Annotated in this window: 47 protein-coding genes (2 of these 47 only partly in view); 20 read left to right on the top strand and 27 right to left on the bottom strand. The window is 67.4% G+C overall.

What is annotated here, in order from left to right; translation table 11 throughout:
* Positions 1-598, top strand: partial view of an ATP-binding cassette domain-containing protein gene (locus tag GY40_RS15045; protein WP_081925416.1) — the 3' portion only. Its footprint begins 1,019 nt before the window's first position; the window shows 598 of its 1,617 coding nt (coding positions 1,020-1,617); the start codon falls outside the window, past its left edge; the stop codon is at positions 596-598.
* Complete coding sequence (locus GY40_RS15040; RefSeq protein WP_051988078.1) at positions 595-2,193, top strand: ATP-binding cassette domain-containing protein; 1,599 nt, start codon at positions 595-597, stop codon at positions 2,191-2,193. Before GY40_RS15045 ends, GY40_RS15040 begins: the two co-directional genes overlap by 4 nt.
* 8 nt (positions 2,194-2,201) lie before the next feature.
* On the opposite strand, the gene GY40_RS15035 is transcribed toward GY40_RS15040, so the two are convergent.
* From GY40_RS15035 to GY40_RS15015, 5 genes are all read right to left on the bottom strand, one after another.
* The gene (locus GY40_RS15035; protein ID WP_038363506.1) at positions 2,202-3,905 is read right to left on the bottom strand and encodes an IlvD/Edd family dehydratase; all 1,704 of its coding nucleotides are present in this window, start codon (positions 3,903-3,905) and stop codon (positions 2,202-2,204) included.
* Between the two features lie 30 nt (positions 3,906-3,935).
* Entirely contained in the window at positions 3,936-4,550 is a 615-nt protein-coding gene (locus GY40_RS15030) for an HAD family hydrolase (protein WP_038364309.1), read from the bottom strand.
* A gap of 114 nt (positions 4,551-4,664) precedes the next feature.
* Positions 4,665-5,300: a TIGR00725 family protein gene (locus GY40_RS15025; RefSeq protein ID WP_081925415.1), complete on the bottom strand. Its 636-nt coding sequence runs from the start codon at positions 5,298-5,300 to the stop codon at positions 4,665-4,667.
* A gap of 5 nt (positions 5,301-5,305) precedes the next feature.
* Entirely contained in the window at positions 5,306-6,016 is a 711-nt protein-coding gene (locus tag GY40_RS15020) for an orotate phosphoribosyltransferase (RefSeq protein WP_038363505.1), read from the bottom strand.
* A 168-nt stretch (positions 6,017-6,184) separates the two neighbouring features.
* Complete coding sequence (locus GY40_RS15015) at positions 6,185-8,266, bottom strand: 3-hydroxyacyl-CoA dehydrogenase NAD-binding domain-containing protein (RefSeq protein ID WP_038363503.1); 2,082 nt, start codon at positions 8,264-8,266, stop codon at positions 6,185-6,187.
* A gap of 235 nt (positions 8,267-8,501) precedes the next feature.
* Between GY40_RS15015 and pgi the strand changes: the two genes are divergently transcribed.
* The 7 genes from pgi (at position 8,502) to GY40_RS14980 (ending at position 16,568) form a co-directional block, all read left to right on the top strand.
* The gene (gene pgi / locus GY40_RS15010; RefSeq protein ID WP_038363501.1) at positions 8,502-10,142 is read left to right on the top strand and encodes a glucose-6-phosphate isomerase; all 1,641 of its coding nucleotides are present in this window, start codon (positions 8,502-8,504) and stop codon (positions 10,140-10,142) included.
* Positions 10,143-10,183: 41 nt separating this feature from the next.
* Positions 10,184-11,395: an acyl-CoA dehydrogenase family protein gene (locus GY40_RS15005; RefSeq protein ID WP_038363498.1), complete on the top strand. Its 1,212-nt coding sequence runs from the start codon at positions 10,184-10,186 to the stop codon at positions 11,393-11,395.
* Positions 11,392-12,417, top strand: coding sequence for a phosphotransferase family protein (locus GY40_RS15000; RefSeq protein WP_038363496.1), 1,026 nt, complete (start codon positions 11,392-11,394; stop codon positions 12,415-12,417). Before GY40_RS15005 ends, GY40_RS15000 begins: the two co-directional genes overlap by 4 nt.
* A gap of 92 nt (positions 12,418-12,509) precedes the next feature.
* Positions 12,510-13,217, top strand: coding sequence for a GntR family transcriptional regulator (locus tag GY40_RS14995; RefSeq protein ID WP_038363495.1), 708 nt, complete (start codon positions 12,510-12,512; stop codon positions 13,215-13,217).
* A 116-nt stretch (positions 13,218-13,333) separates the two neighbouring features.
* On the top strand, positions 13,334-14,296 hold the full coding sequence (locus GY40_RS14990) for a dihydrodipicolinate synthase family protein (RefSeq protein WP_038363494.1): 963 nt from the start codon (positions 13,334-13,336) through the stop codon (positions 14,294-14,296).
* A gap of 16 nt (positions 14,297-14,312) precedes the next feature.
* Positions 14,313-15,554: an NAD(P)/FAD-dependent oxidoreductase gene (locus tag GY40_RS14985; RefSeq protein ID WP_038363493.1), complete on the top strand. Its 1,242-nt coding sequence runs from the start codon at positions 14,313-14,315 to the stop codon at positions 15,552-15,554.
* A gap of 12 nt (positions 15,555-15,566) precedes the next feature.
* Positions 15,567-16,568: a 4-hydroxyproline epimerase gene (locus tag GY40_RS14980; RefSeq protein WP_038363492.1), complete on the top strand. Its 1,002-nt coding sequence runs from the start codon at positions 15,567-15,569 to the stop codon at positions 16,566-16,568.
* 36 nt (positions 16,569-16,604) lie between these two features.
* Here the strand turns inward: GY40_RS14980 and minE are convergent, their stop codons facing one another.
* The 3 genes from minE to minC are packed head-to-tail and all read right to left on the bottom strand — an operon-like array spanning position 16,605 to position 18,447.
* Positions 16,605-16,868, bottom strand: a complete 264-nt coding sequence (minE, locus tag GY40_RS14975; RefSeq protein ID WP_038363490.1) for a cell division topological specificity factor MinE — start codon at positions 16,866-16,868, stop codon at positions 16,605-16,607.
* Positions 16,865-17,680 (bottom strand): septum site-determining protein MinD, encoded by an 816-nt coding sequence (minD, locus tag GY40_RS14970; RefSeq protein ID WP_038363487.1) that lies wholly within the window; start codon positions 17,678-17,680, stop codon positions 16,865-16,867. The genes minE and minD overlap by 4 nt, the downstream gene beginning before the upstream one ends.
* Before the next feature lie 32 nt (positions 17,681-17,712).
* Positions 17,713-18,447 (bottom strand): septum site-determining protein MinC, encoded by a 735-nt coding sequence (gene minC / locus GY40_RS14965; RefSeq protein WP_038363485.1) that lies wholly within the window; start codon positions 18,445-18,447, stop codon positions 17,713-17,715.
* Positions 18,448-18,703: 256 nt separating this feature from the next.
* Here minC and nhaA point away from each other — a divergent pair, with 256 nt between their 5' ends.
* Positions 18,704-20,545: a Na+/H+ antiporter NhaA gene (nhaA, locus tag GY40_RS14960; protein ID WP_038363483.1), complete on the top strand. Its 1,842-nt coding sequence runs from the start codon at positions 18,704-18,706 to the stop codon at positions 20,543-20,545.
* 191 nt (positions 20,546-20,736) lie between these two features.
* On the opposite strand, the gene GY40_RS14955 is transcribed toward nhaA, so the two are convergent.
* From GY40_RS14955 to GY40_RS14945, 3 genes are read right to left on the bottom strand one after another with little or no spacing between them, the layout of a single operon-like run.
* Positions 20,737-21,552: an alpha/beta hydrolase gene (locus tag GY40_RS14955; protein WP_038363481.1), complete on the bottom strand. Its 816-nt coding sequence runs from the start codon at positions 21,550-21,552 to the stop codon at positions 20,737-20,739.
* Entirely contained in the window at positions 21,549-22,748 is a 1,200-nt protein-coding gene (locus GY40_RS14950) for an NAD(P)-binding domain-containing protein (RefSeq protein WP_038363480.1), read from the bottom strand. Before GY40_RS14950 ends, GY40_RS14955 begins: the two co-directional genes overlap by 4 nt.
* Positions 22,749-22,750: 2 nt before the next feature.
* Positions 22,751-23,986: an ATP-grasp domain-containing protein gene (locus GY40_RS14945; RefSeq protein WP_248311175.1), complete on the bottom strand. Its 1,236-nt coding sequence runs from the start codon at positions 23,984-23,986 to the stop codon at positions 22,751-22,753.
* A gap of 881 nt (positions 23,987-24,867) precedes the next feature.
* Between GY40_RS14945 and GY40_RS14940 the strand changes: the two genes are divergently transcribed.
* Positions 24,868-26,373, top strand: a complete 1,506-nt coding sequence (locus GY40_RS14940; protein ID WP_133560690.1) for a hypothetical protein — start codon at positions 24,868-24,870, stop codon at positions 26,371-26,373.
* Positions 26,374-26,454: 81 nt separating this feature from the next.
* On the opposite strand, the gene GY40_RS26600 is transcribed toward GY40_RS14940, so the two are convergent.
* The 3 genes from GY40_RS26600 to GY40_RS28270 are packed head-to-tail and all read right to left on the bottom strand — an operon-like array spanning position 26,455 to position 29,876.
* Positions 26,455-28,152 (bottom strand): SUMF1/EgtB/PvdO family nonheme iron enzyme, encoded by a 1,698-nt coding sequence (locus GY40_RS26600; protein ID WP_051988074.1) that lies wholly within the window; start codon positions 28,150-28,152, stop codon positions 26,455-26,457.
* Positions 28,153-28,173: 21 nt separating this feature from the next.
* Positions 28,174-28,617: a DUF4399 domain-containing protein gene (locus tag GY40_RS14930; protein ID WP_038363476.1), complete on the bottom strand. Its 444-nt coding sequence runs from the start codon at positions 28,615-28,617 to the stop codon at positions 28,174-28,176.
* Positions 28,617-29,876, bottom strand: a complete 1,260-nt coding sequence (locus GY40_RS28270; protein ID WP_248311174.1) for a DUF4399 domain-containing protein — start codon at positions 29,874-29,876, stop codon at positions 28,617-28,619. Before GY40_RS28270 ends, GY40_RS14930 begins: the two co-directional genes overlap by 1 nt.
* 167 nt (positions 29,877-30,043) lie before the next feature.
* On the opposite strand from GY40_RS28270, the gene GY40_RS26595 reads away from it, so the two are divergent.
* The 3 genes from GY40_RS26595 (at position 30,044) to GY40_RS14905 (ending at position 34,407) form a co-directional block, all read left to right on the top strand.
* Complete coding sequence (locus GY40_RS26595; RefSeq protein WP_051988073.1) at positions 30,044-31,489, top strand: caspase family protein; 1,446 nt, start codon at positions 30,044-30,046, stop codon at positions 31,487-31,489.
* Positions 31,490-31,538: 49 nt separating this feature from the next.
* Entirely contained in the window at positions 31,539-32,717 is a 1,179-nt protein-coding gene (locus tag GY40_RS14910; protein ID WP_038363474.1) for an OmpA family protein, read from the top strand.
* Positions 32,718-33,003: 286 nt separating this feature from the next.
* A complete protein-coding gene (locus tag GY40_RS14905; protein ID WP_081925414.1) occupies positions 33,004-34,407 on the top strand; it encodes a S41 family peptidase in 1,404 nt (467 codons plus the stop codon).
* A gap of 27 nt (positions 34,408-34,434) precedes the next feature.
* On the opposite strand, the gene GY40_RS14900 is transcribed toward GY40_RS14905, so the two are convergent.
* From GY40_RS14900 to GY40_RS14890, 3 genes are all read right to left on the bottom strand, one after another.
* The gene (locus GY40_RS14900; RefSeq protein WP_038363469.1) at positions 34,435-37,734 is read right to left on the bottom strand and encodes a caspase family protein; all 3,300 of its coding nucleotides are present in this window, start codon (positions 37,732-37,734) and stop codon (positions 34,435-34,437) included.
* Between the two features lie 366 nt (positions 37,735-38,100).
* Positions 38,101-38,946 carry an NADPH-dependent F420 reductase gene (locus GY40_RS14895; protein ID WP_248311173.1) on the bottom strand — a complete coding sequence of 282 codons (846 nt, stop codon included), beginning with the start codon at positions 38,944-38,946 and terminating at the stop codon, positions 38,101-38,103.
* Complete coding sequence (locus GY40_RS14890) at positions 38,903-39,637, bottom strand: SDR family NAD(P)-dependent oxidoreductase (RefSeq protein ID WP_038363466.1); 735 nt, start codon at positions 39,635-39,637, stop codon at positions 38,903-38,905. The genes GY40_RS14895 and GY40_RS14890 overlap by 44 nt, the downstream gene beginning before the upstream one ends.
* A gap of 290 nt (positions 39,638-39,927) precedes the next feature.
* Between GY40_RS14890 and GY40_RS14885 the strand changes: the two genes are divergently transcribed.
* Positions 39,928-40,824: a LysR family transcriptional regulator gene (locus GY40_RS14885; protein ID WP_038363463.1), complete on the top strand. Its 897-nt coding sequence runs from the start codon at positions 39,928-39,930 to the stop codon at positions 40,822-40,824.
* A gap of 191 nt (positions 40,825-41,015) precedes the next feature.
* Here GY40_RS14885 and GY40_RS14880 read toward each other — a convergent pair whose 3' ends face one another.
* The 3 genes from GY40_RS14880 to GY40_RS14870 form a co-directional block, all read right to left on the bottom strand.
* Positions 41,016-41,312 (bottom strand): DUF982 domain-containing protein, encoded by a 297-nt coding sequence (locus GY40_RS14880; RefSeq protein ID WP_038363461.1) that lies wholly within the window; start codon positions 41,310-41,312, stop codon positions 41,016-41,018.
* 234 nt (positions 41,313-41,546) lie between these two features.
* Positions 41,547-42,800: an amidohydrolase family protein gene (locus GY40_RS14875; protein ID WP_038363458.1), complete on the bottom strand. Its 1,254-nt coding sequence runs from the start codon at positions 42,798-42,800 to the stop codon at positions 41,547-41,549.
* 146 nt (positions 42,801-42,946) lie between these two features.
* Positions 42,947-43,705, bottom strand: coding sequence for a GntR family transcriptional regulator (locus GY40_RS14870; protein ID WP_051988071.1), 759 nt, complete (start codon positions 43,703-43,705; stop codon positions 42,947-42,949).
* Positions 43,706-43,902: 197 nt separating this feature from the next.
* Here GY40_RS14870 and GY40_RS14865 point away from each other — a divergent pair, with 197 nt between their 5' ends.
* The 5 genes from GY40_RS14865 (at position 43,903) to GY40_RS14845 (ending at position 49,524) form a co-directional block, all read left to right on the top strand.
* Positions 43,903-44,766: an ABC transporter ATP-binding protein gene (locus GY40_RS14865; protein ID WP_038364289.1), complete on the top strand. Its 864-nt coding sequence runs from the start codon at positions 43,903-43,905 to the stop codon at positions 44,764-44,766.
* Between the two features lies 1 nt (position 44,767).
* Entirely contained in the window at positions 44,768-45,541 is a 774-nt protein-coding gene (locus GY40_RS14860) for an ABC transporter permease (RefSeq protein WP_038363456.1), read from the top strand.
* Between the two features lie 24 nt (positions 45,542-45,565).
* Positions 45,566-46,591, top strand: a complete 1,026-nt coding sequence (locus GY40_RS14855; RefSeq protein ID WP_038363453.1) for an ABC transporter substrate-binding protein — start codon at positions 45,566-45,568, stop codon at positions 46,589-46,591.
* An 18-nt stretch (positions 46,592-46,609) separates the two neighbouring features.
* Positions 46,610-48,046, top strand: coding sequence for an amidohydrolase family protein (locus GY40_RS14850; RefSeq protein ID WP_038363451.1), 1,437 nt, complete (start codon positions 46,610-46,612; stop codon positions 48,044-48,046).
* 188 nt (positions 48,047-48,234) lie between these two features.
* On the top strand, positions 48,235-49,524 hold the full coding sequence (locus GY40_RS14845; protein WP_038363448.1) for an ArgE/DapE family deacylase: 1,290 nt from the start codon (positions 48,235-48,237) through the stop codon (positions 49,522-49,524).
* A 7-nt stretch (positions 49,525-49,531) separates the two neighbouring features.
* Here GY40_RS14845 and GY40_RS14840 read toward each other — a convergent pair whose 3' ends face one another.
* The 7 genes from GY40_RS14840 to GY40_RS14810 form a co-directional block, all read right to left on the bottom strand.
* Positions 49,532-51,007 (bottom strand): amidase, encoded by a 1,476-nt coding sequence (locus tag GY40_RS14840; RefSeq protein ID WP_038363446.1) that lies wholly within the window; start codon positions 51,005-51,007, stop codon positions 49,532-49,534.
* A 34-nt stretch (positions 51,008-51,041) separates the two neighbouring features.
* A complete protein-coding gene (locus GY40_RS14835; protein ID WP_038363444.1) occupies positions 51,042-52,661 on the bottom strand; it encodes an ABC transporter ATP-binding protein in 1,620 nt (539 codons plus the stop codon).
* Positions 52,658-53,521: an ABC transporter permease gene (locus tag GY40_RS14830; RefSeq protein ID WP_248311196.1), complete on the bottom strand. Its 864-nt coding sequence runs from the start codon at positions 53,519-53,521 to the stop codon at positions 52,658-52,660. The genes GY40_RS14835 and GY40_RS14830 overlap by 4 nt, the downstream gene beginning before the upstream one ends.
* Before the next feature lie 59 nt (positions 53,522-53,580).
* Positions 53,581-54,522 carry an ABC transporter permease gene (locus tag GY40_RS14825; RefSeq protein WP_038363440.1) on the bottom strand — a complete coding sequence of 314 codons (942 nt, stop codon included), beginning with the start codon at positions 54,520-54,522 and terminating at the stop codon, positions 53,581-53,583.
* A 37-nt stretch (positions 54,523-54,559) separates the two neighbouring features.
* Entirely contained in the window at positions 54,560-56,128 is a 1,569-nt protein-coding gene (locus tag GY40_RS14820; protein WP_081925412.1) for an ABC transporter substrate-binding protein, read from the bottom strand.
* 175 nt (positions 56,129-56,303) lie between these two features.
* Complete coding sequence (locus tag GY40_RS14815; RefSeq protein ID WP_038363437.1) at positions 56,304-57,440, bottom strand: M20/M25/M40 family metallo-hydrolase; 1,137 nt, start codon at positions 57,438-57,440, stop codon at positions 56,304-56,306.
* Positions 57,441-57,451: 11 nt separating this feature from the next.
* A protein-coding gene (locus GY40_RS14810) for a M20 aminoacylase family protein (RefSeq protein WP_038363435.1) crosses the window boundary here: on the bottom strand, positions 57,452-57,671 show its final stretch. The gene runs 941 nt beyond the window's last position; only the last 220 of its 1,161 coding nucleotides appear in the window; its start codon lies beyond the right edge, outside the window; the stop codon is at positions 57,452-57,454.

Below are 57,671 nucleotides of genomic sequence, written 5' to 3'. Positions count from 1 at the left end.
TCCCGCGCCAGCCCTGCCGGCAGTCGAGCGGGCATTGTCGAAAATGACGATGCCGCCCAGCGGCCTCCTCGTCATCTCCGGTCCGAGCGGGGCCGGCAAATCGACCTTGCTGCGCCGGCTCGCCGGCATCGAGGCGGGGCCGACGCCTTCGCCATGGACAATGCCGCAGGGCTGCGTCTGGGTCGCGACCGACAGCTTCGTCGCGACCGGCACCTTGGCCGAGGCCATCGGCAACAACGGGCTCGACGCCCCCTGCCCGACCCGCCTGCGCGCGGCGGCAGCCAGCGTCGGCCTGCTCGACGACGCCTTGCTGCCCGGCGGCCTCGCGGCCCGTATCGGCGAGGGCGGCGCCAATCTCTCCGGCGGCCAGAGACTGCGGATTGCGCTCGCCCGCGCGCTCGTCAGCCAGCGCACGGTCATCGCCGACGAGCCGACCGCCAAGCTCGACCCGGCGACGGCCGATGCGGTGCGCCGCGCCCTGCTCGACATGGCGAACAGCCGGCTCGTCATCGTCGCGAGCCACGACCCCGAGCTGATCGCGCTGGCCGATCGGCGCATCGCGCTCGATGCGACCGCCTCTCTGGAGGAAGCGGCATGAGGGACAACGCGGCAACGCGCGGCGCCGCCGCTCGCAAGCTGTGGCGCTATGCCGGGGCGCTTGCCGCCGCGGCGCTGCTATGCGGTGTCCTGCTGGGCGGGCTGTCGGCCTGGTTCCTCGGCTCGGTCGCCATTGCGGGGCTCACAAGCGCCGCCTACAGCTTCAATGTCCATATCCCCGGAGCCCTGGTGCGCCTCTTCGCGGTCGGCCGGACGGCCGCACGCTATGGCGAGCGCCTCACCGGCCACCACGCGGCGCTGGCGGACCAGACGACGCATCGGGTCGGATTGTTCGAGGCGATGGCCGCGGCCCCGACCGTGCGCGGTGCCGGCTGGCAGCTCGCCGATCAGGCGCGTCTCGCCGACTATCTCGACGATGTCGAGGATCTCGACTTCGCCCGGCTGCGGGCCGATCTCCCGGCCCTTCTCCTCGCCGCCGGCCTGATCGGCGCCCTGATCGCAACCGCTTTCGTTGCGCCGCTGGCACTCATCCCCATCATCGCGCTGCTCTGCGCGCTCGGCGCCATGGCGCAGCAGCTCGCGCGAGCCGGTGCCACCTCATGGGCGCAAACCCGCCTGTTACGGCGCCAGGCCGCGCAGCAATTCGGGGCGGCCCTGACCTCGGCCGTCCCGCTGCAAGCGGAACAGGCCTGGGCCGGCCGCTGTGCCGATGCGCTCGGCCGCTTCTCGCAAGCCGAGGAAGCCCAGCGCGCCCTGCGGCTCGCTCAGGCCGGCCTCGATGCGCTGGCCTCGCTGCTTGGCCCCGTCGCTGGCGTCAGCATCTTCGCCGCGGCCTGGTTCGCCGGCGCGCGGGGCGAGGCTCTGCTGATCCCGGCCTTCCTCGCCTTTTCCTGGGTCGCGCTCGCCGAGACGGCGCAAGGCCCCTCGCGCATGGTCGTCGCCGCCTTGCGCCGCCGGGCCGCGAAGGCGGAGATCGAGCGCTGGATCGGCACAGCGACGCAACCGGCGCACTCTCCGACACGGTCGCCGGCAGGGCTCACAGCCCTCCACACGTCGATGCAGCGCCGCGCCCCGGACGGGCGCCCGCTCGGCGCCAGGCTCACGCTCGCGCTGACGGCCGGTCGGCCGACGATCCTCACCGGCGCGAGCGGTGTCGGCAAGACCAGCCTGCTCAAGCAGATCGCCGGCTGGATCGGGCAGGACAGCATGGAGAGCGAGACCGGCCCCCTATCGGCCGAGGACCGGCGCAGGATGGCGATGTTCTGCCCGCATGACGCCGCGATCCTCACGGACACGGTGCGGGCCAATCTCTTCGCAACCGCCCTCCCCGACGAAGAGCTCTGGCAGGCGCTCGAAGCCGTCGAGTTGGCTGATCGCATCGATGCCGCCGGCGGTCTGGACGGCTGGATCGCGCAGGACATGCTCTCGCTCGGCGAGGCGCAGCGGCTCAACCTCGCCCGCGCCTGGCTTTCGACGAAGCCGCTTATCCTGCTCGACGAGCCGACCGAGCATCTGCGCGCCGATCAGGGGCAGCGCATCCTGGCACGCCTCGTCGAGCGTCTCGACGACCGCATCGTCGTGATGTCGAGCCACAACGCTACCGGCCTGCCCGACGCCGCGACGATCCGGCTCTGACGACCTCCTCAGCAGAAATCGAAATCGACGCCCTCGTCCGCCTGCAGCACATGGCTGTCATAGAGCTTGTCGTAGCCGCGCCGTTCGACCTCGCCCGCAGGCGGCCGTGCCGCGCGCCGCGCCGCCAGCTCCGCCTCATCGACCAGCAGGTCGAGCCGCCTCTCGGAAACGCTGAGCCTGATCCGGTCGCCATTGCGCACCAGCGCGAGCGGCCCGCCAACAGCCGCTTCCGGCGCGACATGCAGGACGATGGCGCCATAGGCGGTGCCGGACATGCGCGCATCGGAAATACGGACCATGTCCTTGACGCCGCGCGCCGCGAGCTTGCGCGGGATCGGCAGATAGCCGGCTTCCGGCATCGCCGCGCTGCTGCGCGGCCCGGCATTCTGCAGCACCAGCACGTCATCGGGCTCGACATCGAGGTCGGGATCGTCGATCCGGGCCGCGAGATCCTCCAGCGAGGCGAAGACGACGGCGCGGCCTTCATGCTCCAGCAGGCGCTTCTCGGCCGCCGCCCGCTTCACGATCGCACCGCGCGGCGCCAGCGTCCCGAAAACCGCGACGAGGCCGCCATCGGGATCGACCGGCTCCGCGCGCGACCGGATGACGCCGCGATCGAGCGCCTCGACCAACGGCGCATCGATGAGCTCGCCCAGCGTCTTGCCGGTCACGCTCAGCGCATCGAGATGCAGCAGGTCGCGCAATTCGCGCAGGACCGCCGGCACGCCGCCGGCCGCGAAGAAGTCTTCCATGTAATTGGCGCCGACCGGCTTCAGATTGACCAGCACCGGCGTCTCGTCCGAGAGCCGGTTGAGGCGGTCGAGGTCGACCTTGACGCCGGCGCGTCGCGCGACGGCGGTCAGATGGATGACGGCGTTGGTCGAGCCTGAGATCGCGAGCAGCACCCGCCAGGCATTCTCGATCGCCTTTTCAGTGACGATCTGGCGCGGCCGCAGCGTCTGGGTGCCGATCAGTTCCACCGCCCGCCGGCCGCTCTCCTCGGCGCAGCGCAGCCGGTCGGCATGAACGGCCGGGATCGCCGCCGAGCGCGGCAGCGCCAGCCCCAGCGTCTCGGCGATGCAGGCCATCGTGCTCGCCGTTCCCATCACCGCGCAGGTACCCGCGGTGGTGGCGAGCCGTCCCTCGACGGCCTCGATCTCGGCGGCGTCGATCTCGCTGGCGCGGTAGCGCGCCCAGAAGCGGCGGCAATCGGTGCAGGCGCCGAGACGCTCGCCGCGATGGCGCCCGGTCGACATCGGCCCGCCGACGAGCTGCACCGTCGGCACATTGGCGGAGAGCGCCGCCATGAGCTGCGCCGGCACGGTCTTGTCGCAGCCGCCCATCAGCACCACGGCGTCGATCGGCTGGGCGCGGATCATCTCCTCGGTGTCCATCGCCATCAAATTGCGGAATTTGAGGCTGGTCGGATTGAGGAAGACCTCGCCCAGCGAGATCGTCGGGAATTCCACCGGCAAGCCGCCGGCCATCAGCACGCCGCGCTTCACCGCCTCCAGCAATTCCGGGAAATGGCGGTGGCAGTTGTTGAAGCCGCTATAGGTGTTGGCGATGCCGACGATCGGCCGCGCCAGCGCCTCGTCGGAATAGCCCATCGAACGCGCGAAGGAGCGTCGCAGATAGGCGGCGAACTCCGGGTCGCCGTAATTGGTGAGGCCGCCGGCGATGCCGCGCCCCTTCGCTTGCCCATCGCCCATGCGTTCCTCCCGAAAATTTTGTCGCGACGGTCAGAGCGCCAATCCGCGCTCCCGCAGCGCTGCGCGCAGATCGATCGGCTCGACGAAATGCACCGTCCGCATGCCGACACCGTCGGCGGCGGCGATGTTCTTGGCGCTGTCGTCGACGAAGATGCAGTCACCGGCAGCGAGGCCGTAGCGCTCCAGCAGCACGTGGAAGATCGCCGGGTCCGGCTTGATCAGCCGCTCATGCGCCGAGACCACGACCCCGTCGAAGGATTGCAGGAAGGGGAAGCGGATCAGGCTCTCCGCCCATTTCTCGCGTGAGAAATTGGTGATGGCGTAGACCTTGTCACCGCGCGCCTTCAGCTCCTTCAGCGTCGCGACGCTGTCCTCGATGATGCCGGGTACGGTCTCATGCCAGCGCTCGTCATAGGCCCTGATCTCGCGCTCCCATTCCGGGTGCTCAGCCACCAGCAACGCCACCGCCTCTTCCCAGGAGCGGCCGCGATCCTGCTCGATGTTCCAGGCGGCGGTGCAGACATTCTGCATGAACCAGTCGAGCCGCTCCGGATCGGGAATCAGGTCCCGGTAGAGCAGGCGCGGATCCCACCGGATCAGCACATTGCCCACATCGAAAACCACCGTCGGGGAAGCTGCTGCCATGATCTCCATCCGCTCATCCGCCCCCGCCGGCGACAGAAGGCCCGGCACGAAGCATCGCGCCGGAGGGTGGAGCGGCACCGGCTGCCGCGTCAACCGGGCGATATGCCGTTCACCTCAGAGCGCGAGAAAAACCCGCGCGACCTGCGCAAGCGCCTCCTCGGCATCGGCGCAGCGCACCGCGCCTTCGACCGCCGGAGCCCCGTCGAGCAGGAAGACCGGCCGCTTGAACTGAAGCGCGAAGGCGATCTCCGACAGGGTGCCGTAGCCCCCGCCGACGGCGACGAGACAGAAGGCCGCACGCGCGATCAGCGCATTGCGCGCGACGCCGATGCCGGTCGCCAATGGCACGGTAACGTAGGGATTGGCCGCCGCCGGCTCATCGTCGGGCAGCAAACCGATGGACAATCCTCCGGCGCCCTCGACGCCGCGGCAGACCGCCTCCATCACGCCCGAGCGGCCGCCGCAGAGCACCGTGACGCCGTGCCCGGCGAGGAGGGCGCCCATATGCTCGGCCATGGCATCTTGCGATGCGGTCGGCGTCCGCGTCCCGATCACCGCGACGGGGACACGCACGGCCTTGCCGCTCTCCCGCTGCAACCAGCGCAGGGCCTCGGTGGGAGAGATCGCCACATCGTCGGAAACCCCGGCCCCGGCGCCCCAGATGCGGGCCGCCGGATCGAAGCAGCGCCCGGTCCCGTCGCGCAAAACGCGGCGGCCGGCATCGAGGCGCAGTGGCTTGCCCGGCTCCATCCGGGTCAGGCCGACTTCTCCTGGCCGAACTCGGAGATGCCGCCATGCCTGGCCGACCAGCTCGCCGGGTCGTTCAGGAAGCTCTCGACCTCGGCCAGCACCTTCGGCTCGAAATGGCCGCTCTCCTTGGCGACCGCCAGCACGTCCCACCAGGTCGTCAGATAGTGCAGGTTCACGCCGATCTCGGCCATGAGCTCGCGGCTCTTCGGGAAGATGTCGTAGTAGAACAGCACGAAGCAATGATCGACGACGGCGCCGGCATCGCGCAGCGCCTGGCAGAAATTGACCTTGCTGCGCCCGTCCGTCGCGAGATCTTCGACCAGCAGCGTGCGCGCGCCGACCACGACCTCGCCCTCGATCTGGGCATTGCGCCCGAAGCCCTTCGGCTTCTTGCGGACATACTGCATCGGCAGCATCAGCCGCTCGGCGATCCAGGCGGCGAAGGGAATGCCGGCGGTCTCGCCACCGGCGATATTGTCGATCGATTCGTAGCCGATGTCGCGCACGATGGTCGAGGCGGCGAAATCCATCAGCGCCGAGCGCAGGCGCGGATAGGAGATGATCTTGCGCGAGTCGGTATAGACCGGGCTTGCCCAGCCGGAGGTGAAGACGAAGGGCTTGTCCTTGTAGAAATGGACCGCATTGATTTCGAGGAACATCTTGGCCGCTTCGCGCGCGAGGACCGACCGATCGGCGGCGGTGAACAGATTGGCCATGGCGTCGATTTCTCCGGTCTGAGCGCCATCGTTCGCCGCGCGCGGCGTGAGACGAGGCACCTGTCAAGTTCGCAAACGGCCCCTTCTGTTCCTTCGCGACGGGAGGGTCAATAGCCGGCCGGCGGGTTTTCGACAGCGCTGCGCATGGCCATTCCAGAGTGGGAGGCTTCAGCCAGCCACGTTATCGAGGCCGGCGAATCCCTTGCCTTCGGCCGCGAGGCGCTTGAGCAGCGGTGCCGGCTCCAACGCCTTGTCGCCGCTCTCGGCCGCCTGGGCTTCCAACCGCTTGGCGATCGCGTCGAGCCCGACGCCGTCGGCCCAGTACATCGGCCCGCCGCGCCAGGCCGGCCAGTTGTAGCCGTTGATCCAGACGACATCGATGTCGCCCGGCCGCGCCGCAATGCCCTCTTCGAGGATGCGCGCGCCCTCGTTCACCATCGGGTCGAGCAGCCGTGCCAGGATCTCCGCCTGCGAGAAGGCCCGGCGCGTCACGCCCTGCTCGGCCGAGATGCGCTGGATCAGCGCCTCGACCTCCGGGCAGCGCTGGCCGGCGCGCGCGCCTTGCGGGTAGAGATAATAGCCGCGCCCGGTCTTCTGCCCGAACCAGCCGGCCTCGCAGATCGCATCCGCGACGGGAGCCTTCAGGCCCCGCGCCTTGCGCGAGCGCCAGCCGATATCGTTGCCGGCGAGATCGGCCATGGCGAAGGGGCCCATCTTGAAGCCGAAATCGACCAGCGCCTGGTCGACCTCGTAGGGCAACGCGCCCGCGACGAGCAAACGCTCGGCCGCGCGCGTGCGCTGCTCCAGCATCCGGTTGCCGACGAAGCCGAAGCCGTTTCCGACGACGACAGGCACCTTGCCGAGCTTGCGCCCGAGCGCGACGGCAGTCGCGATCGCATCGTCCGCCACGCCCTTCGGCCTGACCACTTCGAGCAGCTTCATCACATTGGCCGGGCTGAAGAAATGCATGCCGAGCACGTCCTGCGGGCGTTTCGTCGCGGCCGCGATGGTGGGCACGTCGAGATAGGAGGTGTTGCTGGCCAGGATCGCGCCGGGCTTCGCCACCTTGTCGAGCTCGCCGAAGATCTGCTGCTTGACGCCCATCTCCTCGAAAGCCGCCTCGACCACGATATCGGCTCCAGCCGCCCCGGCGAGACCGACCACGGGCTTGATCAGCGCCAGCCGAGCCGCCCGCGCCTCCGGCGCCAGCGAACCGCGCTGGACGGAGATATCGTAGATCGCGGCGATGCGGTTCACGCCGTTGTCGAGCGGTGCCTGCGCCGTCTCGATCAGCGTCACCGGGATGCCGGCATTGGCGAAGCACATGGCGATGCCGCCGCCCATCGTGCCCGCGCCGATCACGGCGGCGCTGGCGATGGGGCGCGGCTTCACCTCGGGCCCGATGCCCGGCACCTTCGCGATCTCGCGCTCGGCGAAGAAGACATGGCGCAGCGCTTTCGAGCGGGGATCGTCCACCAGCGCCAAGAACAGCTTGCGCTCGGCCGCCAACCCGTCGTCGAACGGCAGCAGGAAGACGTTGCTGACCGCCTCGACCAGCGCCGGCACATTCGGCATCTCGCCCGCCTTGCGCAGCGCGTCTTTCGCCTGAACCTCGAAAGCGGCGCGGTCGGCTTCGGTGAGCTTGTCGACGGCAGCGCTGGTGACGGGGCGGCGCCCCTCCCCGGCGAGCCCTTCGGCGACGCGGATCGCCGTGGCGAGGAGATCGCTCGACACCACCTCGTCGAGCAGCCCCCATTCGAGCCCGCGCCCCGCCGGGATCGGGTCGCCCGAGAGCATCATCGCAAACGCCTTTGCCGCGCCGATCAGCCGGGGCAGTCGCTGCGTGCCGCCCGCGCCGGGAATGAGGCCGAGCTTGATTTCGGGCAGGCCGAGCTGCGCTGACGGCAAGGCGACGCGGGCATGGCAGGCGAGCGCGACCTCGAGCCCGCCGCCGAGTGCCACGCCCTGGATCGCGGCAACGACCGGCTTCGGCGAACGCTCGATCGTATCGAGCACATCGGGCAGGAACGGCGGCACCGGCGGCTTGCCGAACTCGCTGATATCCGCGCCGGCGATGAAGGCCTTGCCCGCCGCCGCGATCACGATCGCGCTGACCGCCTCATCCGCATTGGCTCGCCCGATCGCCTCGACCAGCCCTGCCCGGACCGCCGCGCCGAGCGCGTTCACCGGCGGACTGTCGAGCGTGATGACGGCAACCGCCGCGTTGCGGGAAAAGGCGACAGGATTCAAGGCGGCGGCTCCGGTTGAGGCATCCGTGGCGGCCGGCTGCCCAGCCGCCCCGAACGACACCGAGGAATAACCGATCTCGGTTGCCGGTCAGCAGATTTTTTTGCGGCCGGGCGCATGCGGGGCGCGCTGCGGAAGCCGACCGGAAACCGCCATGCATGGCAAGGTTGCAAGTCGAGGTGTCGGCACGGGCCGCTCTTGTCGTATGGTCCTGCGCATGACGAACGGAGCATCGACTATGCCGAAGCGGTTGGAAGAGATCTGGAGCGCGTTGGCGGCCTGCCGCGACGCGACGAAAGGACGCCATCTGCGCGCTTTTTTCGCCGAGGACGCTGAGCGCTTCGCCGGTTTCTCGGCCCGGCTCGACGATCTGCTTCTGGACTATTCCAAGACCTCGGTCACCCCGGGCGCCTTCGCTCTCCTCCTGAAGCTCGCGCAGACCGCCGAGGTCGAGGCCAAGCGCGACGCCATGTTCGCCGGCACCGCGATCAACACCACGGAAAACCGCGCCGTGCTGCATGTCGCGCTGCGCAACCTGTCGGACCGCCCGATCCTGGTCGACGGCATCGACGTGATGCCCGAGGTGCGCGCGACGCTGGACCGTCTCTTCGCCTTCGCCGAGGGCGTGCGCGACGGCAGCATCGCCGCCGCCGATGGCGGGCGCTTCACCGATGTCGTGAACATCGGCATCGGCGGCTCCGATCTCGGGCCGGTGATGGCGACGGCGGCGCTGGCGCCCTATCATGACGGCCCGCGCCTGCACTACGTCTCCAATGTCGACGGCGCCCATATCGCCGACACGATCGCGAAGCTCGATCCAGCGCGGACGCTGGTGATCGTGGCGTCCAAGACCTTCACCACCGTCGAGACCATGACCAACGCCGCCACCGCGCGCAAATGGCTGGCCGGCGCGCTCGGCGAGGCGGCGGTCGGCGCCCATTTCGCCGCGGTCTCGACCGCACTCGACAAGGTCGCCGCCTTCGGCATCCAGCCGGAACGCGTCTTCGGCTTCTGGGACTGGGTCGGCGGCCGCTATTCGGTCTGGTCGGCGATCGGCCTGCCGGTGATGATCGCGATCGGGTCGGAGAACTTCCGCGCCTTCCTCGCCGGCGCCCATGCGATCGACGAGCATTTCCGCACCGCGCCGCTCGACAAGAACCTGCCTGTCCTCATGGGCCTGATCGGCCTGTGGCATCGCGATGTCTGCGGCTATCCCTCCCGCGCCATCCTGCCTTACGACCAGCACCTCGTCCGGCTGCCCGCCTATCTCCAGCAGCTCGACATGGAATCGAACGGCAAGCGCGTGCGCAAGGACGGCACGCCGGTGGAGCGACCGACCGGCCCCGTGGTCTGGGGCGAGCCCGGCACCAACGGCCAGCACGCCTTCTACCAGCTCATCCATCAGGGCACCGACGTCGTGCCTTGCGAGTTCCTGATCGCGGCCGAGGGCCATCATCCCGACCTCGCCCACCATCAGCGCCTGCTGATCGCCAATTGTCTCGCCCAGAGCGAAGCCCTGATGAAAGGCCGCACGCTCGACGAGACGAAGGCGCAGCTCGCCAAACGGGGCCTTGCTCCCGAAAAGCTGGAAGCGCTCGCCCCGCATATGGTCTTCCCCGGCAATCGTCCCTCGCTGACCATCGCCTATCGCAAGCTCGATCCCTTCGCGCTCGGCCGGATCGTCGCGCTGTTCGAGCACCGCGTCTTCGTCGAGGCGGCGATCTGGGACATCAACGCCTTCGACCAATGGGGCGTCGAACTCGGCAAGGAGCTGGCGACGGCGTTGCTGCCGGTGATCGAGGGCAAGGCGCCCGGCGCCAGCCATGATTCCTCGACCGCGGGCCTCGCCGCCTATCTCACGGCTGGCAGGAGCGCCTAGCGGCCTGCCGCCTCTCCCTCCCTCATCAGCCTGGACCGACGATGGATTTCACGATTTCACCGGAGCTCGAGGATCTGAGGCAGCGGATCGCGGCCTTCGTCGAGAGCGAGATCATCCCGCGCGAGGCCGATCCCGCGAGCTGGGACGCGCATGAGAACATCGCCTTGCCGGCGCTGGCGGAGCTGCGGGCGAAAGCCCGCGCAGCCGGGCTCTGGTGCCTTCAGCTCAAGCCGGAAACCGGCGGCCTCGGTGTCGGGCGCGTCGGCATGGCGGTCTGCTACGAGGAAATGAACCGCTCGATCTTCGGCCCGGTCGTGTTCAACTCGGCCGCGCCCGACGACGGCAACATGATGGTTCTGGAGGCGGTGGCGACGCCGGACCAGAAGCGCCGCTGGCTCGCGCCGATAGTCGCGGGCGAGGTCCGCTCGGCCTTCGCCATGACTGAGCCGCATCCCGGCGGCGGCTCCGACCCGACCATGATCCGCACCCGAGCCGAGAAGCAGGCCGATGGCTCCTGGAAGCTCTACGGCCGCAAATGGTTCATCACCGGCGCGGAAGAGGCGGCGCATCTCATCGTGATCGCCCGCACCTCCGACGATCCGCGCCGGGGGCTGACGGCCTTCCTCTTCCACCGCGACCAGCCCGGCTGGGAGATCGTCCGCCGCATCCCGATCATGGGGCCCGAAGAGCATGGCGGCCATTGCGAGATCGCCTTCGACGGTCTGCGCGTCCCGGCCGAGGACGTGCTGATGGGCGAGGGCGACGGCTTCAAGGTCACGCAGATCCGGCTCGGCCCCGCCCGCCTGACCCATTGCATGCGCTGGCTCGGCCTCGCCAAGCGCAGCGTCGAGATTGCCCGCGCCTATGCCGCGACGCGCGAGGGCTTCGGCATCCGCCTCGCCGACCGTGAAAGCATCCAGCTCAAGCTCGGCCGCACCGCCATGGCGATCGAGATCGGCCGGCTTCTCGTCATGAAGGCCGCCTGGGAGCTCGACCGTGGCGGGCAGGCGCGCAAGGAGGTCTCGATGGCCAAGGTGCAGGCGGCCAACACATTGCACGAAGCGGCCGACATGGCGATCCAGATCAACGGCGCGCGCGGCTATTCCAAGGACACCGTCCTCGAATGGATCTACCGCTACGCCCGCCAGGCACGGCTGGTCGACGGCGCCGACGAGGTCCACCAGATGGTCCTCAATCGCTTCCTCGACAAGGAAGGCGACGCCTTCTGGCGCTGGCCGGTCGCTGGCGCATGACCGCTCCCGCCGGACAGCCAGATCCCGGCTTCGACGCCGCCATCCTCGACCGCTTCCTGCGCGGTGCCGTGGAAGGGCTGTCCGGCCCGATGCGGCTGCAGCAGATCAGCGGTGGCCAGTCCAACCCGACCTTCTTCGTCACCTATGACGAGCGCGCTCTGGTGCTGCGCAAGCAGCCGCCGGGCGATCTTCTGCCTTCCGCTCACGCCATCGACCGCGAATATCGCGTGATCAGCGCGCTCGCCCAAACCGATGTGCCGGTGCCCCCGGCCCTGCTCTATTGCGACGACCGCACCATCCTCGGCACCCCCTTCTACCTGATGGAGAAGGTCGAGGGCCGCGTCTTCCACGACTGCACTTTGCCCGGCCTTTCCCCCGCAGAGCGCAACGCCATGTACGCCTCGCTCGCGACCACGCTGGCGGCGCTGCACAATGTCGATGTCGCGGCGGTGGGTCTCGCCGATTACGGCAAGCCCGGCAATTACTTCGCCCGCCAGATCGCGCGCTGGGGCCGGCAATGGGAATTGTCCCGCAGCCGCGACGACGCCCATATCGACCGGCTCCGTGCCTGGCTGCCGGAGCATATCCCGGCCGACGAGACCGTCAGCCTCGTCCATGGCGACTATCGCATCGGCAATGCCATGTTCCATCCGACCGAACCGCGCATCGTCGCCCTGCTCGACTGGGAACTCTCGACGCTCGGCCACCCGCTCGCGGACCTCGCCCATTCCGCCATCGCCTGGCTGTCGCGGCCGGCGGAGTATGGTGGCATCGAAGGGCTCGATCTCGCAGCGCTCGGCCTGCCCGATCTCGCTGGCTTCACCTCCCTCTATGCAGCCGAAGCCCGCCACGGCCAGACGCTGCAGCCCTTCCACCTCGCCTTCGCCCTGTTCCGCTGGGCCGTGATCTTCGAGGGCATCGCGGCGCGCGCCCGGGCCGGCAACGCTTCCGCCGACAACGCCGCCGAAACCGGGCGCCTGGCTGCCGCCTTTGCCCGGCATGCGGCGGACCTCACCCAGTGAGCTGGGTCCGCCCCCCTCGCCGCGCCGATTGATCCGCCGCCGTCCCACCCGTATGCCTCTTGTCGACAAGAGGGCCCGCAAGAGGACTGTGGATGAGCGCGACGAAGACACCAGCCCCCGCCCCGGAGCGCAAGCGCGGCTCGGGCGTCAAAGTCGTCTACGACCTGCTGCGCGACGAGATCCTCGACCTCGTCCTGCCGCCGGGCAGCCCGATCGACGAGGTGCAGCTCGCCGAGCGCTTCCAGATGTCGCGCACGCCGATCCGCGAGGCGCTGGTGCGGCTGGCCGGCGAAGGATTGATCGACACGCTGCCGAACCGCTCGACCATGGTGGCGAATCTCGACTTCCTCAACATGGCGCCCTTCTTCGACGCGCTGACGCTGATGTATCGGGTCACGACCCAGCTCGCCGCCCAGAACCACCGGCCCGCCGATCTCGAGGCGATCCGCGCCCGGCAGGCCGAGTTCGCCGCCGCCGTCGCGGCACAGGATGCGCTGGCGATGATCGCGACCAACGCCGCCTTCCATGCCGCGATCGCGGAAGCCGGCCGCAACCCCTATTTCAACAGCCTGTTCAGCCGCCTCCTCGACGAGGGCCGCCGCTTCCTCAGGCTCTACTACCAATCCTATGACGACCGGCTGCCGCAGCAATTCGTCGATGAGCACGAGGCGATGATCGCCGCGATCGTCACGCGCGACACGGCAGCGGCGGAGCGTCTCGGAAAGGCCCATGCCGAGCAGATCGTCGAGCAAATTCAGAAGCTTATGGTCGGCGAGAAACGACTCGAAATCCCGCTCTAGAACGCTCGCCCGAATTCTTGTCGACAAATAATATGCAAGATGCTAGGAAGGGGCATGGGAGAGTCGCTCCGACGCGGCGCGAGCCTCCGCCGACCGGCAGCCAGAAGGAGATCGAGATGAAGGCCAAGATTTTCTCCGGCGTGATCCCCGCGCTGATGACGCCCTGCAAGGCGGACCGCACGCCCGATTTCGACGCGCTGGTGCGCAAGGGCAAGGAGCTCATCGCCGCGGGCATGTCCGCGGTGGTCTATTGCGGCTCGATGGGTGATTGGCCCCTGCTCACCGACGCCCAGCGCATGGAAGGCGTCGAGCGTCTGGTGAAGGCCGGCATCCCGGTCATCGTCGGCACGGGCGCGGTCAACACCGCCTCCGCCGTCGCCCATGCCGCCCATGCCCAGAAGGTCGGCGCCCAGGGCCTGATGGTGATCCCGCGCGTGCTCTCACGCGGTTCGGTCATCGCCGCCCAGAAGGCTCATTTCAAGGCGATCCTCACCGCTGCCCCCGACCTGCCGGCGGTGATCTACAACAGCCCCTATTACGGCTTCGCCACCCGCGCCGAGCTGTTCTTTGCGCTCCGCGCCGAGCATCCCAACCTCGTCGGCTTCAAGGAATTCGGCGGCCCGGCCGACATGCGCTACGCGGCCGAGAACATCACCAGCCGCGACGACGGCGTCTCGCTGATGATCGGCGTCGATACCGCCGTCTTCCACGGCTATGTGAATTGCGGCGCCACTGGCGCGATCACCGGCATCGGCAATGTGCTGCCGAAGGAGGTGATCCATCTCTGCAAGCTGTCCGAAGCCGCCGCCAAGGGCGATGCCGAGGCGCGCCGGCTCGCGCTGGAGCTGGAGCAGGCGCTGACCGTGCTCTCCTCTTTCGACGAAGGCCCGGACCTCGTCCTCTTCTTCAAGCACATGATGGTGCTGAAGGGCGATGCGGAATACGCGCTGCACTTCAACGAAACCGATGCGTTGAGCGACAGCCAGCGCGGCTATGCCGAGACGCAGCTCAAGCTCTTCGACGCCTGGTACGCGGATTGGTCGAAGCAGCCGGGCGCCGCGCGGAAGCACGCCGCCTGACGGCAGCGCCCACCCGATGGCCGCTCCCGATGTCATCGTCATAGGCGCCGGCGTGGTCGGCCTCTCCGCCGCGATCGCGGCGCAGGGGCGCGGCCTCTCCGTCGTCGTGCTGGATCGCGAGGGGCCGGCGGCAGGCGCCTCGGCCGGCAATGCCGGCGCCTTCGCGTTCACAGACATCCTGCCGCTCGCCTCGCCCGGCATTCTGTGCAAGGCGCCGCAATGGCTGCTCGACCCGCTCGGGCCACTCTCGGTGCCCCCGGCCTATGCGCTGCGGATCGCACCCTGGATGTTCCGCTTCTGGCGAGCCTGCACGCCCGCCCGCGTCGCGCATTCCACCGCCGCGCAGACCGCGTTGATGGACCTGTCCAAAGCCGAGATCGAACCCTTCCTGCGCGAGAGCGGCACGCTCGGCATGCTGCGCAAGGACGGCAATCTCCAGGTCTATGAGGGCGAGGCCGAGCTCAAGGCTTCCCTCCCCGGCTGGCGCGCCCGCGAGGCGCACGGCATCGAATTCCGCCACCTCGATGCCGCCGGCATCGCCGACATCCAGCCCGGCCTCGCACCGCGCTTCAGCCACGGCACCTTCACGCCGGGCTGGTATTCGATCGCCGATCCCAAGCTCTACACGCTCGCTCTGGCCGAGCATTTCCAGCGCAAGGGCGGCACGATCGAGCGGCTGGACGTCGTGGGTCTGGCGCCGCAAGGCGACGGCATCGAAATCCGCACCCGTGACGGTGCCCTACGTCACGCCGCAAGGGTCGTCCTCGCCGCCGGCGCCTTCTCCCACCGCATTGCCCGCAGCCTCGGCGAGCGCATCCCGCTCGAAACCGAGCGCGGCTACAACACCACCCTGCCCTCCGGCGCCTTCGACCTGCGCACACAAATCACCTTCGGCGGCCACGGCTTCGTCGTCTCTCGGCTTTCGACCGGCATCCGCGTCGGCGGTGCCGTCGAGCTCGGCGGATTGGATTTGCCGCCGAATTTCCGCCGTTCGGAGGCGATGCTGGCCAAGGCCCGAACCTTCCTGCCGGGCCTCAACCCCGAGGGCGGTGTGCAATGGATGGGCTTCCGCCCCTCGCTGCCGGACAGCCTGCCGGCGATCGGCCGGGCGCGGGCCTCAGCCCGTGTGATCTATGCCTTCGGCCATGGCCATCTCGGCCTGACGCAATCGGCTGGCACCGCCCGGCTCGTCGCTGACCTGTTGACAGACCGGCCAACCGCCGTCGACATCACCCCCTTCTCCCCGCAGCGCTTCTGAGAGGCGTATCCCATGGCCAGCCATACCTTCTCCTGCATCGACGGCCATACCTGCGGCAATCCGGTGCGCCTCGTTTCCGGCGGCGGCCCGCTGCTGGAAGGAGCGAACATGCTCGAGAAGCGCGCCCATTTCATGCGCGAATTCGACTGGATCCGCACCGGCCTGATGTTCGAGCCGCGCGGCCACGACATGATGTCGGGCTCGATCCTCTACCCGCCGACCCGGCCCGATTGCGACGTCGCCGTGCTTTTCATCGAAACCTCGGGCTGCCTGCCGATGTGCGGCCACGGCACCATCGGCACGATCACCATGGGCATCGAGAACGGGCTGATCACTCCGCGCGAGCCGGGCAGGCTCTCGATCGACGCCCCTGCCGGCAAGGTCGATATCAGCTATCGCCAGGAGGGCCGCTTCGTCGAGGAAGTCCGCCTGACCAATGTGCCGGGCTTCCTCCATGCCGAGGGACTGACCGTGGATGTCGAAGGCCTCGGCGAGATCGTCGTCGACATCGCCTATGGCGGCAATTTCTACGCCATCGTCGATCCGCAGAAGAACTTCCGCGACATCGCCGACCACACCGCCGGCGAGTTGGTCGGCTGGTCACCGAGGCTGCGCGCCGCGCTCAACGCCAAATACGAGTTCGTCCACCCGGAACACCCCGAGATCACGGGCCTCCGCCACATCCTGTGGACCGGCCAGGCGACCAAGCCGGAAGCCCATGCCCGCAACGCCGTGTTCTACGGCGAGAAGGCGATCGACCGTTCGCCCTGCGGCACCGGCACCTCGGCCCGCATGGCGCAGCTCGCCGCCAAGGGAAAGCTCAAGGTCGGCGACGAGTTCGTGCACGAATCGATCATCGGATCGCTGTTCAAGGGCCGCGTCGAGGCGGCGGCGACGGTGGCGAACCGCGAGGCCATCATCCCCTCCGTCGCCGGCTGGGCCCGGATGACCGGCTACAACACCATCTTCATCGACGACCGCGACCCCTTCGCCCACGGCTTCGTCGTCGCCTGAGGAAGCCCTGAGGCCGCGATGTGTGAAAGGCGGCCCTCAGGCCGCCTTCTTGCCCGCGTCGAACGGGATCTCGATGTCGACGGCCAGCGTCGAGACCTGGGCGCCGCGCTCCATCCTGACGGTGACCTTCTCGTCATCGACCTGCATGTGCTTCGAGATGGCGCGCAGGATTTCGTCGCGCAGCTTGGTGACGAGGTCGGAATCGCCGACGGCGGCGCGCTCATGCGCCAGCAGGACCTGCAGTCGCTCGCGAGCTGCCGGAGCCGATGGCGAGCGGGAGAAAAGACGGAGCAGATTCATGCCGCTTTCCTTCCGAAGAACTTGCCGAAGAAGCCTCGCTTCTCGCCGGGGATCGCGACCGGGAGGCTTTCTCCCTTAAGCCGGCGCACGGCCTCGAAATAGGCGATCGCCGGCGCGCTGCGGTCGTCTGCAAGCGTGACGGGCGAGCCGATATTGGAGGCGCGCAGCACGTCCATGCTCTCCGGGATGATGCCCAGCAGGGGGATCGACAGGATCTCGAGGACGTCGTCCACCTTCAGCATGTCGCCGCGCTCCGCGCGGGCGGGGTCGTAGCGGGTGAGCAGCAGGTGCTTCTCGACGCGCTCGCCGTTCTCGGCCCTCAGCGTCTTGGAGTCGAGCAGGCCGATGATGCGGTCGGAATCGCGCACCGAGGAGACTTCCGGATTGGTCACGACGATAGCGATGTCCGCATGGCGCATGGCCAGCGTCGCCCCGCGCTCGATGCCGGCCGGGCTGTCGCAGATGACCCAGTCGAAGCTCTGCTTCAGCGCGCCGATCACCGCCGCGACGCCCTCGGCCGTCAGATTGTCCTTGTCGCGCGTCTGCGAGGCCGGCAGCAGATAGAGCGTCTCGACCCGTTTGTCGCGGATCAGCGCCTGCGTCAGCTTGGCCTCGCCCTGGATGACGTTGACGATGTCGTAGACCACGCGCCTTTCGGCGCCCATGACGAGGTCGAGATTGCGCAGGCCGACGTCGAAATCGATCACGACGACCTTCTCGCCGCCCTGTGCGAGTGCAGCGCCCAGCGCGGCGGAGGAGGTCGTCTTGCCGACGCCGCCCTTGCCCGATGTGACCACGATGACCTTGCCCATTGACCGCTCCTTTGAATGTTGATGCCTGCGGCTCAGGCGAGCGCTTCGACCTTGAACGCTTCGTTCTCGAGCCAGATCTGGACGGATTTGCCGCGGAGCCCGGGCTCCATGTCCTCCGCCGTCTTGTAGTAGCCGTCGATGGCGATCAGCTCCGCCTCGAGCTTGCGGCAGAAGATGCGTGCCGCGCCGTTGCCCATCGTGCCGGCCATCGCCCGTCCGCGCAGGGTGCCGTAGACATGGACCGAGCCGCCCGCGACGATCTCCGCTCCCGATGCGACCGAGCCGATGACGGTCACGTCGCCTTCCAGGAAGACCAGCGACTGCCCCGAGCGCACCGGCTGCGTGACGATGATGGACGGCACGGCCTTCGGCAGCTGCGGCGCGACCGGCTCGCTGCTGGCGACGGCATCGGCCTTGGGGCTCTCGGCTGCGACCGGGGCCTCGAAATCCGAGGTGGGGCGCCCATCGGCCATGGCCGGCGGCAGGTCCGAGCCGAGCAGCGACGGGGACGCGCCCTCGATCCCCATGATCCGCACCTGGCGTGAGCCGAGCTTGCCGACGAGCTCCCGCAACTCAGCGCGGTCTATCTCCAGGCCGGAAACGTCGAGCACCACGGGTCGCCGCAGGAAGAAGCCGGCGGAGCGGGAGGCCAGATCGTCGAGCCGCGCCAGCCAGTCCTCGAAGGGCTGCTCCGGGGTCAGCGTCAGCGCGAGATAGGACCGCCCCTTGAGGCGGATAGGCCGGGGTTGAGTTAACACGTCGGTCATCTTGGTAAATTTTCGGTTGCTTCGGTGTATCGAGGGAATGGTTAACGGAGTGTAAATCGCCCCGGCGCATCCAGCGGGAGTCCACATTCTCTCCACAGCGCAGATCGGCTCGATCCGGCCGGCATCGCACATCTGCGACACCCGGTGCTGACGTGGGCCGGATGCTGCGGCTACCATGGCCGGGAAGCCGCTTGCCTCGGAAAGCCGATGCTGGTGTCTCGTCGAGCGTTCCGCCGGGAAACAGGGAATCACAGGAATGTCGCAGGCCGCGATTGCCAACCGTCTGGACCGCCCGGTCGACGACGCAGCCGATCACGTCCTCGGCCCCGGCCGCGCGCAGATCACGCTCGTCGAATATGGCAGCTACGCCTGCCCCCATTGCCGGGCTGCCAATGAGCGCATCGCCGAAATCCGCGACCAGCTCGGCGAACGCGTGCGCTATGTCTTCCGTCACCGGCCTCTGACCGACAGCGACATCGCGCTGCGCGCCGCCGAGCTCGTCGAACGCGCGCGGACCGCCGAGCAGTTCTGGGACGCGCACGTCAAGCTGATGACGCGCTCGCAGGTGCTGACCGAGGACGATCTCGAGGCGGTCGCCCGCGATCTCGGCCTCGCCGAGCAGGCTCCCGATCAAGCCGCGCAGGAGGCGCAGCAGGCCGCCGCCCGCGTCGAATCCGACATCGAAAGCTCCCATGCCAGCGGCGTGCGCTTCACCCCGACATTCTTCATCAACGAGCGCCGCTATGACGGCCCCTGGGACGAGAGTTCCTTCCTCGATGCGATGCTGGGGACGCTCGGCCATCGCTTCCGCACCGCCGCGCTCGATTTCGCGAGCTGGGGCCCTTCGGCCGGCATCCTGCTGCTGCTCGCAACCGTCCTCGCCATCGCACTGACGAATTCGCCGCTGGGGCCGGGCTTCGAGGCCTTCTGGCATCGCGAGGCGGCGCTCTCTTTCGGCGATGCCCGCTTCGGCATGTCGCTCCAGCACTGGGTGAATGACGGCCTGCTCACGATCTTCTTCCTGGTCGTCGGCCTGGAGATCAAGCGCGAGTTCACCGTCGGCCATCTCGCCGGACGGCGTTCCGCCGCGCTCCCCATCGCCGGCGCGATCGGCGGCATGGTCGTCCCGGCATTGCTGTACATCCTCGTCCTGCCAGGCGGGCCCTGGTCCCATGGCTGGGGCGTGCCGATGGCGACCGACACCGCCTTCGCCATCGCCATCATCGTCATGATGGGCTCGCGGGTGCCGATCGAGCTGCGCATCTTCCTCACCGCCGCCGCCATCGTCGACGACATCGGGGCGATCGTCGTGGTCGCGCTGTTCTATTCGGGCAAGCTCCAGCTCGGCTACCTGATCGCCGCACTCGTCCTAACCGGCGGGCTTGCCGCCCTCAACCGCGCGCATGTCTATCGCGTCGCGCCCTATGCGCTGATCGGCCTCGCGCTCTGGGCTTGCGTCCATGCCGGAGGGCTGCACGCGACGCTCGCCGGCGTCGTGCTGGCGCTGTTCATCCCGACCCGGCCGCCGGCCAATCTCGCCGCCCTCACGGCGCAGGCCAACTCGATCATGCTGGGCGAAGCGGCCCATGGCGGCGAGGTGCTGCGGCACGGCCCATCGACCCCCGCCCTGCGCGCGCTCGACGCGATCCATGACCGCCTGGAATCGCCGGCCGACCGGCTGCTGCGCCATGCCGGCGCCCGGTCGAGCTATCTCGTGCTGCCGCTCTTCGCCCTGGCCAATGCCGGCGTCGTCATCGCGCCGGACGTCCTCGAGGGACGCGGGATGCTGGTGCTCGCGATCGCGGCTGGGCTGGTCCTCGGCAAGCCGCTCGGCATGCTCGGAGCAGCCGCCCTCGCCGTCCGCCTCGGCGTCGCGCTCAAGCCTGCCGAATATTCCTGGCTCCAGCTCGCCGGAGCAAGCGCGCTCGCCGGCATCGGCTTCACCATGTCGCTCTTCATCGCCGGCCAGGCCTTCACTGATCCCGGCGATTTCGCCGCAGCCAAGATCGCGGTCTTCGCGGCCTCGATCGCTTCGGCCTTGCTGGGAGCGGGCTTGCTCGCGGCCGCCGCGCGAAGATTCGCGGACCGGACGGCGTAGATCGCCGCGCGCCCATCGGATACGATAACAAAACTATACCCATGCGTTATCGCGTATAATTCTCACAAATCGTCGCCTAAAGCGACCTCATGGAAATCATCAGCTCGTAAATTCTAAGTATAATTTCTGTATTATAGAGAAATGCACGCCAATTTTTCTATAAACGACTGCGATACTCCAACTCCGACGCATCAATGAAGTACGTGATCGGCGTCGCTCCACTCCGCGGTCGCCGCGAGAAAGGCGGCGCGCAACGCGGCGGCGTTCTCGGCCTCGAACAGCGTCTCATGGTTGCCGGGAAGGTCGATGATGCGAAGCTCGGGGCAGCGCTTGCGCCAAAGACCGTCATTCGCCGCCGTCGCGGCAGTACGCAGCAGAGCCGCCGGGGCATGCAGAGGCGTGGGGCGATCGTCGAGGTTGCGCATCCATGCTGCGGTCATGCGGATCCGGAGCCGCATGCTCAGCTCTTCCGCGAATGCCGGATCGATCGTGCCGATCCGATGAAGCGGCGCAGCGTGCTCGCGCGCGAGCACGGGCAATCCATCTCCGGCGAGGCGAAACAGGCCGCGCCAGGCGAGATGCCGGGCGTGGAGCACCAGTGCGCCCGGGCGCCCGCGCCGCAGAAGATCGGCCGCGTGGGAGGCGAGGCGCGCCTTCCACTGCGCCGATCGTGCCGCCGTGATGCTCCCGGAATCGATGATGCACAAACCCGCGACGGTGCGCCCAAGGCTCTCGAGACGGAGCGCGGTCGCATAGGCGAAATGGCCGCCGATCGACACGCCGAGCAGAACGACCGGCATCTGCGGGACGCGACCCATAATCTCCGCCGCGAAAGCATCGACCAGGGCCTCTCCGGTGAGGTCGGCATCGACGGAATTCCGCCAGTTTGGATAGCGCAGCGCAATGACGCGATCCCGGTCCGACGGCCCGGCGCAGAATGGTGCGCAATCCGGCGCGTGGCCGCTCGCGCCCGGCAGGACGATGAGCGGCAGGCCCGCGGCGTTCATGCGCGGGCCATGGCCGTTCGGGACAAGGCCGCCGCGATCGTGCGCGCCGTGTACTCCGCCCCGGCGACGAAGCGGAACACCGGGCCGAAGCTCATCGACGATGCCGGACCGGCGAAGCGCAGCCCCCGGACGGAAGACTGGAAGGATGCATCGAGCCGTGGCGCGCAGCCTTGCCGGGCAATGGCGCTGCGCAATTCGGGCGCCAGAAACGGGATGCGCTCGACATTCACCTCGTAGCCGGTGCCAGCGATCACCCGGTCGACGAGCAATTCGCGATCCTGCTTGTCCGCGCCCCGCAAGCGCAGCGACACGCGATTGCCGATCGCCTGCCCCGCAACCACGCTGGTATCGTATTCGACCGGCACGAGCGCCTCGACCCGCTCGCGCAGCCACCATGCGCCCTCGGGCGGCAGGAAGTTCCTGAGGAAGAGCGCGCGCCCGCAGGCCGGCAGCCGATGGAACGCGCCGGGCAACTGCGTCAGGGCCCATGCTTTCGGACTGCCGCCCAGCGCCGAGACCGGCCAGCGGATCCGCTGCCAGAGCGTCGGTGTGCGGCTCCCGCGGGTCATCCAAAGAGTGGATGGCTTGCGGATCAGCAAGCGCGGCGACGCGCCGGCTTCATGGAGCAGCGCGGCCGCTTCGAGGGAGGACTGGCCGGAGCCGAGGACGGCGACCTCGAGACCCTGGAAAGCAGCGAAGCTGTCGACCCTGGCGGTGTGCGTGGCAAGGGCGCCGGGCAGCGCTCGCAAGGCGTGCGGCATCTTTGCGAAGTTCGCCAGCCCCGTGGCGACGATGACATCCGATGCCTCGACCGCGTCACCATTGCTGAGCGTCAGGAGGTAACCCTGTCCCCGCCGGGAGACATTCGCGACATCGACGGGCTCGATCCAATCGACATGCCGCTCCTGAAACCAAAGGCCGTATTCGGCGAAATTCGCGATGGAGCAGGGCTCGAACGTCTCCAGGCCACGCGGCTCGTTGTAATCGGCGAAGGTCGAGCCCGGTTGCGGCGACGAGATGTTCGTCCCGAAGCAATAGGATTTAAGGTAGCGCCGGGATCCGGCGCGGGCGATCTGGCTCCAGAAGGCCATGGGTTGGCCGAAGATCCGGTGCGGGACATTGCGGGCCGCGAGATGGCTCGCAAGCGAGAGCCCGTAAGGTCCGCCGCCGATGATCGCCACGAGTTGCTTGCCCATCGTCACAGCCCGCGCGCGACCAGGGGAGAAGACGGAAGCATGGTCCGCACGAACCGCGGCGCCGCCCGAAATCCGAGATAGAGCTCGGACAGAATATGGACGATCCCCGGCATGGGGTCGCTGGGATCGGAGGCGAAATGGACCATATGCGCGCGGTTCTGCCGAGCCCAGCTGCGCCAATGCGCGAGATCCCCGAGGCGCGCCCGCATGCAGAGCGTTTGCGCCAGAAGGATCGCATGAAGGGTGAAGTTGTCGCAGAAGACGACCTTCTCGGCCGGGTTCTCATCTTGCGCCTCGGCCGCGAGGCTTCGAAGGGCTTCGGCTTCGCCGAGCGCGTCCAGATAGGCCAGCAGCGGCAGAGGTAGCCCGCGGCGCAGATCGAGGCCGATCTGGTTGAACAGGCGCGGATTGAAATCGATGATCGCCCAGGCGCCGTCGTGCAGGATGAACTCGACCTCGAACAGTCCGAAATAGTCGAGCTCGCGGCACAGGCGATGGACAGCCTGCGACAATGCGGGGTCGGCCGGGCGCGACTCGTAGCACACGCCGACCCCCACCGGCCGTGACCGCTGGAGGATCTTGGTCGAGCGCCGGGTCACGAACACATCCGCGCTGCGCCCGATGAAGCCGGAGATGGAAACCACGCCTTCGCGCCCGATCTCGACGAATTTCTGGATCACCGGCCGCACCGAGCCGGGCTCGCGCGGCGTTTCGTCGAAGCGGTACCGCTCGCGGGCGAGGAAGCGTGGATATTCCGCGAGGAGCTCTTCCGCCGAATGCACGACGACACCCTTGTCGTTGCGCAGGCGGTGGACATGGGTCCGCGGCTTGATCAGGACCGGATAGGGAAGGTGCGGCGCCCATTCGGCCAGCTCATCCAGGTTCTGCGGGTCCCAGCTCGGCAGGACAGCAACGCCGGCGCTCGTTGCGGCCTGTTCGAGCAGCGCCTTGTCGAGGATGCGCCTGATCGTCTCGATCGGCGGCTGGTACAGCCGGAAATAGCGCGCGAGGAGCGGCGCGTTTGAACTGTAAAGCCAGACCAGCTCGTCGGAGGTCGGCAGCAGCACCTGACCGGGATCGGACTTGCCGATCGCGAGCAGCCGGTCGAGATAGCGCATGCTGTCGCTTTCGACCGGCGCCGCATAGCGGCGCCCGGCGCAGCGCGACCATCCGGCCGGGCAGAAGTGGTGATCGACGATGACATTGGCGCCGATGCCGTAGCCGGCGAGGTGGCGCACGGCCGCGATCGTTCCTCCCGAGGACGCCGATCCCAACAGGACGGCGGGCCGTTTGAGAATGGGTTCTTGCATGCCAGGCCTCGATCGAGTGCAAGCCCTCCTGGCCGTCGCAAACCGCTTTCGCGAGTGGACAGCTGCCTCTAGAAACGCGGCAACATGCCCTTACGGCACGCCGCTCTCGGAATAATCCTGGTGGGGTCGGGATGTCCGGGAGGTCTTGGCGCAATTGCGCGAGCGTGGACGCAGCACGCGCGGCGTGAAAACACGCAGCGATCCCGGAATGGTATGGAGACGAGAGTGGAGATATTCGAACCGCTCAAACGCGCAACCGGTTGCGTTTTGTGGATCCGTATCGGGGTAGAGACGCAGGCATAACCGAGGGCACCCGCGATCACCGAGGCAATATAAATATCAATATCTCACACAAACCCAGATTCTCGATTTTGACATTACAAATACATCTATCCGCATGAATCGTTAAGTAACATATACATAGATGATCAAATTATCGATATAATTTTCTGAATACTACTTAAATGATCAAAATAGAACCAACTGACGCCAAATAACCTAACCTGATCTGGCGGGCGGTAGCCTTCTTGGCTGCGCGCGATATCGAAATTCGACGTTGCACGGGTTCGTCGTGCTGGCAATCGCAGCGCTCCGGCTTCTACCCGAGGGGCGCCGAACAGCGCCGGCTAGGGGCCCGCATCGTCCATACGTCCTGCCATTTTATTGACGCGAAGCCTTGCGAATCATGGAACCATCGAAAGCGACGGGGCGGCACGAAGCATTCGCGATCGGCAGATAAGATGCGTTATTGCGTCTTATCTGGTCAAGAACTCGTGCAGACGCATAAATGTGTCTTATTGCGAGGTCGAATGACTGTCCCGCCGATACTTTTCCAACGTTCAGTGCGCCGGTCGCGCAATGCAAAGAGTTGCCCCGGCGGCCTCCTTCAAACGGCTCAAGCAGCGCAGCTCGCGAGCGGCTTCCATTGCGCTGGCCTATCCGCGGTCGCGGGGCGTGCCGGGATTGGCAGCGTCGGATCGGTCGCGCTGCTCACGCTTCTCGCAGGCTGTGCCCAGAGCAACGCTCCCGGACAGGTCTTCGACTATGCCCCGGTGACATCGGCGGCCGCTGCGCTTCCATCCGGTAGGACAACGGGCCAGCACGAACAACCGCGAGCCAAGCCTGCAACCGCTGTTCTGGGAACGCTCCAGACAGGCCCCGGTTACACCGTAGAAAGCGACGCCAGAAGCGACGGACGATACAACACCTACGTCTTTGCCACGGAGTTCGGCACCTACCCGGTGACCGGCGACGATCTCGCACGCAATCATCTCCGGGAGCTCGTCGCCCTGGACGCGCTCAAGAAACAGTCTTTGTCAGGGGAATTCGTGCACGCCGCCGGCAAAGCTGTCCTCAGCCCGATCCGAGGTGTCGTCAATACGGTGAGGGACCCGATCGGCGGCGCGCAAGGAACATACAGCAACGTTTCCCGGCGGGTCGGTTCGGTGCGGCGTACCCTGTCCGACGCTGGCGAATTCGTCACCACCTTCGGCAAGCCAGAGAAGCGACGGCCGGAGCGCGAGAACGAGAACTTGTTTGAGAAGTTCGTCGACAGACCGAAAGAGAAGCGACGTCTGGCCGAGGCATTGCGCGTCGATCCCTACACTCATTTCATCCCGCTCTCGCGCGAGCTCAACAAGGTCGCATCCTACTCGGCCGCTGGATCCTTCGGCGTCAACCGTGCACTTGGCTTCGTTCCCGGCGGAGCGGGTACCGTCTTTTCGGGCCTCGGAACGCTCGATTCACTCACCTCGCGAACGCTCGACATGCCGCCGGATGAAACGGCGGCGGTCAACCGCGAGCGCTTGGAAAAGCTGAACATCCCGGAGGACACGATCAAACGATTGCTGCTGAGCGACAAACTCACGCCGACCGAAAAGACACGGACGGTGGGTTTCCTGAGCGGCATGTCGGACGCACCGGGGCTCGAGGCGCTCGCCTCCTTCGTCGCGTCGAGCGAAACAAGAGTGGACGCCTTCACGGCGCTGCAGACGCTCGCCTATCTCTCGGCACGTCCCTTTGGCAACGACGGTATCAGTGGCGTGGAAATCGTCGAACGCATTCCGGTCATTTCGGTCGGCGCGAACAGGAGAGTGGCTCTGTTCACAGCCGACGACCTTGCCTGGACATCGGAAAACGCGGCTCAGCTCTCGCAGCTCGGTACCGCACTGGCGAGCAGCAGCAATTCTCGGATCAGGAAGGAAATCTGGATATCGGCAGACGCATCCGCGATGGCAAGACGCGAACTGCGACGTCAAGGGTGGCTGGTGAAGACGAACGTCTTCAGCCCGCAGGTCAGGCTCGCCGCCGATTAAGAGGCCGCTGCGCATGCGAGCGTAGGAGTCGATGACCGCGCGAACACGACGCTCTTGCAATTCGAGGTGGAACGGACAGGCCTATCGGTCACGCGCGACGCGGAAGCCGTTGGTGTAGAAGCGCACATCGGGCTCGTATTTGAAGCGCGCGGCCGAGCGCAGATAGCGCGGATCGTTGTTGAACGAGCCGCCACGCAGCACGCGCTCGCGGCAATTCGCGACCGTATAGGCGCTGCCATCGCGCGGCGCGCCGCGATAATTCTCGCTCCAGCAATCGGCGACCCATTCGGCGGCGTTGCCGGCCATGTCGTAGAGGCCGAACGCGTTGGGAGGGAACTGGCCGGCCGGAGTGGCGCTGCCGCGCTTCTGGTCGTTGCAGCCGAGGCAGTTCGCCCGCTCCTTCACCAGCGTCTGGCCCCAAGGGTAGGTCGTCGTCGCGCCGGCGCGCGCCGCATATTCCCACTCGCTTTCGGTCGGCAGGCGATAGGGCTTGCCGGTCCGGGCCGAGAGCCAGGTGAGATAGGCATTGGCATCGTTCCAGTGGATGTCGGTGACCGGCCGCTTGCCGCGGCCGAGCCCGCGATCATCCGGCCGGTAATTGCAGCCGCCCTGGTCGACGCAGAGATCCCACTCCTCGAAGGTCACCTCGCGGGCTCCGAGATAGAAGCCGCGGACGGTCACCGGATGCACCGGCTTCTCGAATTCGTAGAGATCATTCGAGCCCATCTGGAAGCTGCCGGCTGGGATCGCGACCAGCTCCGGGCAGCCTGTGCAGTCGCGCTGCGGCGCGCCTGCTGGCTGGGGCGATGCCGGCGGGGTGGCGATTGCAACGGCTGTGGCAGCAGGTGCAACCGGGCCGGCGCGATATTCCTGCTCGCGGGCCCGGGCCAGCGAAGCGAAGCGCCCGTTCGGAAAGGCATCGAGATAGGCGCGGTACTCCGCCGCGTTCCGGCTGTTGCGGATCGATTCCCAGAAGGCGAGATCATAGGCCGCATCCTGGGTTACGCCCGGCGTCTGCGGCGGCGGGATGACGGCGCGGCTGCCGAGCGCCACCGCGACCGGCTGAAAGACCGGCGTGACGACGAGCCCCTTCGGCGGTTCCGCCGAGAGCCAGACCTGCTGGCTGCGCCGGGTTTCGCGCGAAACCGTGTCCCGCACCTGCTTCAGGGCCTGCGCCATTTCCAGCCCCGGCGTCCGGATCGCCTTGAGCCAGGCCGCGACGGCGCGGTCGGGACCGCCCGGCAATGCCTTGCCCGGTGCCGTCGGGAACAGCACCGCGATGCCATCCATCGGTTCGAGCGGCAGGAGCCCCTTGGCCTTGCCTTGCCAGGGATTGTCGCGGCCGGCATCGAGGAAGATCAGGGCGCTCGCCGGCCGGGCGACGATCAGCGGATCGACGATCTCGTCGAGATCGACCGCGCCCTCAGCGCCGTTCTGCACCGACAGCAAGAAATTGCGGTTCCGCTCCTGAATGGCATGGCCGCTATAGAACACCACGGCCTGCGCACCGCGCCTGAGCTTGCTCGCAAAGCCGGCGATCGCCTGCCGCAGCGCATTGCGATCGACATTCTCGACCGAGACGACATCGAAGCCGCCGGCGCTCAACACCTGCGCGACGGCGCGACCCCGCTGGGCGGCGCCCGCCATCGGCGCCTCCGGATAGGCTTCGTTGGCGATGACGAGTGCGACACGCGCGACCTCGCTCGGCTGCTGGGCAAGCCCGGAAGCGGCCAGCATCGGCAGCAGCACGACGGCGATCAGGACGCGTAACCAGGCCATCTTCAGACGAAAGCCCCTCAGCTAGCGGACATTGATCGTGATCTTCGGCGACATCACGGGCGGATCATGCGGCGTATGGGTGTAGTCGCCGAGCAGCAATTGCAGCGTGTGCCGGCCCTTGGGCAGGGTCACCACCACCTCGGTCTGGCCGTTGCCCAGATGAATATGGTTGTAGTCGGATGGGATCGGCTGTTCCGGCGGTCCGGGCTCGGTGTCGATCAGCAGGTGGTGATGGCCGGTCCGCGCGTGGTTGACGCCGGCCGGCGCGACGCCCATGCCGCGCAGGCCGATCCGCACGGTGAAGCGCTCGGGCACGCTCAGGCCATCGACGGGATAGTGGAAATAGACCTGCGCGCCCGGCGGCGCGGGTTGGCGCGCGGGCGTCTGCGCGACGGCTTCCGCGGGAAGGCCCTGCCACGCTGCCAGCGCGAAAAGGCCGGCGGCTGCGATGCGGGCTCGCGACATCACCGGCGCCTCCTCGCGTTCGGCCCGCCCGGCGCCACGATCACCGTGATGCGCTCCGAGATCACCGGCGGATCATGTGGCAGATGGTTCTCGTCGGCGAGCAGGAGCTGCAACGTGTGCCGCCCGTTCGGTAGGGTCAGCTTGTACTCGGTCTGGCCGCCGCCGAGATGGATATGGTTGAGATCGGCCGGGATCGGCGCATCGAAGGAAGGCGGCCCGGCATCGACCAGCAGATGGTGATGGCCGGTATTCGGCTTGGCGACGCCAGCCGGCGCCACACCCATATTGCGCAGGCCGAAGCGGATGGTCGATGTCGGGTAGATCCGGTCGCCATCCCGCGGATAAACGAAATAGACAGCCGCATCGTTGGGCGATGGCGTGCGGGCAGCGCCAGCGCCATGGGCATGCGGCGCCGGCTGCGCAGCAACAACGGGTTGCCCATCGGCGACGACGCGGATCCGGATGCGCGCCGACATCACGGGAGGATCGTGCGGCACATGCTCGTGATCGCCCATCAGCAATTGCAGCGTGTGTTCGCCGGGCGGCAGCGAGAGCTCGGCCTCGGTCTGCCCGCGCCCGAAATGCAGATGGTTGAAATCGCTGGGGATCTCGCGGTCGAGCGCCGGCAATTCGGTATCGACGAGGAGATGGTGGTGGCCGCCATTTGGGCTGGCGGTCCCGGCCGGCGTCACCGTGATGCCTTCCGCCCCAAAGCGGATCCTGGCGTGGCTCGGGATCGTCGCGCCGTCCTGCAGGTCGATGAAGAAGACACGCGCGCCGGGCGCGGCAGCCGAGCGCGGCTTCTCGGGCGCCGCCGCCGGAACCTCGACCGTGATGCGCTCGGACATGACGGGCGGATCATGCGGCACGTGGTTGTGATCGGCGAAGAGCAATTGCAGCGTGTGCTTGCCCGGCGTCAGCGCGATCTCGGCCTCGGTCTGGCCGCCGCCGAAATGGATATGGTTGAAGTCGCTGGGGATCGGCTGGTCGAGCGGCGGCAATTCGGTGTCGATCAGCAGGTGGTGATGCCCGCCATTGCGCGCCGCCTGCCCCGCCGGGACGACCTCCATGCCGGTGATCGCGAACCGCACCGTGAGCTTGGCGGGAACCTGCGCCTTGTCGGCGAGACCGATGAAGGAAAGACGCGCGGTGGCAGGGGCCGGGCTGCGCTGCCGGGCGCGCTCCTGCGCCGATGCTCCGGCCAGCGGCATCGCCACGGCCAGACCCAACAGCAGAAGCGCCGGCGCAAGGCGGAGCATCAGCGTCTTCCTTCCGCGAGGAGAGGGACGGAAGGCTAGCAGCGGAGCCTGGAGCCTTCAAGCAAAACACCGTCCCCTCGTATCGATGACTATGCTTTGTTATGGAGAAGGCCGGGATCATGCATTAGCATGACGTAGAGGTTGCCGGCAGCCTCTAGGGAAGACCCATGATTCTCGTCGCCAGACTCTGCGGCCTGATCCTCCTGCTGCTGTCCGGCCTCGCCATGGCCGAGACGCCGCCCGAGCGCCGCGTGGCGCTCGTCATCGGCAATTCCGCCTATCGCAACGCACCCGTGCTGCCGAACACCATGAACGACGCGCGCGACATGGCGGTCGCCCTGCGCAAGGTCGGCTTCGAGGTGGTCGACGGCATCGATCTCGACAAGCGCGGCATGGACGCGGCCCTGACGCGCTTCGCCCGGCTGGCTCAGGATGCCGATGCCGCGATGTTCTATTTCGCCGGCCACGGCTTCCAGTTCAACGGCGAGAACTATCTCGTTCCGGTCGAGGCGAAGATCGAGGACGAGGTCGGCGTCCAGTACGAGACGACGCGGCTCAACGACGTCGTCACCGCCCTGAACTATGCCAAGGGCGTCAAGATCATGGTGCTCGACGCCTGCCGCAACAACCCCTTCGTCGGCTTGCTCGCCAAGCGGCAGGCGACGCGCGGCTTCTCTGTCGGCTCCGGCCTCGCCCCGGTCCAGCGCGCGCAAGGCATGGTCATCGCCTATGCCACGCAGGCGAACGACGTCGCCGCCGACGGCGCCGGCCGCAACAGCCCCTTCACCGCCGCCCTGGTGCGCGAGATCGACCAGCCTGGCCTCGAGGTCGCGGCGCTGTTCCGCCGCGTGCAGAAGAGCGTCTACGATACGACGGCCGGTCGCCAGACGCCGGAACTCTCGCTCTCCCTGCTGGGCGACTTCTACCTCAATCGCGAGGAAACGGATGCCGATGTCTGGCGCCGCATCCGCGCCAGCGACGATCCCACCGCACTGCAGGCCTTCATCCAGCGTTATCCGCAGAGCTTCTTTGTCATCGATGCGCGCACGCGGCTCGACCTGCTCGAGCGCCGCTCCACGACCTCGAGCGAGCGCGACCAGCTCGTACGCGAATTCGCCGAGCGCGAACGCGCCTTGCTCGAGCGTCTGGAAAAGGCGGAACAGGGCCGGCGGCAGGCTGCCGACGATCTCGCCCGCAAGGATAGCGGCGACGCGGTCGGCGTTCCCGCGCCCTCGCCGGCTCCGGGTTCCGCGCCTGTCGCGATTGCCCCTGCCCCGCCCCCGCCGCGCGCCCAGGACAAAGCGGAACGCGCGCGCCTCGCCGACGAGCTCGCCCGCCGGGAAGCCGAGCTCGCGGCGATCGAGACGGAAAAGCAGCGCCTTGCCGAAGAGCGTCGGGCCGTCGAGCAAGCCATGGCGGCCAGGCTCGGCACGCCCGGGGCGCTGCCGCAGAACCGCTCGACGCAACCCGTCGCCATGCCGGGCGTGCCCGCGCGCCCGGCGGAAGCCCCGCCGAGAGGGCGAGCCTCCGGCGAGTGCGCCGAACTCCTGATGCGTGCTCAGCTCGGCGATCTCACGCCCGCGGCACGCGAACAATTGCGGCAATGCCGCTGATGCGGGGTGGTCGCGGCGAAACGCCCGGCCGAAGCTGGAAAGGTGAGGCATGACAGGCCTGGTCCGCTTCAAGATCGCCATGATCGGCTTGGCTCTGCTGGCAGGCGCGACCGCGGCCATCGCCCAGACCCCGCCACCCCCGACGCCCGTTCCTTTTGCCGATGCGCTCCGCAAGGCAGCCGATGACCTCTTCGGCAAGGCGACCGTCTCCGGAGACAAGGTCAACCTCGTCATCGACCCGCTGATCGACGCGGCCTCCGGCGCGCAATCAGCCGCGACGCGCTCGATGCAGGCGACCCTGATGGAGATGGTCAAGGCGAACTATCCGCGCTTCACCGTCCTGCCCTTCGACAGCGAGGCCCTGGCGAGCAAGCCGGTTGTGCTGGTCGGCACCTTCACCGCCGTCAACAACCAGGGCGTGGCGGACGGACCGCGCGACGCCTACCGGATCTGCCTGACGCTGGCCGATCTCAAATCCAACAGCATCGTCTCCAAGGGCGTCTCGCGTGCCCGCCCGGAAGGCGTCGACACGACGCCGACGCTTTATTTTCAGGACTCGCCGCTCTGGGCGAAGGATCAAGCGACGGATTCCTATATCAAGGTCTGCCAAGGCACGAAGCTGGGGGATCCGATCGATCCCGCTTATGTCGAGAAGCTCACCGCCAATGCGCTGATCAATGACGGCATCCTCGCCTATGAGACCCAGCATTTCCGCGAGGCACTGGCCTTCTACAGGGCGGCGCGCAAGCTGCCGGGCGGTGAGCAGCACCGCGTCAGGATCGGCACCTATCTCGCCGCCAGCAAGCTCGCCCGGCGCGAGGACATGGTCGATGCCTTCGGCGACCTGATCGATTACGGCCTCGCCACCGATCGGCTGATGGTGAAGCTGCTGTTCAAGCCCGGCACGACGCAATTCGTCGATGACCGCCAGATCACCGATCCCTATCCGATGTGGCTGAGCCAGATCGCGACGCGCTCCCGCCAGAAGGGCGCCTGCCTGGAGATCGTCGGCCATACCTCGCATACCGGCCTGCCCCAGGTGAACGAGCGGCTTTCGACCCTGCGGGCGCAATTCGTCATGGACCTGCTGCTGACCGGCGCGCCCGACAATCGCGGCCGCATGATCGCGACCGGCCGCGGCTACAAGGAGAATCTCGTCGGAACCGGCAAGGACGATGCCAGCGACGCGCTCGACCGCCGGGTCGAGTTCAAAGTGATCGGCTGCTGAGAATTCCGTCGAGACCTCACGCCCGATCGCATCGGGAATGCGCCAGACGACGCGCAGACCGATCAACGCGCCTTTTTTCGCCCGCAGTGCGCAGACACTCCAACCGAGCACGCCATGACCAGTGACAGGCGGCGTATGACCGGTATCTCGCCCTGCCCTCCGCGGCTCTCCGCCGGGACGGCCCGGGCGAGCACCCCGGGCTGATTCCTGCCCCGAATCTGCTATCGCTTGCAGCGGCGAGCGCCGCAGCAGTCGCGCCCGCCTTGATACCCATGGGTGAGATGCGATGAGATTGCTGGCGCTCCTGACATTCTGGACCACGGCCATGGGAGCGATGCTGCCGGCCGCTGCCACACCGCGCGAGCAGGTTGAAACCACGATCACCCTGGCAGCTGCACAGGTGGCGGAGCACTATGTCGACGTGGTCGAACCCCGCAGTCTGTTCATGCATGGGCTGCGCGGGCTCGGAAACATGGCGGGGGAGCTCGCCTCTTCCCGAAGGCGCTCGCTCGACGCAGCCATGCAGGCCGAGGCGACCGCCATTGGCTTCAAGCCGCAAGCGGATCTCTTGATCGCCGAAATCATGCGGTTTCGCGCCGGCCGCGAGCGCGACGCAGCGCTCGCGGCCGCCCTGCGGGGCATGATGGCGGGTCTCGATCCGCACAGCCGGCTCGTGCTGCCGGCCGAGATGCAGCCGCCGCCGGCCTCGGTCGGTCTGGAGCTGACTGTGAAAGGCGGAGCGCTCACGGTGGTCCGCCCATTGCCCGGTGGCCCCGGCGAGCGCGCGGGACTTCAGGCCGGCGATGTGCTGGTCGGCATCGACGGCCGCCCGACGACGGGACTGCCCCTGCCGGAGGCGGTGGCGCTGCTGCGTGGAGCGCTCGGCACCAGCCCCGTGCTCAAGGTCGAACGGCCCGGCGCACCCGCGCCGCTCACGCTCCGCCCGGTGCGCGGGCCGGTGCAGGCCCCGCCTTCGTTGCGCTGGACTCTCGAGGGCCGTGTCGCGGTAATCAAGATCAGTGCCTTTGACGGCAATACGCGAACAAACCTGCAATCCGCGCTCGACGCGGCGGCTTCACGCGCCGGGGGCCCACTCGAAGGGCTGGTGCTCGACATGCGCGGCAATGCCGGCGGCCTGCTCGACGCAGCAGAGCAGCTCGGCGGCATGATGCTGCCGGCTGGAACCGAGATCGCGAATCTGCGCGGCCGCACCCCGGCCAATGCGCGCAGGCTCGTCTCCCGGCAAGGCGACGTCGTCTCCGGGCTGCCTATCGTGGTGATCGTCGACAGTCGGACCGGCGCAGGCGCCGAGATCGTCGCGGGCGCGCTCCAGGACCATGGCCGCGCGCTCGTGGTCGGGCAGAAGACCGCCGGAGCGGGCACGATCCAGACCGTACTGCCGCTGCCGGAGGGGCAAGGCGCCCTCATCGTCACGACGGCGCGCGTCTATCGCGCGACCGGCGCCGCGCTGGACGGTGCGGGCGTCGCTCCCGATCTCGTGCTCGACGAGGAGAGCGGATTGCTCACGCCGCGCTCCGGCAGCGGGTCGAAACTCGATGCCCAAACCGAGAGCGAGGTGGCCGGCGCGGTTTCGGCGGCGCCATCGGGCACGGATACGGCGCTGCTCGCAGCGATCAAGCTGGTTGGAAGCGTCGGCAAGCCCGCGACCTCCAAGGCCGCGGCGCCATAGGATGCGCGCCGGCGGCTCCGGTCGCGGTCATCGCCGGGCCGATTTCGGCTGCACCAGCTCGTAGCTTTCGCCGGAGCGCGCGACGATCCCCGCGGCGGCGAGCGCCTTCAGCGCCTCAGGCGCCCCGCCCCGGGGACGGGTCTCCTGAAGCTGCGACAGGATCTTCACCGCCCGCTCGCGCACGCCACGCGGCAGCGTCCCGTTGCGGACGATCTCGCTAAGGGAGGTCGCCGCTGCCGGCACGCCATGGCGTCCGAGCTCCGCAAGGTTGAAGAGGGCGCGCGCATAGTCGCGATCCTCCTCCTTCTCGGTGTTGAGCAGCACCGTGACGAGCCCGAGCCGGGAGCCGAGATCCCCCTTCGCGATCGCCCGCTCGTACCAGAGCTCCGCCTGCTCGGGTGACGGCGAGACGCCGAACCCGCGCTGATAGGCGACGGCCAGATTGTGCATGGCAGGGACATGCCCGCGCTCGGCAGCAGCCTTGAAATTCTCGAAAGCCAGCTCGAAATTCCGGGTGACGCCGAGACCGTGGCGGTAAGCGACGCCGAGATTGTTCATGGCGCCCGGCTCGCCGCGCTCGGCGCCGGCCTGGTAGTTGCGGAAAGCCTCCCGCGGCGAAGCATCCGGCAGCATCCGGTCGGCATGGAGATCGCCGAGATGGCGATAGGCTTCGACCTCGCCGGCTGCGATCGCCATGTCGAAGTACCTGGCCGCCTTCGGGCCGTCGGGCCGTCCGCCGAAGCGGCCTTCACGATAGCCGAGGCCGAGCAGAAGCGCGGCCATGCCCCGCTGCGGTCCGTCGAGTCGCTGGACCAGCGCCTGTTCGGTCGCCGTCTGCATGTCGACGCCCTCGCGTTCGCGCCAGACCATGCGCAGCGCCTCGGCCGCGACCGTATTGCCCTGGCGGTTGGCCGCTTGCACCAGCAGCAACAGCGCCCGGTCCCGATCGGGCTGGGGCGCGCCGATCTTGCCGTCGGTGATGATCGCCAGAAGGGTGCCCGCCGCCCAGCCATTGCCCTCAGCCAAGGCGCGCTCCAGCCAGCCGAATGCGCCGTCCGTATCGCGAGTCTGCCCGTGCTCGCCGAAATAGAGGTTGCGGGCATGCAAGGTCATCGCCTCGCTGCCTCCTGCTTCGGCGCCGCGCCGCGCCCAACGCCCGGCTTCCGCCTGATCCTCCGGGTTGGTGCTACGCTCCCCATAGAGGACCGCCAGATTGTAGTAGGCCGGCTGATCGCCCGCGCTCGCGGCCCTCTGCCAGAGCTCCTGGGCCTGCGCGGGATCCCTCGGCACGCCGCGGCCCAGCCTGTAGAGGCTCGCGAGCTCCGAAAGCGCCGCCACGCTGCCGAGATCGGCAGCCTGCTTGTAGAGCTCGGCGGCCTTGGCCGGATCGGCGGGGCGGCCCACGCCCTTCTCGGTCATCTGGGCGAGCCGGAAGGTATAGGACGCGTCGCGGGTCCGCCCGACCACTTTTTCGAGGGCGGCCGCGCCCAGCGTCGGGTCGGGCGTGCTCGTCAGCATGCCGTTGTTGACGAGCACCGCCAGCGAGGCCTGAGCCCGGCCGTCCCCCAGCTCCGCCGCGCGCATGTAGTAAGCGATCGCCCGGTCCATGTTGCGGCGCACGCCAAGGCCCTGCTCATACATCACGGCGAGGTAGCGCGTGCTGACGGCATCGTTCAGCGCAGCCCCGCGTCGGTATTGCGCCACGGCCTCGGCGAGATTCTGATCGGTGCCGAGCCCGGCTTCGAAGGCATGGCCGAGATCGGCGAAGGCCTCGGCCGTTCCCGCCGCCACAGCCTTGCGGAACCAGGACACGGCTTCGGCCGGGTCGGGAGCGACGCCCTGCCCTTGCTGGTATTGCCGGCCGAGCATGAGCATCGCCAGGCCATCGCCGCGCTCCGCCGCCTGCTTCGTCAGCGCATGCGCCCGCACCGGATCGGCCAGCCGACCGCGCCCAAGGCCGAACAGCTTGGCCTGTTCGAGCAGCGCCTCGGCGGAGCCGCGCATGGCGGCGCGCTCCAGCCAGAAATCGGCCTCGCGATAGTCCGTCTCAGCCCGGTCGGGTGTCGCGTAGAGACGGCCGAGTTCCACCATGGAGGCAAGGTTCTCGGCTGCGGCGTTCTCGCGCAAAGCCGCGATCGTGGCGTCCCTGTCCAAGGCCCGGTCGAAGCGAAAGCGCAGGTTCAGGCTGAGATAACGGGCTGTCGCATCGCGGTGTCCCGCCTGCATGGCGCGGCGATAGAGCGCTATCGTCTCCTCCGTCGGCTTGCGGCCTTCCGGCAGGCGCTTCGCATCCTGCTCCGCCAGCAGGAACATGCCTTCGGCGCTGCCGGCCTGCGCCGCCTTCCCGTACCACTCCCGGGCGCGGCCGCCCGGCATCAATGCGTTCTGATCGCGCGAAGCCTCGAAGGCGCCAAGCGCCAGCATCGCGGCGATGTCCTTGCCCTCGGCCGCGCTGCGAAGGAGTGCCGCGCCGCGCTCGACATCCATGGCCACGCCCTGACCGCGCAGATAGGCCAGGCCGAGTTCGCGCGCGGCCGAGGCGTCGCCCTTCAGCGCCTTTCCGTAGAGGTCGAAGAGCTGTGGCGCCGCCGGCGCGGCATTGATGACGAGCGGCCCGGTGAGCGCGTCCTCACTCCACGGAACCTGCCGCTCGCCGGTGGCGCGCGAAACGCGCTCGCGCACCTTGCGCATGATCACGCCGATATCCTGGCCCGGAATCAGCAGTTCATCGATGAAGGCGAAGGTGAAGGGGCTGAGCCCGCGCCCGCCGCCCCTGTCGAAAGCCTCGCCTCCGGGAGCCGAAGCATAGGCGAAGAAGGTCCCGGTCGCACGCGGCGGCGGCGCGAGCCCGGCCTCGCCGGCAGCGTCCTTCAACTCCGTTTCGGTGCGGCAGGCATCAAGGACGAAGATCGTCGAGCCTGCCTTCAGCCGCTGGAAGCGGGTGCTCAGCTCGGCCAGATCGAGCGTCTTCTGCCGGTGCGTCTGCGGATCCCGCTCGCCCAGCGCGAGAAGGGAAACGCCGCCGACCCTCCGGCCATGGCCGGAGAAGAAGAACAGCAGCGACTGGATCGGCGTTGCGGAATCGAGCCCGTCGATGGCGGCATCCACCGCCGCTGCGCGCGGATTGATAAGCGTGCGGACGTCGTAGCCGAGCCGTTCGAGCGTTTCGGCCGTAGCGCGCGCATCCCGTTCCGGATTGGTGAGGTTACCCTGCCCGCCATAATCCGACACGCCGATCACGAGCGCGATCCGGCGGCCCTCGGGCGCCTGCGCGAAAAGCGGCCCGGCCAGGACGGCGAGCAGGAACGCGGCCAGAAGGGCACGCATCCCCACAACCCGCCAACTCGAACCGACGACACGATGACGGCGAGCCTCGACCGTGGGTATGCGCAAGTCCCTCATCTCAGCCAACCGAGCATGGTCCTGGGCGTGATGTTGGAATTTGCATTCGTCGCATCGGATCGCCGCTCTTCCATCCCCCGCCTCAGGCAATCACACCATAAGCAGGCTTCCTGTCCAGACGGTCGCCGTCCCCGGCTACAGAACAATGACAGTGGCTCTCCGGCAATAAGTCGGCGAGCGCAATATCGACGTTCAACCGAAGGCGAACTGAGAGCCGCGCAGGCTTCTGGTCAGCGGATTTCGTCGCAGGATCCATCCCAATGGCTTCCCGATCTGCCAATAGACAGTCCATTACGGCTCCTTCTTGAACAGGTCCTGGAAGATCAGCGGCCCCCAAACGCGGCCGCGTGCGTGCACCAGCGCGCCGCCCTCGTCGAGCTTTCCCAACTTGACGGGTGCGAAGCCGAGTTGTTTGGCCAGGGCCTCCACGCGAGCGGTCGCGTCCTCGTCCTCACCAGACAGAAAGACGACGCGGTGGCCGCCCGCGACGACCGGATCGGTCGCCAGGGTGGCGGCACCCAGGTGATTGAACCCCTTGACGAGTTGGGCGCCGGTGAACGCCTTCGCGACAAAGGCGGAGGACGGCAGACCACCCAGCTCTTCAGGGACCGGAAACGCGTTCGTCGCGTCGATGATCGTCTTGCCTTCCCAGCTCGGCAGGACCTTCGCAACCTCGCGATGCTCCCCGAACGGGACCGCCAAGAGGATCGTGTCGGCCTCGAGTGCCTCCCGCAGCGACTTGGCAACGACCGTGGGACCGATCGCCCGAGCCTGCGGCTCCAACGCCTCGGGCGGCCGGCGGCTCGCGACGGTCACATCGATGTTTTTACGGGCGAAGGCGTGGGCGAGGGCCTGGCCTATCCTGCCGAATCCTACAATCGCATAGCTCATCATACGTCTCCGATCCTTGTTGGTATTGTTTCCCCGGCCTTCAACGGCGCTGGGTCTTCGTTCCGCAGTGTGGCGACCCGCGCGTAGGCGTCCGGCTGTGAACGACTTCCGCGCGGCCGGGCCGGCCGTCAGCACGGAAGTCGTTCCACCAGGGACGCGCTGGTTGCCGCCGCTCGGCCGCTTCCCGCGATCCGGCGCGAATTCAGATGGCCGAGAAGCCGCCGTCGACGGACAACTCCAGCCCATTCACGAAGCTCGAATCGTCTGACGCCAGAAACAGCGCGACCGCCGCGATTTCCTCGGGACGACCCATCGTTCCCCGCGGGATCAGGGACTCGAACATCTGCTTCGCCTCCTCGGTGAGGACCTGGCTCTGCATCGGTGTGGCGATCGGCCCGGGGTGCAGCACGTTCACCCGGATATTCCTGCCCTTCAGCTCGTTGAGCCACCCGCGTGCGAACGCGTGCAATGTCGCCTTGCTCGCGGCGTAGACGCTGTAGCCGGGGAAGCCTTTCAACGAAGCAACCGACCCGGTCATGAAGATCGATCCGCCATCATTGAACAGCGGCAACGCCTTTTGCACCGTGAACAGCGTGCCGCGCGCATTCAGGCCGAAGGTCGCGTCGAAATGCTGCTCGGTAATCTCGCCCAGCGGGACGGCTTCGCCCGTGCCGGCGCTCGCATACAGGACGTCGATCCTGCCCTTTTCCCGCTTGACCGTATCGAACAGGCGGTCGAGGTCGTCGAGATTGGCCGCGTCGCCGCGCACGCCGGTCACATTCCGGCCGATCAGCCCGACGGCCTCATCGAGCGCCTCCTGCCTCCGGCCGGTGATGAAGACATAGGCGCCTTCTTCGACGAACCGCTTGGCGCTCGCCAGCGCCATGCCGCTCGATCCACCCGTGATGACTGCAACCTTACCCTCAAGCTTTCCCATGACTTTTCCTTCAGGCTCCATCTTTGACTGATCGGGGAAGTTCCCCGAGAGCCTCGAGATGGGTCTGCCGGGGTCGGGCGTTGAGTGCGGAAGCGCGCAGATCGGTGGTGCGAAATTCATCCAGACGGGCAACTGACGCCAGCCGCGACGATCGGTGCCCGCCGTTCGGAATTGGCACGCGCCTGTCGGCATGGGCTATGATGTCCGCCCCGACCACCAACAATCGAGATGCGGGTCGATATGTTGAATCCGAGCTTTGGAAGGGGCGCCGCGCGGTGCCGGATTGCACCATGATCGACTGGGATGACGTTCGCTACTTTCTTGCCGCCGCCCGCGGAGGCTCGGTGCGGGCTGCCGCCAAGCATCTCCGGGTGAATCACTCGACCGTGCTGCGACGCATCGCTCAGCTCGAGGAACGCCTCGGGGCGCAGATGTTCGAAAAGCTGCCTTCGGGCTACCGCCTGACGGCGGCGGGCGAGGAGGTCCTCGAGCTCGCGGAACAGATGGAAGCGTCGTCGCACCAGTTGGAGACGCGCGTCTTCGGTCGCGACCAGAGCGCGCGCGGGCTGTTGCGGGTGACGCTTCCGCCGTTCCTCGCCACACATCTGCTCATGCCGGATCTCGCCGACTTCGCGCATCTCCATCCGGACATCGAGATGGAAATCTCGTCGACCGGCGAGGTGGCGAATCTGACCAACCGAGAGGCCGACGTCGCGATCCGCATCGTCACCGACCGCAAGACCCTGCCGCTCAATCTGCACGGCCTGATGGGACCGGAACTGTTCAGCGGCGTCTACATCTCTCGTGAACGGCTGGCCGCGCGGCGTGCGGGCGCGCCTGATCCCATCCGGTGGATCGTCATAGACAATCAGGGTCTCCCGGCCTGGGCCCGCGCGGGAGAGGTTCACGCCACGGAAGTTCCGTTCAGGACCCCGGACGCCGAGACGCAGATCGCCGCCGTGCAGAAAGGGATCGGGATGACGAAGCTGCCGTGCTTCGTCGGAGATGCCGACCCTCTCTTGGTGAGAGTGCCGGGCACCGACCTGCCCATGCATGGGACGCTTTGGCTTCTCACGCAGGGGGAGACACGCAAGACGAAGCGTGTGCGGCTCTTCACCGAATTCGTATCCCGCAGGCTCGCCGCCTACGCTCCGCTTCTCGCGGGACTGTCCGTAGCGGACGACTGACGCCCGGCAGATCGCCGGCGAAGCTTACAGTCGACAGCGATCTCTAAGCGGACATCCTCAGCGCGCGACTTGGGTCGGCACCGGAAATCAGACCTCTCATTGGGAGCGTCAGCTTTCAGGCAAGCTCCCAATGCCCGCGTCTCTGACGGGCGAGAGGATCAAGCTCCGGTTGGCCGATGCCGGGCTCCTGGTCAGGCGCGGCCGCGCGAGCCTTCCCTCCGGCTGCCGGCGAATGCGGCGATGTCGGGCGCGAGAAGATCGTGCTTTTCCGCCCATGACGCGAACAGGCCGCGCGCCGTATCCGGCTCGATCTCGCCGCGGATCGCCGCCAGGCAGGCCTTCAGCGCGAAGCCGTGGACCGCATCGCGTCGGCTTGCCGGCCAGTCGGCCAGGAACATGTAGGCCTCCATTGCAGAGCCGATCGCCGCCGGATGCCCGAGTCCGGTCAGGATCACGACCGGCCTCTCGAAGTCGTCGGATGTCCTCATGCAGCCCTCCCTTGGTGGGGAGCGAGTGCCAACATTGCCATAGCCATATCCTCCTGGAAGCAACATGGATCCGGTTTGGTTGATCGCCGCGTCCAGCGCGCTCTCGCTGTCGGCGACTGCCATGATTTTGGGACGCGTTCTCTCCGGATCAAGCCCTCCGAAGCGTCGATTTTACTGGAGCCGGAATTCGCCGCTGACCGCGCTGAGGTCGGCAGGGCCGATCAGACATCGTGGCTAGAGCGCACGTCTTGTCTCAGGCCCGTTCAATCGCGCGGGCGGCCGTTCGAAACTCAGACGCCCTCGCTTGTAGCCCGCGACGGGCTCCGCGATCTCGGCCAGAGCCTCGACTGCCGTCGTGGCATCAAGAATGATCAGGTCGGCGGGATTGCCGGGCGCGATGCCATAGTCGCCGAGCCGCAAGAGCCGGGCCGGAAGCGACGTGACGAGATCGAGGCATGTTTGGAAACGGTCCGGCCCGCATTGCGCGACGTTGGCGTAAAGATTGGCCATACGCAGCAGCGAGGCATCGCCAAACGGCGTGAACGGGTTCAGGACGTTGTTCGTCGCGACCGTGCAGACCACGCCCTGTTCGATGAGCAGATGCACCGGCGTTACTCCACGCGGCCGCGCGTGCGTCACCTCTCTGCCGGTGAGATAGAGATCGGTCGCCGGCAGCACGGTGAGGCCGACGCCGGACCGGGCGAGACGAGAGCCGATGGCGGCCAGCGTCGCGGGCTCCACCATTGAAAGCTTGGTGACATGGCCGATCGCGACGCGACCGCCCCAGCCATGCCGCTCTGTCTGGCGGCAGATCTCGTCGAGATGCATCCAGCTCGGGTCGAGGTCGAAATCGAGGTGAAAGTCGAGATCGACGTCGAACTCCCGCGCGAGAGCGAAGAGCCTGGCCATCTGTGCCGTCGGATCGGCATCGGTATAGGGGCAGCCGCCGAGCAGGTCGGCGCCGCCGCGCAGGGCCGCGACGAGCAACGCCTCGGTGCCGGGATCGTTGGTCAACCCTTCCTGCGGAAAGACGCAGATCGAAAGATCCAGCGCCCAGGCATAGTCGACCTTCAAGGCCTTGATCGCCGAAAAGCTGCGCAGACCGACGCGCGGATCGACCTCGACATGGGTACGCATGCGAGTCGTGCCCTTGGCGATCGCCTTTTCGATCACGCGCGCGCCGCGCTCGTAGACGTCGGCCTCGGTGAAGTCGCGCTTCATGGCGGCGACCGCAGCGATCGCCTCGGCAAGGCCGCCGCGACTATGCTCGCAGCGACCAAGCAGGCATGCCTTGTCGAGATGGATATGGCTCTCCACGAAACCCGGCATGACCACGCGGCCACCGACGACGACCTCAGGCGCATCGCACGTGATCCGTGGTGCGATGGCTGCGATCCTGCCGGCTCGCACGCCGATATCCTGCGGCTGGCTCTGGCCGGGGATGACGGCCTGGCGGAAGACGAGGTCGAGAGCGCTGTCGGTCGGCATGAATCTGCTTACGGACTGGTATTCAATGGGCAAAAAACATGCATGCACTTTATATGCCGAACCGCCGGCATCATGGGCGGAGGATGGACGTCCAGAACGGCAGCGCCGAGCGCATCCTGCAGCAGCGCGGCACGTCGCCCGATCCGCTATTCCGCGGCGTCCAGGCGGCGCTTGCGGCCCGGCCCGCCGGCCGGCGCGGGAGTCATGTCGGCATAAGGGGCAAGGATATCCATAATGTCGCGCCCACGCGGCTTCGCCTGCGCCACCAGGGCCCGCTCCGCGACGGAATCGAGATGATGGTGCATCAGGCTCGCAACCTTCTCGCCATCGCCCGCTTCGAGCGCGTCGATCAACAGGCGGTGTTCATTGATCGCGCATTCGGATGAATGCGGCCGACTGAACAGCGACAGGGTCAGGCAGCAACGATAGGCGATCTCGCTGACATAGCGGATCAGGACCGGGCTCTCCGTCATCGTCGCGAGCAGAACGTGGAACTCGGTGGCAAGCCGGATCGAGACCGCATCCGGCCCGCCGCGCGCCGCATCCTCCGCATCGACATGGCCGCGAAGGGTTGCGAGCTGGGCCTTGCTCAGCCGCCCGGCAAGCTGGCGCACCACGAGCCGCTCCAGCTCGATCCTGATGTCAAATGTATCGCGCGCTTCCTGCCAGCTCGGCGTAGCCACCACGGCGATGCGGTTACGACGCAACTCGACCAGGCCTTCGGCCGCGAGCTGCCCGAGCGCATGGCGCGCGATTGTGCGGCTGACGCCAAAACGTTCGCCAAGCGCATCCTCGGGCAGCTTGGCGCCAGGCTCCAGCGCCTGCTCGATAATCGCGCGACGCAACGCACGGCAGATCGTCCCGACCTTGTCTGACGAGCCGTTCTCGCCCCTGTCACGCACCATCGCCGGTCATCCGTTTCGACGGCCCGTCTTAGCGCTTAGCCGGCCCGCTTCGCAATGCATGCGGTGCGGAACTTCGCGCCACCAGGCGCTGGGGCACGGCGTGGGAGCATCTCGACGGCAACCGGCCTACGTTCAGTTGCCCATCGGATACAGAATGGCATTGCAATTGCATGCACTTTCTTATGAGCCAAGCCCATATGAAATTCGCGATCGTCAAGGGCGCGCCGCCCGAACCTGCTTCGCCGACACGCGCGGCGCTGGCGGTCGAGTTGTCGCAGACCTCCGTGACCTTCGGCAGCGGAGCAAGCGCCGTGCCGGCTCTCTCCGAGACGACGATGCGCATTCCCGACGGCGAGTTCGTCGCGCTTGTCGGACCGTCCGGTTGCGGCAAGTCGACGATCCTGCGGCTGGTCAGCGGGCTGGTGCAGCCGAGCACCGGCGCCGTCATCGTCGGCGGGCGCGAGATCGCGGCGAAGGCGCTCAGGATCGGCATGGCCTTCCAGAACCCGACCATGCTGCCCTGGCTGACGATCGAACAGAACGTCATGTTGCCGCTCAAGATCGTCGAGCCTTTTCGCTCGCGTTTCAGGCAGGAAAAACGCGGCGGTTTCCGCGACAAGGTGCATGGGCTGCTCGCCCAGGTCGGGCTCAGTGGATTTGCCGGCAAATATCCCTGGCAGCTCTCCGGCGGAATGCTCCAGCGCGCCAATCTCTGCCGGGCCCTGATCCACGAGCCGCGCATGCTGCTGCTCGACGAGCCCTTCGGCGCGCTCGACCAGTTCACCCGCGAGGAGCTCTGGGCGATCCTGCAGGAGCTCTGGCTGGCGCATCGCCCGACCGTGCTGCTGGTGACGCACGACCTCCGCGAGGCCGGCTTCCTGGCGAGCCGGATCTGTGTGATGAGCGCCCGGCCCGGCCGCATCCTCGACGACAGCCCTGTCGAATTCGCGCGGCCGCGCAGCATCGCCATGACCTTCGAGCCGGATTTCGTGGCGCTGAACCAGCGCCTGCGCGAGCTGATCGTCGATGCCCGCTCGGCCCAGACAGCAGGGAGCGCCTGACATGTCCATCAACCTGAAGCGGAGGTTCTGGGCGGCCGGGCTGATCCTGCTGTTCTTCGTCGGCTGGGAACTGTTCTGCGTCATCTCCGGCATGTCGGACCTGATCCTGCCGCGGCCGAGCCAGGTCCTTGCGACGCTGGTGCAGCGTTTCCCGGTCCTGTGGCCGCATATCCTCCAGACACTCGCGACGACGATGCTCGGCTTCGTCCTCGGCGTGGCGCTCGGCGTCGTGCTCGGCGCGATCATCGGCGTCTCGCGCACGGCCTATGACACCGCTTACCCGCTGCTGATCGGCTTCTCGTCGATCCCGAAGGTCGCGGTGGTGCCGATCTTCGTGCTCTGGTTCGGCTCGGGCACGGTGCCCGCCGTGCTGACCTCGCTCTCGATCTGCTTCTTTCCGATCGTCGTAAACATCGCCACCGGCCTCGCCACCACCGAGCCCGAGATGGAGGACGTGCTGAAGGCGCTCGGCGCCAGCAAGTTCGACATCCTGTGGAATGTCGGTCTGCCGCGCACGATGCCGTTCTTCTTCGCCTCGCTGAAGGTCGCCATCACCTACGCCTTCGTCGGCACGGTGCTGGCGGAGACCGTCGCCTCCAATCGCGGCATCGGCAACGTGATGATGACCGCATCCTCCAATTTCAATGTGCCGCTGGTCTTCGCCGGGCTGTTCATCCTCGCGGGGCTCGGCGTCGCGCTCTACGTCGCCTTCTCGCTGATCGAGATGCGCGTCACCGGCTGGGCCACCCGCAAGAACGATTTCGCCGCCGCCTGACCACTTCACGAGGGGAGAACAATCATGCTGAAGACGTTCGCTGCGACGCTGCTCACCGGCCTCGCCTTCGCCGGCTCCGTGCTGGCGCAGGAGACCACGGTCAAGTTCACGCTCGGCTGGAAAACGCAGGGCTCCGATGCCGCCTTCTTCGTCGCCCGCGACAAGGGCTACTACAAGGCCGAGGGACTGAACGTCGTGATCGACCAGGGCGAGGGCTCGGGCGCGACCGTGACCCGCATCATGGGCGGCGCCTATGATGCCGGATTCGGCGATGTCAACGCCATCATCCAGAACGCCGCCGCCAAGCCGGGGGAGAACCCGGTCATGGTCTACATGATCTGGAACCGCCCGCCCTTCGCCATCTCGAGCAAGAAGGCGACCGGGATCACCAAGCCGGCCGATCTCGAAGGCAAGACGCTCGGCGGGTCGCAGGGTACGCCGACGACGCGTCTGCTCGAGGTCTTTGCGCGCAAGAACAATGTCGACATGGCCAAGGTCAAGCTGTCGAACATGGCGCCGAACCTGCAGGAGCCGCTGCTGATCAAGGGCGACATCGACGGCGCCCTGATCTTCAACATCACGAGCTATTTCAACCTCGTGCTCAATCGCCAGGACCCGGACAAAGACTTCAATTGGCTGATGTTCGGCGACTACGGGCTCGACCTCTACTCGAACGGCCTGATGGTCTCGCAGAAGCTGATCAAGGAGAACCCGAAGGCGGTTGCCGGCCTCGTGCGCGCCACCAACAAGGCGATGATCGAGATCGCCAAGGATCAGGCGCTCGGCATGAAGAGTGTGATGAACTTCGACAACCTCGTCGACGAGAAGGTCGAGAAGCGCCGGTTGCAATACTCGTTCAGCGAGCTGATCGTCTCGCCGGAGATGAAGGAGATCGGCATCGGCGACACCAAGGATGACCGCATGACACGCGCCATCGGCATCATCGTGGAAGGCTACCAGCTCGCGCGCACGCCGAAGCCGGAAGAGATCTTCTCGCGCCAGTTCCTGCCGCCGAAGAGCGAGCGCGAGCTGGTCTACACGGCGAACTGATCCGGCGGAGCAAACGCCATGACCGAAGCGACCTTCGCGACGAGCCTGTTCAACGGAAGCGAGCTCGTCGCGAACGCTTCGCTTCACCATCAGGACGGCGTGATCGACGCCGTCCTGGTCGATCAGCCTGCGATCTCCGGCCCGCGCCGGCTGGTCATCCCGGCGCTCGTCAACGCGCACGACCATGCCCGGCCGAGCATGACGTCCTTCGGCGCGGCCAACCTGCCGCTCGAAACCTGGATTTTGCGCTCGGCCCTCGGAACGCCGCCCGATCCCTATCTCGCCGCCGCGGTCTCGCTCGCCCGCAGCGCCCGCTCGGGCTGCGGTGCGATGATGGTCCACTACACCCGTCCGAGCGGCACGATGCCGATCGTCGCGGAAGCCCGGCAGATCGCCAAAGCCGCGGCGGATGTCGGCATCCGCATCGCCTTCGCACTGGCCGTGCGCGACCAGAACCCGCTCGTCTATGGCGAGAGCGCCGCCGTGCTCGATGCCTTGCCAGCCGAGGCGCGACAGCCGGTCGAGGATCTCTTCGTCAGGCCGCCCACGCGGCCCTCGGACTATCTCGATCTGATCGACGAGATCGATGCCGCGATCGCAGGCCCGCTGGTCGATGTCCAGTTCGGTCCGGCCGGCGTGCAATGGTGCTCGCCCGCGCTGCTCGAAGCCATCGCCGAGCGCTCGGCCACGACCGGACGGCGCGTGCACATGCACATGCTGGAGACGATCTACCAGCGCGCCTGGGCCGACCGGACCTTCCCGGGCGGGATCATGCGCTACCTCAAGGAGATCGGGCTGCTCTCCGAGCGCCTGACGCTCGCCCATTGCGTCCATGCACGGCCGGACGAGCTCGACATGATCGCCGAATCCGGCGCGACGATTGTCACGAATTTCAGCTCGAACCTGCATCTGCATTCGGGCCTCGGGCCGATCGCGGAGGCCCATCGGCGCGGCTGCGCCATTGCGGTGGGCGTCGACGGTGCGGCCCTGGACGAGGATGACGATGTGATCCGCGAGATGCGCCTCGTCCAGCTCGCTCATGACGGGCTCGGCTTCAGGCGCAACTGGAGTCGTGCCGAATTCCTCGGGCTCGCCATTCGCAATGGCCGACGGGCAACCGGAGCGCCGGGCTCCGGCGAGCTCGTCGCGAGCGCTCAGGCCGATTTCACGGTGATCGACCTGGACTATCTCGATCGCGACGCGATCATGCCTGTCGACCCCCTCGACCTGCTATTCGCCCGCGGCAACATCGATTGCGTGCGCGATGTCGTGGTCGCCGGACGCTGTATCGTTCGCGATGGTGAACCAACCGGCATAGACCTCACGGCGCTTCAGGCGGAACTCCGGCAAATGTTTCGGCGCCATTTGCCGGGTTTCCGAAAGATGCAGGCAGCTTGGCCGGCCCTGGCCGACGCGACGGCTCATTGGTTCGAGCATGTGGGCTGCGGCTGTTAGCATCGGCATCGCCCTGTCCGGGCGGTGACCGTCTTGCCGCATCGGCTGATCCTGCGGAACCCCGGTTGCGTCAGGCGCAGGCCTTACATGCCGGCTTGGGGCTTCGTGCCGCGGCGCGGGGCCGTAGATTTCCAGGCCGGCCGTCAGCGGGCGAAGCCGATCTTTGGCAATTTGGACGGAGAGCAAGCATGTCCCTCGACCCTGCCCTGCGCGACAGGATTCTCGCTGCCGTCGATGAGGGCTTCGACGAACAGGTTCGCTACACGCAGGATCTCGTCCGCTTCGCCTCGACGCGCGGGCAGGAGCATACCGTCCAGGATTTCGTCTTCCGGGCGATGAAGGACCGCGGCTTCACCATGGAACGCTTCGCGATGGACCGGGAGGCGATTGCGGCCCATCCGGGCGGTGCGCCCTTCTCCGACAGCCATTCCGAGGCTCCGATCGTCGTCGGCATCCATCGTCCGCGCACGGAACGGGGGCGCTCGCTCATCCTCCAGGCCCATGTCGACGTAGTTCCGGCCGGGCCGCGCGACCAATGGACCCACGCCCCGTTCGACCCGGTGATCGAAGGCGACTGGATGTATGGCCGTGGCAGCGCCGACATGAAGGCCGGGGCCGGAGCAAACCTGGCCTGCCTCGACGCGCTCAGGCGCATCGGCCTGCAGCCGGCGGCGACGGTCTATGTCGAATCGGTGGTCGAGGAGGAATCGACCGGCAACGGCGCGCTGATGACCCATCTGCGGGGATACCGCGCCGATGCGGCCCTTATCCCCGAACCGGAGCAGGAGATGCTCGCCCGCGCCAATATCGGCGTGCTCTGGTTTCAGTTCGAGGTGCGCGGCGTGCCGGCCCATGTCCGCGAGATGGGGACTGGCGCGAACGCCATCGACGCCGCCTATCGCGTCGTTGCCGCGCTGCGGAAACTGGAGGAAGAATTCAACGCCGAGAAGGCGGGGCGCCCGCATTTCGAGGACGAGCGGCACCCGATCAACCTCAACATCGGCAAGATCGAGGGGGGCGACTGGGCTTCCTCCGTGCCGTGCTGGTGCCGCGTCGACTGCCGCGTCGGGCTCTATCCAGGCGTGACCGCGGAGGAGACGGCCCGGCGTATCGAAGACTGCATCCGTGCCGTATCCCGTACCGATGCCTTCCTCGCCAACAATCCCCCCAGGGTGACCTTCAACGGCTTCTGGGCCCAGGGCTACGTGCTCGAGCCGGGCAGCGAGGCCGAGGCCGTTCTCGGCCGGGCGCATGAGGCCGCCATCGGCAAGCCGCTGAAATCCTTCATGACGGCGGCCTATCTCGATGCCCGGGTCCATGCGCTCTACGACCGGATTCCGGCGCTCTGCTACGGCCCTTCGGGTGAAGGCATCCACGCTTTCGACGAGCGGGTGAGCCTCGCCTCGGTCAAGCGCATCACCGGCGCCATGGCGCTGTTCGTGGCGGAATGGTGCGGCGTCGAGGCCTTGAAAGACTGAGTGGCTCTCAGGCCGCCGTCACATGCACGGGCGGCCGCCTGCCATCGTTCCAGCGACCTCCCAGCGCGCGCTCGATCTGCGCCGCGAGCTGCAGCAGCAGGCCGTCGCCGGCCTGCCGTGCCTGTGCCTGGATGCCGAAGGGCAAACCGCTCTCCTGCCGGCCCATCGGCATCGAGAGCCCCGGTATGCCGCAGAGATTCGACAGCGGCGTATAGGCGAAGAACTTCCAGAGATGGCCGAACCAGTCGAGCACATCGGGATTGTCGCTGATGGTGAGGTATTCGGTGGCGCCGATCTTGGGCGTCGGCAGCGCCGTGATCGGGGTCAGGATGATGTCCCATTCCTCGAAGAAGGCGCCGAAGGCCCGCGCCGTGCTGTTGAACACCGCCTGCATCCGGTAGCGCTCGGCGTAGGACATATCCTTGCCCGCCTCCCAGATGCGAATGTTCATCGGCTCGATCAGCCCCTCCGGGGGGCGTTGCAGGCCGCGCGTCTCCAGAAGGCCGGCGATGACCTGTGCGAAGTTGCTGATGTAGCAGGTGGTCTGCGCGGCGAAGGCGGCGCGCAAATCGGCCTCCGGCAGGGCCCAGTCGACATGGTGGCCGAGTTCCTCGAGGAAGCGACCGGCCTTTTCGAGCTCGGCGACGATGGCCGGGGTGGCACGGTAGTCGCCCCATTCGTGCGAGAGGGCGATGCGCAGGCGGCCCGGATCGCGCTTGATGAGCTGCGTATAGGGCTCGGGCGCGGTCCAGTAGGGCATGAACTCGCCTGGTGCGCCGCCGCGACAGGCGTCGACGAAAGCGGCGGTGTCGCGCACCGAGCGGCTCTGGCAGCCTTGCGTCGAGACAAAGCCGGAGATGTCCGAAAGGTTGGGCGCGATCGAGAACACGCCGCGCGAAGCCTTCAGCCCGATATTGCCGTTGAAGCCGGCCGGGATGCGGATCGAGCCTCCGCCGTCGGTCGCATGCGAGAGCGGCACGGCGCCGGCCGCCACCATCGCCGCCGTCCCGGCCGAAGAGCCGCAAGTGGTGTAGTCCGTGTCCCAGGGATTGCGGGTGACGTAGACAGCGGGGTTCTCGGCCGAGCTGCACACGCCGAATTCGGGCGTGGTGGTCCGGCCCATCAGGTTGAGGCCCGCCTTGCGCATGCGCGCAGTCAGCCAGGCATCGGCCGCCGGACGATTGCCGCGCATGAAGAGCGAGCCCTGCTCCTGCAGCCTGCCCTTCAGTGTGGGACCCAGATCCTTCATCAGGAAGGGCACCCCGGCGAAAGGGCCGCCAGGGTCCAACCCGTCGCTCAGCGGATCGGCGACCACATCCTCGAAGACCTCCACCACGGCGCTGAGCAAAGGATTCGTCTTCGCGATGCCCGCGGCCGCCTGCCGCGCCAGCTCAGCCGGCGTCAGCTCACCATTGCGCACCCGCTCGGCGAGGCCGACTGCGTCGTGGGAGGCCCATTCCTCCCAGCTCATCGCCAGGGTCATGACGTCGTCTCCAGCTTGTCGCCGAATATCCGCTTCAGGCCTCGCCGGTGGCGAAGTCGCGGCCGGGTGCAGCCTCGATCAGGCTACGCGTATAGGGGTGGGCGGGGGCGGCGAAAACATCGGCCGTGCGGCCTTGCTCGACCACCAGCCCTTTCTCCATCACCACCAGCCGGTCGCAGATCTGCGCGGCAACCCTGAGGTCGTGGGTGATGAACAGGATGGCGAGGTCGAAGCGCTTCTGCACGTCGTCGAGCAAGGCGAGCACCTGCTTCTGCACGGAGACGTCGAGCGCCGAGACTGCCTCGTCCGCGATCAGGATCTCCGGCTCCATGGCGAGTGCACGGGCAATCGCGATGCGCTGGCGCTGGCCGCCGGAGAATTGGTGCGGATAGCGCGAGAGCGCGGAAGGCTGCAGGCCGACGAGTTCCATCAGCTCGCGGGCCCGTGCCAGCGCCTTCGCCCGCGGCTGCCCGAAATTCACGGGGCCTTCGATGATGGATTCGCTCACGGTAAGGCGCGGATTGAGCGAGCGGAACGGATCCTGAAAAACCACCTGGATCTTGCGCCGGTAAGGTCTCAGGCGCCGTTCGGAAAGCCCGGCGATGTCGATGTCGGGGACGAGGATCTGGCCCTCGCTCGGCGGCATCAGCCGGGCGACGCAGCGCGCGACCGTGGTCTTGCCCGAGCCGGATTCCCCGACGATGCCGACCGTCTCGCCGCGCCGGACCCGGATGCCGACATCGGCGGCGGCCCGGACGACGCGTTCCTTCTTGAACAATCCGCGCGAGCGGTAGGTTTTGCCGAGGCCAGCAGTCTCGAGGGCGATCGGCCCTGTCGGCTCCGGGCGCTGCGCCGGTTTCAGGACCGGCACGGAGGCGATCAGCATGCGGGTGTAGGGATGCTGGGGGGCGCGCAACACCTGCGCCGTCGGCCCCTGCTCGACGACGCGCCCCTTCTCCATCACCACGACGCGGTCGGCGATCTCGGAGACGACGCCGAAATCATGGGTGATGAACAGCACGCCCGTGCCGCGCCGCTCCTGCATCTCCTTGATGAGCTTGAGGATCTGCGCCTGCGTCGTGACGTCGAGCGCGGTCGTCGGCTCGTCGGCGATCAGCAGGGCGGGGTCGAGGATCAGCGCGGCGGCGATCATCACGCGCTGGCGCTGCCCGCCCGAAAGCTGGTGCGGGTAGGAGGCGTGCATACGCTCGGGATCGGGCAAGCGCATCGCCTCCAGCATGGCGAGCACCTTCGTGCGCCGCGCCGGCTGGTCGAGGTTGGTATGGATACGCAGCACCTCCTCGATCTGGTCGCCGATGGTCAGCACCGGGTTGAGCGCGGTCATCGGCTCCTGGAAGATCATGGCCATGCGGTCGCCCCGCAGCGCGCGCAGGCGTTGCGGCGTGGCGGCGAGCAGGTCCTCACCCGCCAGCCGGATCGTCCCTGCCATGGGCTTCAGCACCCTGGCCAAGAGGCCCATCACCGAGAAGGCGGTGACGGATTTGCCCGAACCGGATTCGCCGACGACGCAGACGATCTCGCCCTTGCCGACGGCGAGCGAAACGCCCTCCACCGCATGGTTGCGGTCGCCGCCGCCGGGCAAGGCGATGGTGAGGCCCGAAACTTCCAGGACGGGGGATGTCTCGTTGCTCATCGGCCGGCCATCTTCGGATCGAGCGTGTCGCGCAGGCCGTCGCCGAGGATGTTCACGGCGAGCACCGTCAGCCCCAGGAAGATGCCGGGATAGAGGATGTTGTGCGGGAAGACCCGGAAGAGGTTGCGCCCCTCGGCCATGATGTTGCCCCAGCTCGGAGTCTCCGGCGGGATACCGACGCCGAGGAAGGACAGGATGGCCTCGACGAGGATGGCGGAGGCGGCGATGAAGGTGCCCTGCACGATCAGCGGCGCGGTGGTGTTGGGCAGGATGTGGCGGATCATCAGCTTGGGCACGCGCGTGCCGGCCATGATCGCCGCCTCGACATAGGGCTCCTCGCGAACCGAGAGCACGATTGAGCGCACCAGCCGCACCACGCGCGGGATCTCCGGCACGATGATCGCGATGATGACCGCCGTCAGCCCGGCCCGGAACAGAGAGACGACCGCGATGGCGAGCAGGATGCCCGGTATCGCCATCAGCCCGTCCATCACGCGCATGATCGGACCATCAAGGATGCGCACATAGCCGGCGACGAGGCCGATGACGAGGCCGATCGCGATGCTCGCCAGCGCCACTGCGATCGAGATCGCCAGCGAGATCCGGGCGCCGTAGACGACGCGGCTGTAGACGTCCCGCCCGAGCGAATCGGTGCCCATCCGGTAGGTGAAGGTCGAGTTCGCGCCGTCATCGGAGCGGATGGTGCGCTCGAAGCCCGGCTTCTTGTTGCGCGCGACGGGATCGATCGCGGTCGGATCGACAGTCCCGAGCTGCGGCGCCAGCAGGGCGATCAGTGTCATCACCACCAGGACGATGCCTCCGATCAGTACGGAAACATTGGTCAGTAGCCGGCGCAGGATGCTCCGCCCGGAGGGAGCGGGCTCGTCGGCGACCGGGGCCAGCAGGGTCGGCTCGGCGCTCAATAGCGGATCCTCGGGTCGAACAGGCTGTAGGTCAGGTCGATCAGCAGGTTGATCCCGACATAGATGCCGGAGAACAGAAGGATGACGGCCTGGATGGTGGGGTAGTCGCGCGCCAGCACGGCATCGACGGTCAGCCGGCCGAGACCGGGGATGGCGAAGACGCTCTCCGTTACCACGACCCCCCCGATCAGCAGCGCGATGCCGATGCCGACCACGGTGACGATCGGCACGGCCGCGTTCTTCAGCGCGTGGCGGAACAGGATCTTGCGCTCGACCTGCCCCTTGGCGCGGGCGGTGCGGATATAGTCCTCGTTCAGCACCTCGAGCACGCTCGCCCGCGTCATCCGCGCGATCAGCGCGATGTAGATCACCGAGAGCGTCAGCGCCGGCAGCACGAGCCGCTGCAGATAACCACCGAACCCGGCCGAGATCGGCTGGTAGCCCTGCACCGGGAACCAGCCCAGCGTGATCGCGAAGAGATAGATCAGCAGGTAGCCGATCACGAAGACCGGTATCGAGAAGCCGAGCACCGAGAAACCCATCACGATGCGGTCGATCCAGGAGCCGTGCTTGTAGGCGGCGAGCACGCCCAGCGGGATCGCGACGCAGATCGCGATCAGGATGGTCGCGAAAGCAAGCGACAGCGTCGGCTCGATGCGCCCGAGGATCAGTTCGGAGATCGGCTTCTTGAAGAAGAAGGATTCGCCGAGATTGCCCGAGAGCAAATTCTTCGCCCAGATCGTGAACTGGGCGAGGATCGGCTGGTCGAGCCCGAGCCGGTTGCGCACCAGCGCGATCTGCTCCGAGCTGGCGTTGTCGCCGGCGATGACCGCTGCCGGGTCGCCCGGCGTCAGCCGCAGCATCAGGAAGACCAGCACGGCGACGATCACGAGGACCGGGATCGCCGCCAGCAGGCGCCTCAGAATGTAGCCGAGCATCAGGACGGCTTCCCGGAAAGGAGCAAGCGCATCCGGCTCACTTCTTCTCGACGTTCCAGAAGACCGGCGCCGGCGCCGTCAGGATGCCGGTGATGTTCTTCCGGGCCGCGATCGGCACGTTGTACTGGCCGAGATGGACATGGGTCACCACCTCGCGCCAGCGGACCTGCACGGCTTCCGCAATCGCCTTCTGCTTCGCCGGATCGGGCTCGCGGGCGAAGTCGTCGCGCAGCTTCTCCATCTCCGCATCGCAGGGCCAGCCGAAGGCGGCCTTGTCGCAGCTCGCATTGAAGAAGCCGGCCATGACGGGGTTCAGGATGTCGGCCGAGACCCAGGAGGTCTGCATCAGGTTCCAGCCGCCCTTGTCGATCGGATCCTTGCGGACGCGTCGCGAGACCACCGTCTGCCAGTCCGAGGACTGCATGTCGACCTTGAAGCCGCCCTTCTCGAGCAGCTGCTTGGCGACCGGGCCGAGATTGGTCAGCGACTGCAGATCGGTCGAATGCAGAAGCACCACCGGCTTGCCGTCATAGCCGGCCTCCTTCAGGAGCTCCTGCGATTTCTTGAAGTTCGATTCGAGCAACCCGTCCATGCCCTTTTCGGAGGCGAGCGGCGAGCCGCAGACGAACATCGCCTTGCAGACCTGATAGTAGTCGGGATTGCCGACGGTCGCTTCGAGAAAGTCCTTCTGGTTCAGCGCATAGGTCACGGCCTGGCGCACCTTCGGATTGTCGAAGGGCGGCTGCGTGTGGTTGAAGCGCATCGTGTACTGCAGCCCGAGCGGGTTGTAGTTCCACAGCTTGATGTTGCTGTCGTCCTTGAGCAGCGGGATCAGGTCGAAGGCGGGCTGCTCGACCATGTCGATCTCGCCCGCCAGCAGCGCGTTGACCGCCTGCTGCTGGTCGCTGACCGCAAGCCATTCGACGCGGTCGATATGGACGACCTTGCCGCCGGCCAGGCCGGATGCCGGCTCGGAGCGCGGCTTGTAGTCCTTGAACTTGGTGTAGACGATCTTGTCGCCGGGCTTCCACTCATCCTGCTTCAGGACGAAGGGGCCGGAACCGATGAACTCGGAGATCTGCGTGTTGGGGTCGGTGTCCGCGACGCGCTTCGGCATCATGAACGGCACGTTTGAGGACGGCTTGCCGAGGCCGAAGATCAACAGGCCGGTCGGCGATTTCAGCCTGACCGTGAAGCTCTTGGCGTCGTCGGCGGTGATCGAGTCGACGAAGGTCATCAGCTTCTGGCCGACCGGGTCCTTGGCCGACCAGCGCTTGATCGAGGCGATGCAGTCCTCTGCGGTGACGGGCTTGCCGTCGTGCCAGAGCAGGCCGTCGCGCAGCGTGAACTTGTAGGTCAGCTTGTCCGGCGACTCCGTGAAGGTCTCGACCATCTGCGGCTTGATCTCACCCTTCTCGTCCATCGAGAACAGGGTGTCGTAGATCATATAGCCGTGGTTGCGGACGATATAGGCGGTGGTCCAGATCGGATCGACGATCTTCACGTCCGAATGCATGACGACCTTCATGGTCGTCTGGGCCTGCACCATACTGCTGCCGGCCAGCAACGCTGCCGCCGCGGCAACCATCTTCCAACGCGACATCATAAGGCTGATCTCCCCTCTGGCCGTTTGCCCGGCCGGCTTTGCCGATCGTGATGTGCAGGTCGCAAGTGCCGGTATTTCGTCTTCTTTTGCCTTTTGTCCGCCTTGCCGTTCCGCCTTATGCAGGCGCCATGCCACGATGCGAAAGGCTCCCCCGTCGAAGCGCCCTGTCAATCGTTCAGGACGCGAGCCGCGCCAGCAGCCCCGCCATCAACCTGATCCGTCGTGGCAGGCTCTCGATCTCGATATGCTCTTCCAGCGTGTGATAACCGGCCCCCAGCAGGCCGAGCCCGTCGAGGGAGGGGATGCCGCCCGCACCGGTGAAATTGGCGTCGGAGCCGCCGCCGGCCGAGGCGTGGCCGAGCTCCCAGCCCAGTTCGCCGGCGATCTCGCGGGCGAGGCCGTAGAGCGCCAGGGTCCCCGCATCCGGCTCCCAGACCGGGCGGGTCGCGCCGCGTGTCACGGTGAAGCCGGTGCCGTCCTCCTCGCGGCGGGTGAGAGCGAGCATGCGCTCGACGCCACGGTCGAGATCGGCCTGCCGTTTTGCCATGCTCAGGGCTTCGGCCTTGCAGAGGGTCGGCACGCAGTTGACCCAGCGCCCGCCCTCGATGACGCCGACGGAGAAGGTGCAATCCTCACCGGTCATCTCCTCGATGGCCAAGAGCTGGCGCGCCATCATGTTGATGGCCGAGCGCCCGTCCTTGAGGCGGGAGCCGGCATGGCTCGGCCGGCCCTCCGCCTGAAGGTTGAAGCGAGCGATGGCGTAGCGGCCGGTGACGACACCGTCACCCGGCTGGCCCGGCTCCGGCACCAGCACGAAGCGGTCGCGGCGGGCCTGCTCCATGATGATGTCGCGCGTACCCGGGCTGCCGATTTCCTCGTCGCTGGTGTAGAGCACGCTGACCGGCAGTGGCGTCTCGATACCGGCCTTCGCCAGCGCGACGATGGCCTGCAGCGCGGCATAGGCGCCGCCCTTCATATCGAGGATGCCGGGGCCGTAGCAGCGCGAGCCCTCGCGCCGGAAGGGCAGCGTCTCGAGCGTCCCGACCGGATGCACGGTGTCGAGATGCGACATCACCAGGATGCCGGGCTCCCCACGCCGCGGATGTGGAAAGTCGCCGCGCACGCAGTCGCCGAGGCCGGGCGGTCCGGGGATGCGGGTGATCATGGCGCCCGCCGCCGCCGTCTCGGCCGCTGCGAGGTCCATCATGCGGTTGACGGCGGCGGGGTCGAAGGTCGGGCTCTCGCACTCGATCCAGGGCTTGAGCCCTGCGAGCAGGATCTCGCTGTCGAGCGGCAGGGTGCCGGCGTCCATCGTCCTGCTCCTCAGGCCGTCGCCCGCGTCTCGACGATGCGCGCCAACAGGCTCGCCCCAACCGGCAGGATGCCGTCGTCGAGCACATAGGCGGGGTTGTGCACCGGCACGTCCCCGGCATGGCCGACCCAGGCATAGGCGCCGGGCACCACGCGCAGCATGTCGGCGAAATCCTCGCTGCCCATCATCGCCTTCGGCTCTGTCAGCACGTTCGCGCCGCCGACGATCTCG

Origin of the sequence: Allobosea sp. UNC402CLCol, assembly GCF_000745475.1 — a bacterium.
GTDB classification, from domain to species: Bacteria; Pseudomonadota; Alphaproteobacteria; order Rhizobiales; family Beijerinckiaceae; genus Allobosea; species Allobosea spartocytisi.
The sequence above is the reverse complement of the archived record's forward strand: the minus strand, read 5'-3'. Positions and strand labels throughout refer to the sequence as shown.

Excerpts from the sequence above, each read along its gene's own strand:
- pgi (WP_038363501.1), top strand. The coding sequence starts at position 8,502 with ATGCCGAAGCGGTTGGAAGAGATCTGGAGCGCGTTGGCGGCCTGCCGC.
- GY40_RS26600 (WP_051988074.1), bottom strand. The coding sequence starts at position 28,152 with ATGGCCTGGTTACGCGTCCTGATCGCCGTCGTGCTGCTGCCGATGCTG.
- GY40_RS14865 (WP_038364289.1), top strand. The coding sequence starts at position 43,903 with ATGAAATTCGCGATCGTCAAGGGCGCGCCGCCCGAACCTGCTTCGCCG.
- GY40_RS14895 (WP_248311173.1), bottom strand. The coding sequence starts at position 38,946 with ATGGGCTGGAGTTGTCCGTCGACGGCGGCTTCTCGGCCATCTGAATTC.
- GY40_RS14885 (WP_038363463.1), top strand. The coding sequence starts at position 39,928 with ATGATCGACTGGGATGACGTTCGCTACTTTCTTGCCGCCGCCCGCGGA.
- GY40_RS14880 (WP_038363461.1), bottom strand. The coding sequence starts at position 41,312 with ATGAGGACATCCGACGACTTCGAGAGGCCGGTCGTGATCCTGACCGGA.
- GY40_RS14940 (WP_133560690.1), top strand. The coding sequence starts at position 24,868 with ATGACTGTCCCGCCGATACTTTTCCAACGTTCAGTGCGCCGGTCGCGC.
- nhaA (WP_038363483.1), top strand. The coding sequence starts at position 18,704 with ATGTCGCAGGCCGCGATTGCCAACCGTCTGGACCGCCCGGTCGACGAC.
- GY40_RS14955 (WP_038363481.1), bottom strand. The coding sequence starts at position 21,552 with ATGAACGCCGCGGGCCTGCCGCTCATCGTCCTGCCGGGCGCGAGCGGC.
- GY40_RS14835 (WP_038363444.1), bottom strand. The coding sequence starts at position 52,661 with ATGAGCAACGAGACATCCCCCGTCCTGGAAGTTTCGGGCCTCACCATC.
- GY40_RS14950 (WP_038363480.1), bottom strand. The coding sequence starts at position 22,748 with ATGGGCAAGCAACTCGTGGCGATCATCGGCGGCGGACCTTACGGGCTC.
- GY40_RS14990 (WP_038363494.1), top strand. The coding sequence starts at position 13,334 with ATGAAGGCCAAGATTTTCTCCGGCGTGATCCCCGCGCTGATGACGCCC.
- GY40_RS15035 (WP_038363506.1), bottom strand. The coding sequence starts at position 3,905 with ATGGGCGATGGGCAAGCGAAGGGGCGCGGCATCGCCGGCGGCCTCACC.
- GY40_RS14845 (WP_038363448.1), top strand. The coding sequence starts at position 48,235 with ATGTCCCTCGACCCTGCCCTGCGCGACAGGATTCTCGCTGCCGTCGAT.
- GY40_RS14825 (WP_038363440.1), bottom strand. The coding sequence starts at position 54,522 with ATGCTCGGCTACATTCTGAGGCGCCTGCTGGCGGCGATCCCGGTCCTC.
- GY40_RS14870 (WP_051988071.1), bottom strand. The coding sequence starts at position 43,705 with ATGGTGCGTGACAGGGGCGAGAACGGCTCGTCAGACAAGGTCGGGACG.
- GY40_RS15025 (WP_081925415.1), bottom strand. The coding sequence starts at position 5,300 with ATGGAGCCGGGCAAGCCACTGCGCCTCGATGCCGGCCGCCGCGTTTTG.
- minD (WP_038363487.1), bottom strand. The coding sequence starts at position 17,680 with ATGGGCAAGGTCATCGTGGTCACATCGGGCAAGGGCGGCGTCGGCAAG.
- GY40_RS15005 (WP_038363498.1), top strand. The coding sequence starts at position 10,184 with ATGGATTTCACGATTTCACCGGAGCTCGAGGATCTGAGGCAGCGGATC.
- minC (WP_038363485.1), bottom strand. The coding sequence starts at position 18,447 with ATGACCGACGTGTTAACTCAACCCCGGCCTATCCGCCTCAAGGGGCGG.
- GY40_RS14890 (WP_038363466.1), bottom strand. The coding sequence starts at position 39,637 with ATGGGAAAGCTTGAGGGTAAGGTTGCAGTCATCACGGGTGGATCGAGC.
- GY40_RS14840 (WP_038363446.1), bottom strand. The coding sequence starts at position 51,007 with ATGACCCTGGCGATGAGCTGGGAGGAATGGGCCTCCCACGACGCAGTC.
- GY40_RS15030 (WP_038364309.1), bottom strand. The coding sequence starts at position 4,550 with ATGGCAGCAGCTTCCCCGACGGTGGTTTTCGATGTGGGCAATGTGCTG.
- GY40_RS14910 (WP_038363474.1), top strand. The coding sequence starts at position 31,539 with ATGACAGGCCTGGTCCGCTTCAAGATCGCCATGATCGGCTTGGCTCTG.
- GY40_RS14980 (WP_038363492.1), top strand. The coding sequence starts at position 15,567 with ATGGCCAGCCATACCTTCTCCTGCATCGACGGCCATACCTGCGGCAAT.
- GY40_RS14995 (WP_038363495.1), top strand. The coding sequence starts at position 12,510 with ATGAGCGCGACGAAGACACCAGCCCCCGCCCCGGAGCGCAAGCGCGGC.
- GY40_RS14850 (WP_038363451.1), top strand. The coding sequence starts at position 46,610 with ATGACCGAAGCGACCTTCGCGACGAGCCTGTTCAACGGAAGCGAGCTC.
- GY40_RS26595 (WP_051988073.1), top strand. The coding sequence starts at position 30,044 with ATGATTCTCGTCGCCAGACTCTGCGGCCTGATCCTCCTGCTGCTGTCC.
- GY40_RS14905 (WP_081925414.1), top strand. The coding sequence starts at position 33,004 with ATGAGATTGCTGGCGCTCCTGACATTCTGGACCACGGCCATGGGAGCG.
- GY40_RS14820 (WP_081925412.1), bottom strand. The coding sequence starts at position 56,128 with ATGATGTCGCGTTGGAAGATGGTTGCCGCGGCGGCAGCGTTGCTGGCC.
- GY40_RS28270 (WP_248311174.1), bottom strand. The coding sequence starts at position 29,876 with ATGCTCCGCCTTGCGCCGGCGCTTCTGCTGTTGGGTCTGGCCGTGGCG.
- GY40_RS14985 (WP_038363493.1), top strand. The coding sequence starts at position 14,313 with ATGGCCGCTCCCGATGTCATCGTCATAGGCGCCGGCGTGGTCGGCCTC.
- GY40_RS15020 (WP_038363505.1), bottom strand. The coding sequence starts at position 6,016 with ATGGCCAATCTGTTCACCGCCGCCGATCGGTCGGTCCTCGCGCGCGAA.
- GY40_RS15040 (WP_051988078.1), top strand. The coding sequence starts at position 595 with ATGAGGGACAACGCGGCAACGCGCGGCGCCGCCGCTCGCAAGCTGTGG.
- GY40_RS14815 (WP_038363437.1), bottom strand. The coding sequence starts at position 57,440 with ATGGACGCCGGCACCCTGCCGCTCGACAGCGAGATCCTGCTCGCAGGG.
- GY40_RS14875 (WP_038363458.1), bottom strand. The coding sequence starts at position 42,800 with ATGCCGACCGACAGCGCTCTCGACCTCGTCTTCCGCCAGGCCGTCATC.
- minE (WP_038363490.1), bottom strand. The coding sequence starts at position 16,868 with ATGAATCTGCTCCGTCTTTTCTCCCGCTCGCCATCGGCTCCGGCAGCT.
- GY40_RS14860 (WP_038363456.1), top strand. The coding sequence starts at position 44,768 with ATGTCCATCAACCTGAAGCGGAGGTTCTGGGCGGCCGGGCTGATCCTG.
- GY40_RS14855 (WP_038363453.1), top strand. The coding sequence starts at position 45,566 with ATGCTGAAGACGTTCGCTGCGACGCTGCTCACCGGCCTCGCCTTCGCC.
- GY40_RS14900 (WP_038363469.1), bottom strand. The coding sequence starts at position 37,734 with ATGCGTGCCCTTCTGGCCGCGTTCCTGCTCGCCGTCCTGGCCGGGCCG.
- GY40_RS14930 (WP_038363476.1), bottom strand. The coding sequence starts at position 28,617 with ATGTCGCGAGCCCGCATCGCAGCCGCCGGCCTTTTCGCGCTGGCAGCG.
- GY40_RS15000 (WP_038363496.1), top strand. The coding sequence starts at position 11,392 with ATGACCGCTCCCGCCGGACAGCCAGATCCCGGCTTCGACGCCGCCATC.